The organism is Streptomyces sp. NPDC055287, assembly GCF_053646035.1.
Window position 1 is genome coordinate 1 of sequence record NZ_JBSHNE010000016.1, and the last position, 55499, is coordinate 55499.

Annotated in this window: 50 protein-coding genes and 6 pseudogenes (1 of these 56 running past the window's edge); 23 read left to right on the top strand and 33 right to left on the bottom strand. The window is 69.3% G+C overall.

From position 1 onward, the window contains the following. Positions 1–91 precede the first annotated feature (91 nt). On the bottom strand, positions 92–904 hold the full coding sequence (locus tag ACWIHY_RS23820) for an SAM-dependent methyltransferase (protein ID WP_454377688.1): 813 nt from the start codon (positions 902–904) through the stop codon (positions 92–94). A 302-nt stretch (positions 905–1206) separates the two neighbouring features. Here ACWIHY_RS23820 and ACWIHY_RS23825 point away from each other — a divergent pair, with 302 nt between their 5' ends. After that, positions 1207–1818, top strand: coding sequence for an LOG family protein (locus ACWIHY_RS23825; RefSeq protein WP_454377689.1), 612 nt, complete (start codon positions 1207–1209; stop codon positions 1816–1818). A gap of 16 nt (positions 1819–1834) precedes the next feature. Here ACWIHY_RS23825 and ACWIHY_RS23830 read toward each other — a convergent pair whose 3' ends face one another. The 3 genes from ACWIHY_RS23830 to ACWIHY_RS23840 all read right to left on the bottom strand — a co-directional run bounded on the left by ACWIHY_RS23830 (position 1835) and on the right by ACWIHY_RS23840 (position 6280). Then, positions 1835–2152 carry a cytochrome P450 gene (locus ACWIHY_RS23830; RefSeq protein WP_454377690.1) on the bottom strand — a complete coding sequence of 106 codons (318 nt, stop codon included), beginning with the start codon at positions 2150–2152 and terminating at the stop codon, positions 1835–1837. 423 nt (positions 2153–2575) lie between these two features. Continuing rightward, on the bottom strand, positions 2576–5716 hold the full coding sequence (locus ACWIHY_RS23835; RefSeq protein ID WP_454377691.1) for an amino acid adenylation domain-containing protein: 3141 nt from the start codon (positions 5714–5716) through the stop codon (positions 2576–2578). A 120-nt stretch (positions 5717–5836) separates the two neighbouring features. After that, a complete protein-coding gene (locus ACWIHY_RS23840) occupies positions 5837–6280 on the bottom strand; it encodes a pyridoxamine 5'-phosphate oxidase family protein (protein WP_454377692.1) in 444 nt (147 codons plus the stop codon). Positions 6281–6652: 372 nt separating this feature from the next. Here ACWIHY_RS23840 and ACWIHY_RS23845 point away from each other — a divergent pair, with 372 nt between their 5' ends. Beyond that, positions 6653–7309 (top strand): hypothetical protein, encoded by a 657-nt coding sequence (locus ACWIHY_RS23845; protein ID WP_454377693.1) that lies wholly within the window; start codon positions 6653–6655, stop codon positions 7307–7309. A 387-nt stretch (positions 7310–7696) separates the two neighbouring features. On the opposite strand, the gene ACWIHY_RS23850 is transcribed toward ACWIHY_RS23845, so the two are convergent. Continuing rightward, positions 7697–8749, bottom strand: a complete 1053-nt coding sequence (locus ACWIHY_RS23850) for a winged helix DNA-binding domain-containing protein (protein WP_454377694.1) — start codon at positions 8747–8749, stop codon at positions 7697–7699. Positions 8750–8800: 51 nt separating this feature from the next. Between ACWIHY_RS23850 and ACWIHY_RS23855 the strand changes: the two are divergent. The 4 genes and pseudogenes from ACWIHY_RS23855 to ACWIHY_RS23870 form a co-directional block, all read left to right on the top strand. Beyond that, positions 8801–9055, top strand: a pseudogene (locus ACWIHY_RS23855) (GNAT family N-acetyltransferase); the annotation flags it as partial. A gap of 74 nt (positions 9056–9129) precedes the next feature. Further along, a complete protein-coding gene (locus ACWIHY_RS23860; RefSeq protein ID WP_454377695.1) occupies positions 9130–9417 on the top strand; it encodes a hypothetical protein in 288 nt (95 codons plus the stop codon). A gap of 17 nt (positions 9418–9434) precedes the next feature. Then, positions 9435–9941 carry a hypothetical protein gene (locus ACWIHY_RS23865; protein WP_454377696.1) on the top strand — a complete coding sequence of 169 codons (507 nt, stop codon included), beginning with the start codon at positions 9435–9437 and terminating at the stop codon, positions 9939–9941. 11 nt (positions 9942–9952) lie between these two features. Beyond that, on the top strand, positions 9953–10384 hold the full coding sequence (locus ACWIHY_RS23870; RefSeq protein ID WP_454377697.1) for a VOC family protein: 432 nt from the start codon (positions 9953–9955) through the stop codon (positions 10382–10384). A 234-nt stretch (positions 10385–10618) separates the two neighbouring features. Here the strand turns inward: ACWIHY_RS23870 and ACWIHY_RS23875 are convergent, their stop codons facing one another. From ACWIHY_RS23875 to ACWIHY_RS23885, 3 genes are read right to left on the bottom strand one after another with little or no spacing between them, the layout of a single operon-like run. Beyond that, positions 10619–11461: a lysophospholipid acyltransferase family protein gene (locus ACWIHY_RS23875; protein WP_454377698.1), complete on the bottom strand. Its 843-nt coding sequence runs from the start codon at positions 11459–11461 to the stop codon at positions 10619–10621. Further along, positions 11406–11852 (bottom strand): hypothetical protein, encoded by a 447-nt coding sequence (locus ACWIHY_RS23880; protein WP_454377699.1) that lies wholly within the window; start codon positions 11850–11852, stop codon positions 11406–11408. Before ACWIHY_RS23880 ends, ACWIHY_RS23875 begins: the two co-directional genes overlap by 56 nt. A 2-nt stretch (positions 11853–11854) precedes the next feature. Further along, the gene (locus ACWIHY_RS23885; RefSeq protein WP_454377700.1) at positions 11855–12523 is read right to left on the bottom strand and encodes an iron-containing redox enzyme family protein; all 669 of its coding nucleotides are present in this window, start codon (positions 12521–12523) and stop codon (positions 11855–11857) included. Positions 12524–12624: 101 nt separating this feature from the next. Here ACWIHY_RS23885 and ACWIHY_RS23890 point away from each other — a divergent pair, with 101 nt between their 5' ends. Next, positions 12625–13230 (top strand): DedA family protein, encoded by a 606-nt coding sequence (locus ACWIHY_RS23890; protein WP_454377701.1) that lies wholly within the window; start codon positions 12625–12627, stop codon positions 13228–13230. Here the strand turns inward: ACWIHY_RS23890 and ACWIHY_RS23895 are convergent. Continuing rightward, complete coding sequence (locus ACWIHY_RS23895) at positions 13227–14090, bottom strand: alpha/beta fold hydrolase (protein WP_454377702.1); 864 nt, start codon at positions 14088–14090, stop codon at positions 13227–13229. The genes ACWIHY_RS23890 and ACWIHY_RS23895 overlap by 4 nt on opposite strands. Positions 14091–14569: 479 nt before the next feature. Next, positions 14570–15523, bottom strand: coding sequence for an RICIN domain-containing protein (locus ACWIHY_RS23900; RefSeq protein ID WP_454377703.1), 954 nt, complete (start codon positions 15521–15523; stop codon positions 14570–14572). A gap of 266 nt (positions 15524–15789) precedes the next feature. Here ACWIHY_RS23900 and ACWIHY_RS23905 point away from each other — a divergent pair, with 266 nt between their 5' ends. Beyond that, complete coding sequence (locus ACWIHY_RS23905; protein ID WP_454377704.1) at positions 15790–16170, top strand: hypothetical protein; 381 nt, start codon at positions 15790–15792, stop codon at positions 16168–16170. Positions 16171–16387: 217 nt separating this feature from the next. Then, the gene (locus ACWIHY_RS23910) at positions 16388–16666 is read left to right on the top strand and encodes a hypothetical protein (protein WP_454377705.1); all 279 of its coding nucleotides are present in this window, start codon (positions 16388–16390) and stop codon (positions 16664–16666) included. A 113-nt stretch (positions 16667–16779) separates the two neighbouring features. Here ACWIHY_RS23910 and ACWIHY_RS23915 read toward each other — a convergent pair whose 3' ends face one another. The 3 genes from ACWIHY_RS23915 to ACWIHY_RS23925 form a co-directional block, all read right to left on the bottom strand. Further along, the gene (locus ACWIHY_RS23915) at positions 16780–17148 is read right to left on the bottom strand and encodes an antibiotic biosynthesis monooxygenase family protein (RefSeq protein WP_454377706.1); all 369 of its coding nucleotides are present in this window, start codon (positions 17146–17148) and stop codon (positions 16780–16782) included. 260 nt (positions 17149–17408) lie between these two features. Then, positions 17409–17825 carry a VOC family protein gene (locus ACWIHY_RS23920; protein ID WP_454377707.1) on the bottom strand — a complete coding sequence of 139 codons (417 nt, stop codon included), beginning with the start codon at positions 17823–17825 and terminating at the stop codon, positions 17409–17411. A gap of 652 nt (positions 17826–18477) precedes the next feature. Beyond that, entirely contained in the window at positions 18478–19923 is a 1446-nt protein-coding gene (locus ACWIHY_RS23925; protein WP_454377708.1) for a glyceraldehyde-3-phosphate dehydrogenase, read from the bottom strand. A 356-nt stretch (positions 19924–20279) separates the two neighbouring features. On the opposite strand from ACWIHY_RS23925, the gene ACWIHY_RS23930 reads away from it, so the two are divergent. Both ACWIHY_RS23930 and ACWIHY_RS23935 read left to right on the top strand, forming a co-directional pair. Further along, complete coding sequence (locus ACWIHY_RS23930; RefSeq protein WP_454377709.1) at positions 20280–21809, top strand: APC family permease; 1530 nt, start codon at positions 20280–20282, stop codon at positions 21807–21809. Positions 21810–21949: 140 nt separating this feature from the next. After that, a pseudogene (locus ACWIHY_RS23935) lies at positions 21950–22060 on the top strand (MerR family DNA-binding transcriptional regulator); the annotation flags it as partial. Between the two features lie 132 nt (positions 22061–22192). Here the strand turns inward: ACWIHY_RS23935 and helR are convergent. From helR to ACWIHY_RS23950, 3 genes and pseudogenes are all read right to left on the bottom strand, one after another. After that, complete coding sequence (gene helR / locus ACWIHY_RS23940) at positions 22193–24355, bottom strand: RNA polymerase recycling motor ATPase HelR (RefSeq protein ID WP_454377710.1); 2163 nt, start codon at positions 24353–24355, stop codon at positions 22193–22195. 559 nt (positions 24356–24914) lie between these two features. Next, positions 24915–25336: pseudogene (locus tag ACWIHY_RS23945) on the bottom strand (serine hydrolase); the annotation flags it as partial. After that, positions 25333–26234 (bottom strand): annotated as a pseudogene (locus ACWIHY_RS23950) (LysR family transcriptional regulator). The pseudogenes ACWIHY_RS23950 and ACWIHY_RS23945, both read right to left, overlap by 4 nt. A 167-nt stretch (positions 26235–26401) precedes the next feature. On the opposite strand from ACWIHY_RS23950, the gene bla reads away from it, so the two are divergent. The 3 genes from bla to ACWIHY_RS23965 all read left to right on the top strand — a co-directional run bounded on the left by bla (position 26402) and on the right by ACWIHY_RS23965 (position 29268). Beyond that, complete coding sequence (gene bla / locus ACWIHY_RS23955; RefSeq protein WP_454377711.1) at positions 26402–27361, top strand: class A beta-lactamase; 960 nt, start codon at positions 26402–26404, stop codon at positions 27359–27361. Positions 27362–27430: 69 nt separating this feature from the next. Continuing rightward, positions 27431–28798, top strand: coding sequence for an FAD-dependent oxidoreductase (locus ACWIHY_RS23960; protein ID WP_454377712.1), 1368 nt, complete (start codon positions 27431–27433; stop codon positions 28796–28798). A gap of 122 nt (positions 28799–28920) precedes the next feature. Further along, positions 28921–29268 (top strand): VOC family protein, encoded by a 348-nt coding sequence (locus tag ACWIHY_RS23965; RefSeq protein ID WP_454377713.1) that lies wholly within the window; start codon positions 28921–28923, stop codon positions 29266–29268. Between the two features lie 122 nt (positions 29269–29390). Here ACWIHY_RS23965 and ACWIHY_RS23970 read toward each other — a convergent pair whose 3' ends face one another. The 4 genes from ACWIHY_RS23970 to ACWIHY_RS23985 form a co-directional block, all read right to left on the bottom strand. Continuing rightward, a complete protein-coding gene (locus tag ACWIHY_RS23970) occupies positions 29391–29792 on the bottom strand; it encodes an ATP-binding protein (RefSeq protein ID WP_454377714.1) in 402 nt (133 codons plus the stop codon). Between the two features lie 543 nt (positions 29793–30335). Next, a complete protein-coding gene (locus ACWIHY_RS23975) occupies positions 30336–30509 on the bottom strand; it encodes a hypothetical protein (protein WP_454377715.1) in 174 nt (57 codons plus the stop codon). 583 nt (positions 30510–31092) lie between these two features. After that, positions 31093–31368: a hypothetical protein gene (locus ACWIHY_RS23980; RefSeq protein WP_454377716.1), complete on the bottom strand. Its 276-nt coding sequence runs from the start codon at positions 31366–31368 to the stop codon at positions 31093–31095. 175 nt (positions 31369–31543) lie between these two features. Continuing rightward, the gene (locus tag ACWIHY_RS23985; RefSeq protein WP_454377717.1) at positions 31544–32767 is read right to left on the bottom strand and encodes a GDSL-type esterase/lipase family protein; all 1224 of its coding nucleotides are present in this window, start codon (positions 32765–32767) and stop codon (positions 31544–31546) included. Positions 32768–32991: 224 nt separating this feature from the next. Between ACWIHY_RS23985 and ACWIHY_RS23990 the strand changes: the two genes are divergently transcribed. The 4 genes from ACWIHY_RS23990 to ACWIHY_RS24005 all read left to right on the top strand — a co-directional run bounded on the left by ACWIHY_RS23990 (position 32992) and on the right by ACWIHY_RS24005 (position 35810). Beyond that, positions 32992–33405: a hypothetical protein gene (locus ACWIHY_RS23990; RefSeq protein WP_454377718.1), complete on the top strand. Its 414-nt coding sequence runs from the start codon at positions 32992–32994 to the stop codon at positions 33403–33405. Positions 33406–34092: 687 nt separating this feature from the next. Next, positions 34093–34554, top strand: a complete 462-nt coding sequence (locus ACWIHY_RS23995; protein ID WP_454377719.1) for a hypothetical protein — start codon at positions 34093–34095, stop codon at positions 34552–34554. 12 nt (positions 34555–34566) lie between these two features. Further along, positions 34567–35193: a TetR/AcrR family transcriptional regulator gene (locus ACWIHY_RS24000; protein WP_454377720.1), complete on the top strand. Its 627-nt coding sequence runs from the start codon at positions 34567–34569 to the stop codon at positions 35191–35193. Between the two features lie 17 nt (positions 35194–35210). Then, positions 35211–35810, top strand: a complete 600-nt coding sequence (locus ACWIHY_RS24005) for a DUF2867 domain-containing protein (protein WP_454377721.1) — start codon at positions 35211–35213, stop codon at positions 35808–35810. 181 nt (positions 35811–35991) lie between these two features. Here ACWIHY_RS24005 and ACWIHY_RS24010 read toward each other — a convergent pair whose 3' ends face one another. The 10 genes from ACWIHY_RS24010 to ACWIHY_RS24055 all read right to left on the bottom strand — a co-directional run bounded on the left by ACWIHY_RS24010 (position 35992) and on the right by ACWIHY_RS24055 (position 46796). Further along, on the bottom strand, positions 35992–36264 hold the full coding sequence (locus ACWIHY_RS24010) for a hypothetical protein (RefSeq protein ID WP_454377722.1): 273 nt from the start codon (positions 36262–36264) through the stop codon (positions 35992–35994). A gap of 346 nt (positions 36265–36610) precedes the next feature. Beyond that, positions 36611–38518 carry a carbamoyltransferase family protein gene (locus tag ACWIHY_RS24015; protein ID WP_454377723.1) on the bottom strand — a complete coding sequence of 636 codons (1908 nt, stop codon included), beginning with the start codon at positions 38516–38518 and terminating at the stop codon, positions 36611–36613. A 61-nt stretch (positions 38519–38579) separates the two neighbouring features. After that, positions 38580–38738 (bottom strand): hypothetical protein, encoded by a 159-nt coding sequence (locus ACWIHY_RS24020; RefSeq protein ID WP_454377724.1) that lies wholly within the window; start codon positions 38736–38738, stop codon positions 38580–38582. Positions 38739–38748: 10 nt separating this feature from the next. Continuing rightward, positions 38749–39666 (bottom strand): SGNH/GDSL hydrolase family protein, encoded by a 918-nt coding sequence (locus ACWIHY_RS24025; RefSeq protein ID WP_454377725.1) that lies wholly within the window; start codon positions 39664–39666, stop codon positions 38749–38751. Positions 39667–39723: 57 nt separating this feature from the next. Next, entirely contained in the window at positions 39724–40656 is a 933-nt protein-coding gene (locus ACWIHY_RS24030) for an NAD(P)/FAD-dependent oxidoreductase (RefSeq protein ID WP_454377726.1), read from the bottom strand. A 4-nt stretch (positions 40657–40660) separates the two neighbouring features. Then, positions 40661–41956 carry an MFS transporter gene (locus tag ACWIHY_RS24035; protein WP_454377727.1) on the bottom strand — a complete coding sequence of 432 codons (1296 nt, stop codon included), beginning with the start codon at positions 41954–41956 and terminating at the stop codon, positions 40661–40663. A 53-nt stretch (positions 41957–42009) separates the two neighbouring features. Then, complete coding sequence (locus tag ACWIHY_RS24040) at positions 42010–42897, bottom strand: phytanoyl-CoA dioxygenase family protein (RefSeq protein ID WP_454377728.1); 888 nt, start codon at positions 42895–42897, stop codon at positions 42010–42012. A gap of 154 nt (positions 42898–43051) precedes the next feature. Continuing rightward, entirely contained in the window at positions 43052–44902 is a 1851-nt protein-coding gene (locus tag ACWIHY_RS24045; RefSeq protein ID WP_454377729.1) for a carbamoyltransferase C-terminal domain-containing protein, read from the bottom strand. A gap of 28 nt (positions 44903–44930) precedes the next feature. Then, on the bottom strand, positions 44931–46490 hold the full coding sequence (locus ACWIHY_RS24050) for a radical SAM protein (RefSeq protein ID WP_454377730.1): 1560 nt from the start codon (positions 46488–46490) through the stop codon (positions 44931–44933). Positions 46491–46628: 138 nt separating this feature from the next. Then, the gene (locus ACWIHY_RS24055) at positions 46629–46796 is read right to left on the bottom strand and encodes a hypothetical protein (RefSeq protein WP_454377731.1); all 168 of its coding nucleotides are present in this window, start codon (positions 46794–46796) and stop codon (positions 46629–46631) included. A 705-nt stretch (positions 46797–47501) separates the two neighbouring features. Between ACWIHY_RS24055 and ACWIHY_RS24060 the strand changes: the two are divergent. Then, positions 47502–47546: pseudogene (locus tag ACWIHY_RS24060) on the top strand (hypothetical protein); the annotation flags it as partial. A gap of 36 nt (positions 47547–47582) precedes the next feature. On the opposite strand, the gene ACWIHY_RS24065 reads toward ACWIHY_RS24060, so the two are convergent. Both ACWIHY_RS24065 and ACWIHY_RS24070 read right to left on the bottom strand, forming a co-directional pair. Further along, a complete protein-coding gene (locus tag ACWIHY_RS24065) occupies positions 47583–47801 on the bottom strand; it encodes a hypothetical protein (RefSeq protein ID WP_454377828.1) in 219 nt (72 codons plus the stop codon). Between the two features lie 146 nt (positions 47802–47947). Continuing rightward, positions 47948–48202, bottom strand: a complete 255-nt coding sequence (locus tag ACWIHY_RS24070; RefSeq protein ID WP_454377732.1) for a hypothetical protein — start codon at positions 48200–48202, stop codon at positions 47948–47950. Positions 48203–48677: 475 nt separating this feature from the next. On the opposite strand from ACWIHY_RS24070, the gene ACWIHY_RS24075 reads away from it, so the two are divergent. Beyond that, on the top strand, positions 48678–49157 hold the full coding sequence (locus ACWIHY_RS24075; RefSeq protein WP_454377825.1) for a hemerythrin domain-containing protein: 480 nt from the start codon (positions 48678–48680) through the stop codon (positions 49155–49157). Positions 49158–49433: 276 nt separating this feature from the next. On the opposite strand, the gene ACWIHY_RS24080 is transcribed toward ACWIHY_RS24075, so the two are convergent. Further along, entirely contained in the window at positions 49434–51533 is a 2100-nt protein-coding gene (locus tag ACWIHY_RS24080) for a SpoIIE family protein phosphatase (protein WP_454377733.1), read from the bottom strand. Between the two features lie 266 nt (positions 51534–51799). Between ACWIHY_RS24080 and ACWIHY_RS24085 the strand changes: the two genes are divergently transcribed. The 3 genes and pseudogenes from ACWIHY_RS24085 to ACWIHY_RS24095 all read left to right on the top strand — a co-directional run. Beyond that, positions 51800–54493 (top strand): LuxR C-terminal-related transcriptional regulator, encoded by a 2694-nt coding sequence (locus ACWIHY_RS24085; protein WP_454377734.1) that lies wholly within the window; start codon positions 51800–51802, stop codon positions 54491–54493. Positions 54494–54718: 225 nt separating this feature from the next. Continuing rightward, positions 54719–54985 (top strand): annotated as a pseudogene (locus ACWIHY_RS24090) (MFS transporter); the annotation flags it as partial. 179 nt (positions 54986–55164) lie between these two features. Beyond that, positions 55165–55499 carry the 5' portion of a hypothetical protein gene (locus ACWIHY_RS24095; RefSeq protein ID WP_454377735.1) on the top strand. It continues 187 nt past the right edge of the window, so the window shows 335 of its 522 coding nt (coding positions 1–335); its start codon is at positions 55165–55167; its stop codon lies beyond the right edge, outside the window.

Below are 55499 nucleotides of genomic sequence, written 5' to 3' on the forward strand. Positions count from 1 at the left end.
GACCAGGTATGAGAAGACCGCCACTTCCTACGAAGCAGCGGTCAGCCTGGCGTCGTTCCTGCTCTGGGCAAGATCACTTTGAAGACGGACCCTAGAGGAGCCGACCGACGCCGCCCCACTCGAGCCACTCGTCGGACGGCTGCACGGGCGCCAGATCGTTGTCCGGGCGCCAGGTGGAGACTTCCACCAGGCCGGGTTCGAGGATCTCCAGGCCGTGGAAGTACTCCGCGACCTCGCCTTCCTCACGTACCCGGCCCCAGTTGCCGCCGGTCGCCTCCGCCATGAAGTCGGTGACGAAAGTACGGATCTGCGGCCGGTCGCTCACCAGCTGGCAGACGACGAGGAAGCTCCCCGGTGCCAGCCGTGCAGCCACCCGCCGCACCAGGCCGGCCGGGTCGTCCGAGTCGGGGATGCAGTGCAGGACCGAAACGAAGAGCGCCGCGACCGGACGGCTGAAATCGATCAGTCGGGTCGTCTCCGGATGGCTGAAGATGCCTTCCGTGTCGCGCATGTCGGCCTGAATGACGGCCGTACGGTCGTTCTCCTCCAGCAGCGCTCGGCCGTGCGCCAGGACGATCGGATCGTTGTCGACGTACACCACCTTCGACGCGGGGTCGACGGCCTGGGCGACCTGGTGGACGTTGTCCTGGGTGGGCAGGCCGGATCCGTGGTCGATGAACTGCCGGATGCCGTGGTCGGCCGCCAACAGGCGCACCACACGCCGCAGGAAGCGCCGGTTGTTGACCGCCAGGACCTTGGTGCTGGGCACTTGCTCGAGCAGCTGCTCGCACGCCTCACGGTCCGACTGGTAGTTGTCCTCACCCCCCAGGAAATAGTCGTACATGCGTGCCACGCTCGGCACCTTCGTGTCGATGGCGTCAGGCCGCCACGACTCCTGTCGCATCCAGTCCTCACCTGTACCAAGAGGGAGCAGCTCGTAGGACGGACATGCTAGGACCGGGAAGGCATCGGGGGAGCCGATGTCCGTACTGACCGAAATGCATGGGTCGACTTTCGGCCGACTTGGCGGAGTCCAGGGGCTGCGGCGCCGATTCATTCGATCGAGAACGCGGGGAATTGTTTGCCGACGATCGCTGAATTCTCCAGGATCCAGCCCAATTGAGGAATTCACCTGCACAGGAAGTGCACATCTCGGATATCTTGAATTACGCTTCAGCGGCCGTAGAAACGAGACGGAGTCAGCACATGCCCTCTTCCTCGAAGAACGTGGACCGTGTCTGTGTGTTCTGCGGTACCCATGCCGGGACCGCGCCCCAATATGTCGAGCTGGCCCGGGAATTCGGCACCGCGCTCGCGGTGCGTGGCGTCGGTGTGGTCTACGGAGCCGGAGGCACGGGCATCATGGGTGCCCTCGCCGAGGCCGCCCTGGAGGCGGGGGCGCCCGTAACCGGAGTAATTCCCCGCCAGTTGTTCGAGCGAGAGCGCCCGGACCGGTCCCGGGCGGAAGTAATCGTCGTTCAGAGTATGCATGAACGGAAAGCGCTCATGTACCGCCTTTCCTCAGGATTCGCCGTGCTGCCGGGCGGGCTCGGCACGCTGGAGGAGCTATTGGAGGTAGCCACCTGGAATCAACTGGGCCTTCACAGAAAACCCCTTGTTCTGGTGAATCGCGGCGGCTTCTTCGACCCGCTCCTGATCATGCTGGACAACATGGTCAGCAGCGGGTTCCTCAAGCCGGCCGAACGCGCGATCATTCAGGCCGCGTCGGACGTGGACGACGCGCTGGTACGACTCGGTCGGACCGGGGACGGCCGGCCCCGTGCGCACGGTGGACGCCCGACGACCGCGGCCGGCTGACACGCGCCTCGCGGCGCTACCAGCGCACCGGAATGCGGGTGGGCATCAGTACGGCGTGGCGCTCCCTCCACTCGACGGGCTCTTGTGCCGCGCGTCGCAGGTGCGGCGCCGCATCGCGGTCGATGTCGAGACGCTCGGGCTCGGGGAAGACCGTCGGGTCGTGGTTGGCGGCATCGGTGGAGATCATCACCAACTGACCGGCTTCCACCTGAGCATGGCCGATATCGAGGTCTTCGGTGGCGACACGGGGGAGGGAATCACCGAGCAGCGGAGCCCATCGGTACACCTCCTCCACCAAGCGCGGAATCAGGCCGGGCCGCAGCCGCTGCGCCAATGCGGGATCGCGGGCGAGCGCCTAGGGACAGGCGGCGAGGAACCCGCCGGATTTCCCCGACCCGAGAAGGCCGGCATGTGGCCGATTTCCGCCATCTGGGCCTGCGAGGAGGACGGGGAGAAGCATGGTGCAGACGCCTCAGAACAGGGAAGGGCGAAGTCCTCGCCCCGCCGCGGTCGCCCCGCCGCGCCAAGGCGTCGATCAGCTCCTCGGCGATGTCGTGCACGCCGGCGAGTGAGACGTACCGCTGACGCGGACTCATTCCCTTGACCGCTTCGTCCCGCAGCCCGGTACCCCGGAGCATCGCCATGGTGCCCACGACAGCCAGGGGCGGGGCTCCGTTGTCCTGAACGGGTAGTGCGGAAGCGTCGAGGTCGGTTCGGTGGCCCTCATGGCGGACTCCTGACGAGAGGGGTACTGCCGTCACACGGCTCTGGCGGCGGATGCGGGGAGCACGGGGCCGTGGCTGGGCCGGGGGATGTAGCCGGAGGTGAAGAAGTACTCCAGGTAGCGGTCCAGGAGGTGGTCGTCGACCGGCGGGCAGTCCAGACCGCTGCCGGCCAGGGCGCGTTCGGTGTTGTCGCGGCCGAGCCTCGGGAAGGTGCCCTGCAGGTACATCTCCTTGACGGAGATGTCGGCCTTGTTGCTGCGGTCGACACACAGGGAGACGAACGGAGCGGTGGCGCTGGTGGGGTGGGTCCCGACGTGCCGCACGAGTTCACGCACCCAGGGTCCGTAGGGCAGCGCCCGCAGCTGGAAGCCGGCGGCCCGCATGCGGTCCAGTACGTCGTTGAGCAGCGCGGGGGCGGGGTTGGTCAGGTGATAGGTGCGGCCGGCCGCCTGATGCCGGGTGGCGATGTGGACGACGGCCTCGGCCAGGTGGTCGACGGGTACGAAGTCCATGGGGAGGGGGATGTCGGGGGCCAGGCCGGTCTCGGCGATGGTCTTGAAGAGTGAGCAGATCGCCGTCTCGGTGTTGCACGCGCCGCTGCGGCGGTCGCCGGTGACTTCGTAGGGGCGGTAGATCGAAACGGGGAGCCCCTCACGGCCCGCGTTGCGCAGGAGTTGCTCGGCGACCCACTTGGACTCCGCGTAGCCCATGGTCAGCCCCTCGGCGTGGTCCAGCGGTTCGTCCTCGCCGATCGCACGGACACCGGCCGTTCCGAAACCGGCCAGCACCGCCACGGTCGACAGGAAGTGCACCGGAACACGGCGCGGGGCGGCGAGGCTGATGATTGCGCGGGTGCCCTCCACGTTCGCGGCGCGCAGCGCCTCGTACGGGTAGAGGAAGTTCACGTGTGCGGCGCTGTGCAGCACCAGGTCGAGCCGGTCGCCGAGTTCCGCGGCGTGGGCGGATCCGAGACCGAGCCCGGGGGCGGTCAGGTCGTACGGGAAGCAGTGCACGCGGGCGGCGTCGGTGTCCGGGATGCTCAGACCGTAACGGTCGCACGCCGCGTGCACGCGGCGCCTGGCGTGCTCCGGCGACCGCGCCCGGACCGGGCAGTGGACCACCGCTTCGGTCACGCGCAGCAGCTCGGTCAGTAAGAACGCTCCGATGAAGCCACTGGCTCCCGTCAGCAGTACGTGACGCGGCCGGCCGGGGCAGGGAGCCGGCCCCGTGGCGGGAGGCAGGGCGAAGCCGAGCTCCGCCTCCCGGACGAAGTGACTCTCGGAGGTAGCCGTTGCCCCCGACGCGCCGTGCCGGACGCTCCGTACCGCGTGGGCGAAGGCGTCCAGCGTGGGAGCGGTGAGCAGAGCGCGGATGAGAGTACTGCTGTGTTCCGCGTCCAGGCCGAGCACGCCGACGGTACGGGTGACCGCTTCCGCCGCCAGCAAGGAATCGCCGCCGAGCTGGAAGAAACCGTCCCGCCCGGTGGGACATACCCGCAACACCGTGTGCCAGATTTCGGCGAGCACGCCCTCCAGCCCGCCGGTGGCCGGTGCGTCCGCTGCGGCCCTGTCGTCGGCCTGGCTCGGGGAGACGCCGTAGCTGCCCGGTGCGGTGCGGAGCAAGGCCTGCCGGTCGACCTTGCCTGCCGGGGTGACCGGCAGCCGGTCCCGAACGACCAGGCGGGGCACGGCCTGCGCGGGCAGCCACTGGGCGCAGTACTGCCGCAGCTCGTCCACCGAGGGGACGGTACCGGAACGCAGCGGTGTCACCCAGGCGACGAGGGACTCGGCCGCGGGGTCGAGTTCCACGACGGCTTCACCCACCCGGGGATGAGTGCGCAGGCGGGCTTCGACCTCGTCGGGTTCCACCCGGTGGCCGCGCAATTTCACCTGCCGGTCCAGCCGGCCCAGGTACTCCAGTGTGCCGTCGGGGTTCTGGCGTACGCGGTCACCGGTGCGGTAGACGCGCTCGCCGGAGGCGCACGGTGGTGCGACGAATCGCTGTGCTGTCAGCTCCGGGTCGCCGAGGTATCCGAGGGCGAGCCCGTCCCCTCCCACAGCCAGCTCCCCCTCCTGCCTCTCGCGTGCCGCGCTGCCGTCCGGGCGCAGCACGTAACAGGCCGACGCGCCGAAGGGGCGGCCGATGGGCACGCGCCCGCTGCCGCAGTCGGCCGTGCTCACCTGGTGGAAGGTGGACACCACGGAGTTCTCGGTGGGCCCGTAGAAGTTCACCACGGTGGTGCCGGGGCAACCGCGCAGGACCAGGCGCGCCAGGTCGGCGTCCATGGCCTCCCCTCCGGCGGAGACGAACCGCAGGCCGGCCAGGGCGTCCGGTCTCGAACGTGCCATGTGGTGAAAGACGCTGGTCGTCAGGAAGGCGACGGTCACTCCGCCCTCACGGATGCGCCGCTCCAGCCCTGTTGCGGACAACAGGTCCTCGCGGTCCAGCAGTTCGAGCCGGGCCCCGTTGAGGAGGGCGGCCCAGATCTCGATGGTGGAAGCGTCCGAGGACAGCGCGTACGCGTGCAGCACCACATCGTCCGGCCGGGGTGTGGTGAGCGGTGGCCCGGACAGGGCCAGCCGGACGACCCCGCGGTGCGGGATCATGACCGGCTTCGGCCGTCCGGTCGATCCGGACGTGAACATCACGTACGCGCAGCCGCCCGGGCCGACGCGTGTACGTGCCCGAGGGCGGGTATGTGTGCGCGCGTCCGGCGGCAGCGGTTGCGTACCGCCCGGTCCGAGGTCCACTCGCGCCTTGATGCCTCGTACCCGGCAGGTGCTGCCGGGCAGTACGACGACGGTACGTACCTCGGCGTCCTCGGCCATCGCACGCAGCCGCGCGGGTGGCAGTTCGTCGTCCAGCGGAACGTAGGCACCGCCCGCTTTGAGAACGCCGAGGAAAGCCACGATTGCCTCGAGCGAGCGGCTCCCGCAGACGCCCACGTTCGTACCCGCGCCCACACCGCCCTCCGCGAGCCTCGACGCCAACGCATCCGAACGGTCGAGCAGTTCGCGGTACGTCAGCTCCCGGCCGTGGTGCCGCGCGGCGACCGCTCGGGGGCTGTGGAGGGCCTGGTGGTCGAACAGCTCGTGCAGCAGGAAGTCGCGGGCCCGGGCGTAGGGGAGGGCGGTCACCGGCTCAGGCTCGGGGGGAGGTTCTGTCGTGGTCACCTGTCAGACACCTTTCTGGGGCGCGCGACGCGGGCAGACTGGATCACTTGATCAGAGGTGAGCAGGGGAGCGGACGATGACCGGCGCCCCGTCGGCGCGAGGCGGCGCCCGGACGGTGCGTCAGGCGAACTCTGCGGCGAAGGAGGAGAAGTCCGCCGCGCGCCAGAGCTGCGGACACATGCGGAATGTGACGTCGTCGGTCAACTGGGCCTCCGTGGAACGCAGATAGGCCGACGCGTCGCGCGGGGGCAGGTAGCGGTGGGCCATCGCCTCGCGCTCCACGGGATCGGCGGGGTCGGACACACCTACGACGGGCCCGGCCACACTGACAAAGCGGTAGGGAGGCCGCTCGTCCTGCACGCAGATACTGAAGCGGCCGGCCTCGCGGATCAGCCGGGCCTTGAGGGTGTCCCGCCCGGTCTGCACCACGACCTCGCCGCCCGGCTCGTACCGGTACCAGACAGGTACCAGCAAGGGTGGCGACGAGCCGGTACGCGTGTCCGTCACGCCCAGCACCCCGACATGGACTCCGGCCAAGAACGACTCACGCTGGTCAGCGGGCATAGCGGGCTGCACTCAAGTCCTCCGTAATATGCGGTGAGTTGGGGATCCGCGTCAGACGGAAGGCCCGACGCGGCCAGGCGTGCGCGGCTCCTTCCTACCCTTGCCGCGGAGGGCCACGACTGCGAGTTGACGCCGTCACTCCGGCGGGTGAAGGCCGTAACGGTTCTTCCACCTGAATGCCGGAGCGTACGGTTCCGCAGGGCGAGGGTGTGAAACCGGCGCATACGGGTTCGCCCGGTGGCAGCACCGTTCGTACGCCGTCACCTCGGCGAAGGATGAGTGAGCGCTTCCAGTAATCTGATGCACTCATCACCTGGGGGATGTGTGCGAACAAGATCGGTCGCTGTGACGGCGGCAGGAGCGTGCCTCGTGATGGGGGCCGCCGTGACCGGCTGCACGGAGGGCACCGGCGCGGAGGAGCTGTCCGCCGAGCGGATGCTCGCCAACGCGAACGACACGATGAACGCGCTCGACTCGGTGACCATCGACGGGGACACCACCGCGACGACGGGCGGTGGCCACACCAGCCGTCTGACGACCGACCTCAAGAGCAGGTGCGTGTCCAGGACGAGCTGGGCCGCAGGTGGCAGCCTCGAACAGATCCGGATCGGCGACACGGACTACGTCCGCCCGGATCGCGCGTACCTCAAGAAGTGGTCAGGCCGGGACCTGGCCGGCGACGCGAAGGGCCGGTCGCGCTGGATCAAGACCCCTTCCAGTGAGGCGAAGCCGGGGGAGGGGCTCGCCGAATGCACCCGGCCGTTCGCCCCCTTCGGTGTAGCGACGAAGGGCGACTCGGCCGAGGTCGACGGCCGCGCGGCGATGTCGCTGGTGGTGACCGACGAGACGGACAAGGGGAGCACGTACACCTTCTACGTCGCCACCGACGGCAAGCCGTACGTCCTCAAGGTCGTGTACGAGGGTGCCGAGTACCGCAGCACCACCTCGTTCAGCGCCTTCGACAAGCCATTGCACGTACGGCCCCCGGCCAAGGCCGACATCGTGGACGCGAGCACCACCGGCCGCTGAGCGTGCACACCAGTCATTCGACCGCGCTCGTTCGCCGGTCACTGAAGGCCCGGACACCGGCCGCTCGACGTACCGCGCCTGACCGCCCTCGCGCCACGGCGGTACGACGCACAACGGGCCACCCTGTTTATGCGTACGCGACCGATCGGCCCGGCGCCTCGCCGTCCACCTCGCTGTACGAGCGGCTGGCCAACGATCCCGCCTGGCGGGTGCACGCCGTGAGATCCGGGCACAACGTGATGCGAGACGCCCCGGACGAGCTGCTGAAGGTCGTCCTGGCCGCAGCCGACGGGGCGTGACGCGGTGCCGCGCCCGGGCCGGTCCCCCTTCGTCGAACCTGCAGAGGTCACGGGCACCCCGGCACCAGCCCGCCGGCGCCCGCCGCCGCTACCGCTCGCCGAGAAAGCGCAGGACGTCCGCCTCCTCGGCCGCGAGGTCCGCGCGTACCTGCGTCGGCAGCTCGTCGAAGGGTGTGACCGACACCGGTTGCCCGGCGCGCCGGCCCCAGGTCGCACAGGCCAGACCGTCCACGGTGACGGTGGCGCGCAGCTGTCCGCCGCCGGGGTGGACCAGCCGCTCGTAGTCGGGTGGTACGGACAGGGCGCGGGTCCGGTAGCCCAGCAGGTAGTTGTCGTACGCCGGCAACAGCCGCACGTCGCCCATCGCCTCGGCGGGTTCCTCTTCCGCAGCGGCCTCGTACGACACCGAGCCTGCCTCCGCCTCCCGCCAGGCCCGCCGCGCGACCGTCACCGACAGGCCGGACCAGGCGGCGAAATCCTCCGGGGTCGCCGGCCCGTGCGCGGCGCGGTAGCGGCGTACCAGCTCGACCGCCGCGTCCTCAGCGGCGACATCGAGCGTGCCCGCGCTCCCCAGCCACTCGTCGAGCAGCACGAAGGAAGGCTCCCCGCCGGCTGTCGGACCGTGGCAGATCAGGCCCAGCAGGGCGCACCGGCGCAGCAGATGAACCGGCACCTGCCCATCGGTGGCGAACCCGGCCCCCGTCAGTCGTCCGCTCAGCTCCGCCCGCGACAGGGGCCCGTCGCCCAGCGCGGACGTGATCACTTGCTCGCCCCGGCGCAGGTCCCGCTCCCCGAGCCCGAGCTCGCGGTACCGCCGCGCGCTCAGCCGCAGGAACACCGGCCCGAGAAGCGACGTCAGCCACCGCACATCGGCCGCCGGCACCAGATGAAGCGTGCCGCGCATGAACCAGTTCCGTACGACACTGCGCTCCACGTCCGTGGCCCGGACCACGTCCGCGACGGTCAGTCCGGACGAGCGCGCCCGGATCCCGAGCGCCGCGGCCGCCGCGTCCTGCGCCTGCAGGGCGAAGGCCCGCCCCAGCACTTCGGCCACGGACGGCCCGCGCCAGCCGCTCCCGACGCCCTGCGCGCGGGCACGGAGCAGCCGGGTCGCGGGCGATGCCGGTGGGGCAGTGGTCACCGGGCCAGCCTAGGCTGCACGCCACAGGAATCCGTACGTCGAGGGAGCAGGATGTCCGCGATACCGCTGGGAGACGACGGCGCCGAGCTGCGACCCCTGGAGCCGTGGAACGCCGAGGAGTTCCTGGCCCACATGGACCGCGGCCGCGAGCACATCGGCCGCTTCGTCGAGCTCCCCGATCACGTCACCGACCTGCCGTCCGCCACCGCGTTCCTGCAGAGGTACGCCGACAAGGCCGCCGCCGACTCCGGGCGGCTCTACGGCATCTGGGCCGACGGCAGCCTCGTCGGCGGCGTCATGTTCCGGGTTCCAAGGGAGCGGGTGGCGGACCGGACGGCGGCGACGCACAGGACTTCGCCGACCTGAAGTCCTTCCTCGTCATGTTCTGCGACGCTCTGGTCACCTGGCTGGTGAACCTGGCCGCCGCCCAGGCCGCCAATCTGATTCCGGTCGGCGGCCAGGTGGCATCGGCCGCCATGTTCGCCCTGGCGGCGGCCCAGGCCCTCCGCATCATGCAGATGTGGGCCGAGGCGTCGAAGGCCTTCGACACCATGGCGACGGCCTTGAGCGCCATCGCACTGACCATGTCCGCGGCGGTGAACGGCTTCTACGCGGCGAACGGATTCCCCGAGGTGAGCTCCACGGGCTACGACCACCGCGCTGTCTGAGGACGGAGAATTCACGCATGTCATTTCTGTACGGCGACAGCCTCGACGGCCTTGACCTGTTCCTCACCCGCGTGCGCAACCTGGTCGTCGGGTGGGCACCGGCCTGCCTGGCTCTCGTGTGGTTCCTGACCAAGGAGGAGGGCTGGCACCTGAGCTTCCTCGCCCTCTGCGTGGTGCCGCCCGTCGCGGCGTACCTGGGCATCCAGGCCAAGCGCGAGATCCGCACGGGCCCTGGCGTGGACGGCGAGCGCCCTGGCCGTCGCACCCGTCACGCTGGTCGGAGCGATCGAGCTCCTCTAGCCCGCAGTGCCCGTCACTTCCACGCTGCGGCGTCCGGAACCGGGCAGTGCGCCGGCTGCCCCCGGACCGTACGGGAAAAGTGCGGGCCGGAATGGCGTTTCGGCGTGCGCGGCCGCTCCTTCGTGGGCGACGGTGGACCCGTCCTGGTTTTCGCGTACGAGCCCAGTACGGTCTGCGGCTCCGCCAGGGGCGATCCGTCCGGCCGGACCGGCCGGCGTATCTGAGGAGGCTCTTCATGAACTGGACACTCGAAGTCGTCCCGGTGCCTGTGACCGACATGGACCGGGCGAAGAAGTTCTACGCCGAAAAGGTCGGCTTCAAGATCGACCTGGACGACGAGGTCGCCCCGGGGATGCGCATCATCCAGATGACCCCGCCCGGCTCGCGGTGTTCGATCGCGATGCTCCAGGGGATGCCTGCGGCGCCGGGCATGAAGGCGATGGCCCCGGGTGAACTGCAGGGCCTGCAGGTCTGTGTCACGGACATCGAGGCGGCCCGCGCGGAGCTGATGGACCGGGGCGTGGACGTCTCCCCGATCCGCCACGTCGGCGCGTCGGGCTGGGAGGACGGCAAGGGTGACACCTGGAACTCGTTCATGTCCTTCGAGGACCCGGACGGCAACGGCTGGGTGATCCAGGAGGCCCCGGCGGAGCTGTCGGAACGCTGACGGGGAAGGGGCCGGGAGCCCCGTCGCCCGGCCCCGGCGCCGCTCGCCGGTCCGCCGCCGCTCGCGCATCGCGGTCGTGCCGACCGGCAAGACACCCCGCGGCGGCCTGCAGCCTGCGCCGGCTCGACGCCGCCTCGCCCGGACGACTCCTGACACCTGGGAGCACCAGGACGCCTCCGTACGGCTTGTGTTGCCCGGCAGCCGCCGGCCACCACAGGCCGCCCTGGGCAGTCCTCAGAGAGTGAGCTCGAGCATCGCCGCCCTTGTTGCTGCGGCCAGCGACGACCTGTCGTGCCCATCCGGTGAGATCGGCGTACCGCACAGCAGCCGGACGTCGATCGTCTGCGCGTGAGCCAGACGGAACACATGACGGCCGAGACGCTGTCGGCGACCGGAGCAGCGGTCCCGATACCAGTAGAAGTCGCGCACATCCAGAGCACGACCTCCGATCGCATCCATGGACTGAACGGCGATCATCACCGGTAGGACGTCCGCGCCTGTTCGGACTGCGGCTTCAAAGACGCCGCGCTTGAACGGGCTCATGGGGTTTCCGTCAGAAGTGACTCCCTCCGGAAATGCGATGACAGATTTTCCTGCCGAAAGCCTGGCCGATATGTCGGCCACGGTGGCCATCGCAGCTCTCGGGCTCCCCTGTTCCGCCGGTACGATGTCGAATTTACGCCTCCACCTGCGAGCTGTCCTCGATCGATATATTTTTGCCGATGCGACGGGGGAGCCGGCGAAGTTCGCGAGCAGAATGGGAACATCCACGTAACTGATGTGATTACTGCAGATCAAGAGGCCTTCGCGCCGGAGCGAAGACTGATCACCACGAACACGCACGCGCAGTGACAGTGCTTCGCAGAGCGCTTGTGCCACTTCCTGGGCCATGTGCCCCCGGCAAACACACCGAGGGCAGTGGTCGCAACATGCGGGGACCGGACGTCCGCTCGCCCACACCAGACGGGCGAGCCTGATGGTCTTCAGTACGGCGTCGAACAAGGAGTTCCTCCGTCCAACGTCATTGTGTCGGCAACAGGAATGCGCCGACGCCTGTGAATGCCCTGTGCTGGACATCGATCCGGCCCCGGTAGTAGGTGCCGTTGTCGACCTCGCGCTTGGCGTCCACGTACAACTCGATGGCTATATCCGTTTCGTGGACCGGCTTGCGGCAACGTAACGATATCTCCCTCAGGAAGATCTCTGACTTCTTTTCCGGATATCCCTTGTCCGTGTGGGCGTAGACAATCGCCAGCTGGGCGAACGCCACGAAAGCCAGGGGTACGGTGAGGTGGAATTGTCCGTCGCCCGGCATGAACCCCTGCTGCACGTGGTAACGGCCCAGGGCCCAGCCACCTCCCACTTCGATGGATACCAGTTCTATGGAATCCTGCCGATAGCCGCCCGCGAGATAGTCCGAGCGGTATCGATCCAGCCCGGAGACTTCGCCGGCCACGCTTGTGCTCATGATCAGGCCCTCTTCTCTGTCCAGGGATTGGAAACGATGACGTCGTCATGCACGGCCTGACGGGCCACTCGCATGGTTGGGGCATCTGTCACGTACGCCTGCAGAATGCTCAGCGCCAGAGCGGAATGGCCCTCGTCTACTTCCAGATGGCCACTGAAGTAACTCAGTTGCGTGTCGTCGTATCCCAGTTGTTTCAGCGTGGCCAGGACTTCTTCGCCGACAATACCGATCACAGCTTCCCATGCGTACGAGACAGCGAGCTCCCGCACGACGGCGTCGCGGGACGGTTTTTCTGTGAGCAGGTACGAATACCTCGGCCAGTATGCCTCGTACTCCGCCTCCAGTTCCGCATCCGTAAGGCCGATGGAAGTGCAGAAGGTCTTGAACCATTGTGCGTGATTCCGGCCCGGCTTGAAACCTCCCTGCTCCTCCTCATAGATTTGCCAGAAGTACTTCTTCGCCGCGTAGGCGTCATGGGGACACAAGCGCATTCGAGCCGGGAGCTTCAGATCCAGGAAGGTGCGAATTTCCGCGTAGAACCGCCTGGCCAGCCCTTTGAGGTCTTCCGCATCGACCTCCCCTTTGCTGACCGCCTTCAAGGCCGGCACGGTGCGGATGCACTCCTGCGTGTACTTTTCGAAGACTTTCCAGTCCTCCTGCGAAAGCGTCATTTGCTCTTTCCTTTCCATGTCGGAGGTGCCATGTCGGAGGTGGCGGGCGAAAGTGGACGACTGCCTTGCGGGTTCGTGGGCCCGTGTGCCAAGATGCGGAAATGGCAGCACCCGAAGGAATCGAACTGTTATCAGGTGTCAGTTATGGCAGCATTTTCCTCCTGTTGCTTCTGGAAAGTACGGTGATCCTCGGTCTTTTTGCACCCGGGGTCTTCGCTGTCATCGGCGGAGCGTATCTGGCCGGAGTCGGTGCCCTCAGTCCGGTCGGCGTATTCCTTACCGCGTATACGGCCGTCGTAGTGGGGGACAATATGGGATTTCTCCTGGGGAGGTCCGCCCGGCGCAGCCGGCGGGTCGCTCGCCTCATCCAACGCCTCGAAGACCGTATGGGCGAGCGTAAATTCGATCGGCCTGTTGCTCTTCTCTTCTTTCAGTTCCCCGTCGTGACCAGAGCCCCCGTCCCCATCCTCCTCGGCGCCGCCCGTATGCATCTGGGCAAGTGGCTGTCCATCGACGCGGTAGCCACGCTGCTGTTCATCTCCACCCTTTTCGCCATCGGCTTCACCATCGGTCGAACCACAGGCAATCCCGATTCGGCCTCGCGCGCCGCCGAGATCCTGCAACTGACGTTTCTCGGCTTGCTTCTGGCGTGGGGGATCTATGGGTGGGTCAGGTTTGCCCGGGCCAGGCGACGCAAGGTTCCCTAGGGGCTCGACTCGAGCCACGAGACGACGGCCATGGCACATCGCTTGCTGTGAGCTCCGGTGAAGGTCTTCTGATCCATCAGGACGGCGGCCGGCAGCCGGGACGCGATCTGCTGTATGGCCCCGTACGGGTGGAATCTGTCGTCGGCGGCCCCGACCACCAACGTGGGGACATCGATTGCTTCCAGCTTCTCCGGGTTGAGGTGGTACGCGCGCCATGCGACAGCAGAGTCGCGCATCTTTGCCATGTCGACCATGCGCAGGGCCTCGAACAGGCCCTCCTGCTGGGCCTTCTCGACATTGCTGAGGCGGAAATTGCGCATAAAGCTGGTCGCGACCGGTGCGACGAGCTTTAAGCAGGGCCGGGGGAGGAAGCGCAGCAAAGTCATGGACCGAGGAATCGGTATGTCGGCGTGAGGCAGAATCAGCACAAGCCATTGGGGCTTCTTCTGCAGGCCGTCCCAAGCCTCAAGTACGGCATTGGCTCCGGTCGATGCGGCTACCAAGCCGTAGTGGCCTCCGCTGAACGTGTGATTGGCGTAGTCGGCGATGTCCCGACTGACGGCGCTCACAGCCATGGAGGCCCGTCGGGACAGTTGTGAGGACGATTTCTCGCGCGTTTCGAGGTAGTGGACCTGCGCGGAGGCGCTCAGAAACGGCACGAACCGACGCCATGTATGCGGCGTTGAGCCCCACCCCGACACGAAGAGAACCGGCGCGTTCGAAGGCCGGCTGTCGAGTAGGGAGATCCTCGTGGCTCTGAGGCGTCCGTCGGGCAGCTCATGCGTACGTTCGTCGACCGTGAGCCCCGCCGGGTACGCCTCGAAGCCGCGCGCGCTGTAGCGTCCGTCTGTCGGTTCCATCGCTGTGCTCCCCCTCCTGCGGCTGTTCCTGCCCGCCGCGGCCGGCACGCTGGTATCGGTGCGGCTGCTTCGCTCGACCTGGCGGCATCGGGTACCGCGAGTTGCCCCGCGAGGCGCCCCGCCCTCCAGTAGCGAGCCACCTGTGCCGCGTGCACGGAACGAGCGGTCCTGCTGCCCCACCGATGTGGCCGGCCCCTCCCGCGCACCGCGCCACATGCCCAGCGTTGCAGCGGCTCCCCAGCCGCTGCTGTGAGGCGCCACGGTACGGGGGGAATCCGCTGATGCAGCCTCCCTTTCACGGAGAAAATGGGGGTCGCCCGAGGCACATGAAGGCGCAGCGGCGCTTACTCGGCCCTGGTAGCCGGAACGTGCGCCCTCCCGAAAGCGCACCCATCACCATAATCCAGACGCCAGGTCACCTTTTGGGAGGCGCGATTGGCGGGCGCGCTCGAACGGCGGAGGCAGGAGCGGGGCGGTGCTCAGGCTGCGGACTCGATCACGAACTCCTGGTCGGAGCGTCCGGTGCAGGGTTCCTCCACTGCTTCCGCTCCCGCCTCCGCGTCGTCGTCGCGGATTCCGATGCACTGGGCACTGTGACCGGGCCGGAGCCGGTAGCGGCCCTTGGCCGGATCGCCGACCCGTTCGAACCTGAACCGCTGGAAGTCCCTGCTCTCACTGCAGTCCGTCCATGGTTCGAGCAACCCCTTGGCAGGTCCGCTGCGCCGGACAGTGAGACACCCCAAGCCGTGCTGGGGATGATGCCACTGGATCGAATAGGCGGTTTCAGCTCCTGTGACCTGCTTCAGGTAGGTGTGCGGGGGCCGTGCTTCGCCACACGGACGCTGAGCGGCCACGGCGTGTACGTAGCTCCCGGTCCGGTCGCGGCCCTCCGTGAGGCACAGGTGCGGAGTCCGTGCCGGACGTATCTCCACCCAGCCGCCCAGCTGGGCGGCTGGCCTGCCGCGGGGTGCCGCCGAGACGCCACTGCCCTGGGGTTCGCGGGGTGTTGGCCTGTCGTCTCCCGCGTTGACGAGCCACAGCCCAATGGACGTGACCGTCACCAACACAACCACGGTGGCGCCCATGACGACTATCCGTGCCCGTCGGGAAGCCACCGGTTTGGATATCGGCACGTCCCTCAGGGCGGACTGCGCCGCCTCTTCAATCTGATTCCTTGCTGACAACCACTTCGTGACCTCATTCTCCGCGCCACAGGCGCGCACGAAAGCCGTCAGTAATTCAGGGCTCGGCAGTTTTCTTCCGGCGAGTGTGTCCGCGAGGGTGCTGCGGGCCAGGACCGCCCCGTCGTCCGAGGCACGCTGTTCGAGCTGGCGGTAGGTCAACCCGGCCGACGTCTTGAGCTCCTGCATCATCGCGACGAACGCCACAGCGTCCTCGGCCCGCCCGGGATCCAAGCGCCCACTGCTTCCCATGCCGCACATACTCTGCACCGCCCCGCGCGTTCGGCAACGGTGGATCACGCCAAACACCCGCTTGTACGACAGAGCCTGTCCGGCCACGGCTCTGACCAGCCCGGACAACCGCCCACTGTCCCGGACAGGTCAGGCCCCTTGCCGGACGGAAATGAGATCAAGAGCCTGTGGGAGCGGTTGACCGAGCCAGCCGACTGCCGGCACAAGGCCGTCGGCGCGGCCGGACGGCGCCATTGGCTCCACTCCCATCGACAACGAGGTTTCGCATGATGAAGTTTCCTGGCACCAAGCCGCTTCTGGGCGGCGCTCTGACCGCTCTCGCCCTGGTCGGCGTAACGGCCGGCCCCGCGATGGCATATCCAAACCAGAACTGGGCCCAGACCCCTCGAAATGAGGCGGGCGTTCAGTTCGCTGCCCACGGAGATATCTTCAAGCTCTGGGACAACGTCACCACAGACCGCAAGTACGTGTACGTTCGGTACAACTACAAGAGCATCAATGACTCCTGGGTCGCTCGCAGCGCGCCCGCGGATTATGGCGGCGGATACACGGTCAACGATGAACTCGTCGAAGGCCGCGTGATCTACATGCAGGTGTGCGTCCAGGGCGGATCTCCTTGTTCGGAGATCGTGGAGACCGCTACCTGAGACCCGTACGAACCTCCGGTGACCGCTGGACTGCCACTCGGCGGCCGCGCGCCGGTGAGACTCCTGCGTAGTGCGCCGCAGAGCGTCGCTGCGCGGGCGGGCCGTGAGGGCCCAGGGGGGAGGGCCCTCACAGCGCGGGCGCGTACGGCTGTCCCTTTCGGGCACACGAAACGGCAAGCCGGGCCGCCGCGTGCGGTCCCGACCGTCCGGAGGTGGCATGAAGCAGCACGACAACTCCCCGTCCGCGCTGGAGCCGGGGACCGTACAGCGGGAGCAACTGCGCTCACGACTCGTCGACATCGCTGGTACCGCACTGGCCGTGGTGCTGGCCTTGTGGACTGCCTGGTCCGTGCTCGGAGTCATCCGCGGCGGTGCGAATGCCTGGATCCACTGCGGGGTCGCGACGGCGCTGCTGGCGGCCGTTCTTTTTCTGCGCCGGTCGGCGGCCCGGCGAAGTAGCGGGCAGCCGGAGGGGCCCGGCCTCGGCATTTTCTGAGTGAGCCGACACCCTCGTGATCCGGAGGCCGGGTCGCCGGACATCAGCCGGTGCTCGCCGAGCCTGTGCCGGCCATGCCACGGGGCGGTCGGCGCGGCCGGTAATGCGCGCGACTACTTTGCTTCCGCCGTTACGGCGGAAAACTCGACGGCGACGTCGTACAGACCAGGGCTCGAGATGACCGGCGTCTGAGGGTTGTCACGCGCGGCTTCGGTGCGCTGCCGGAACTCGGTGTCGGCGGTGGCGGCTTCCCATGCCTCCTGGCTCTCCCAGTGGGCCACGTTGACGAGCTGGAAGCGGCTCTCCGACGAGCGAGCCCTGTGCAGCCGGGTGTCCAGAAACCCGGGCTTGGTACTCATGAGTGCGGCGCGTTGCTGCCACTGGGCGACGAACTCGTCGAGCTGTTCGGCGGCTACCTCGAAGATGTTGATGAACGTGACGGACGAGCCCGGCTCTTGCACCGGCTGGCTGTCTATGGTCATGAGGGAACTCTATAGGCGGCCTCGAACTGTCCTTTGGGGGAAGGCACTTGGCCAGTCTGGGTGCGTGAAACCACGGCGACGACCTTGCCCCGGTAGTCGGACGGCCGGGTCGGTTCGCCGTCCAGTATCCCAACCCCGTTGCTGCAGGCCGCAGTCGGTCCGCCGACGGCGCAGGGTGCTACTCCCGTGTGGGGCGCGGCCGGCCGAGTCGGCCGCGACACACGGAGGGCCTGGGCGCCTTGGATCGGGGCGCTGCTCGTTCAGGCCTTGTGTTGGTTGATGTTGACGAGCCACGTGATACCGAAGCGGTCCGTGCACATCCCGAAGATGTCGCCCCACATCTGCTTCTCCAACGGGACCGAGACCGTGCCGTCGCCGGAGAGCCTCTCCCAGTAGCCGCGCAGTTCGTCGGCGTCTTCCCCGCTCACGCTCACCGCGATGTTGTTCCCGGGCTTGTGCTCCATCCCTGGCGGGACGTCGGCACACATGAGCGTGAAACCGTTGTCGGTCTCGAGCATGCTGTGCATGATCTTGTCGGCGGCGTCACCGGCCTCCTTCTGGCCGAATTCACCGTATGTGTTCACCGAAAGGCTGCCGCCGAAGATGCCCTTGTAGAACTCCATGGCCTGCCGGGCGTCGCCGTCGAAGCTGATGTACGGGTTGAGTCGTGAAGGCATGAATTCTTCCTTTCCTGATGAGATGTCAGTTCTGGAAGATTAGGCGATGAGCTGCCGACGGTCGGGGCGACGCCCCGAATCGTCCGACGCCGACCTTGTGCCATGGCGGGGCGAGGGGGTCGGCCCGGGCCGGGGGCGGCGTGCTCAACCTGCGCGATGCTGCGCAGGGGCTTGTGGCATCACATTCGGCTGTGCGGCGGGTTGATGCACCCAGTCAGCCGAGTGGCTCAGAGACGTTCCATCCCAGAGGCAGAGCTTCGTCGCGGCAGACGCAGACGAAGTCGTCCTCCCGCACAAGGTTGAGCTGTCGGCAGGACCCGCGTGTTTATGGTGGTCGACATAGACACACCTCGAACGCCAACTGAATGGCCTGCCCTCGCAGGGATCAGTTGTGTCGGTGATCGGCAGCCTGCGCGGGTGGTGGTGGGGCATGAGCAGCCATGCCGTGAACGACCGATCAGCGGTCGCACTGGTTGCGACTGAGGGGGAGAGCTGACCGCAGTGGCGAGTGTGGGGGCGGTGGGCGGCAGTGGGAAGGCAACCGATACGGGATCGGTTGCCGCCCCCACTGCCGCCTCGCGGGACAATCCGGAGGATCAGACTGCAGAGATCAGACTGCAGAGATCAGACTGTCGACATCAGACGGCCGAGATCAGGCCACCGGGGCCGGGTAGGTCGGGTACTCCACCCCGGAGACGTGCTGGACGACGCGGATGACCTGGCAGGAGTAGCCGAACTCGTTGTCGTACCACAGGTAGAGGATCGCGTTGTCGCCGTCGACCTTGGTGGCGCCGGCGTCGACGATCGAGGCGTGGCGCGAGCCGATGAAGTCGCTGGAGACCGCGTCGGGGGCCGTGGTGAAGTCGATCTGGCGCTTGAGCGGCGAGGTCAGCGACACGTTGCGGAGGTAGTCGAGGACCTCCTCGCGGTTGGTCTCGCGGCCGAGCCGCAGGCTGAGGATCGCGATCGAGACGTCCGGAACCGGGACGCGGATCGAGCTGCCGCTGATCGGCGCCTTGAGTTCGGGCAGCGCCTTCGCGACGGCGGAGGCGGCACCGGTCTCGGTCATGACCATGTTGAGCGGCGCGGAGCGGCCGCGACGGTCGGCACTGTGGAAGTTGTCCAGCAGGTTCTGGTCGTTGGTGAACGAGTGGACGGTCTCCACGTGGCCGCGCAGGACGCCGTACTCGTCCGCCATCGCCTTCAGCGGCGGGACGATCGCGTTGGTGGTGCAGGACGCGCAGGACAGGATCTGCTCGTCCTGCTTGATCGTGTCGTGGTTGACGCCGTGCACGATGTTGGGGACGTCGCCCTTGCCCGGCGCGGTCAGGACGACCTTGTCGACCCCCGGGCGGAGGTGCTTCGACAGGCCCTCACGGTCGCGCCACTTGCCGGTGTTGTCGATCAGGATGGCGTTCTTGATGCCGTACGCCGTGTAGTCGACCTCGGACGGGTCGTTGGCGTAGATCACCTTGATCTCGTTGCCGTTGGCGATGATCGTGCTGCTCGCCTCGTCGACCGTGATCGTGCCCTGGAACTGGCCGTGGATGGAGTCGCGGCGCAGCAGCGAGGCGCGCTTGACGATGTCCTGGTCGCCGCCCTGGCGGACGACGATGGCGCGCAGCCGCAGGCCGTTGCCGGAGCCGGCCTTCTCGATGAGCAGGCGGGCGACGAGGCGGCCGATGCGGCCGAAGCCGTAGAGGACGACGTCGCGGCCCTCACGGCACTCGATCTTGTTGGCGCCCGTGGCGCCGGCGACGGCCTCGGCGGTGAACTCGGCGACGGAGAGACCGCGGTCGTCGGTCTTGTACGTCGCGGCGAGCATGCCGATGTCGATCTGGGAAGGGCCGAGATCGAGTGTGGTGAGAGCCTGCAGGAACGGCAGCGTCTCGTTGACCGTGAGTTCCTCACCGGCGATCTGCCGGGCGAACCGGTGAGTCTTGAGGATGCTGACCACCGACTTGTTCACCAAGGAGCGGCTGTGCAGCAGGACGGTGACGTCCCGCTCGCGGTGCAGCTTCCCGATGACGGGGATCATCGACTCCGCGATCTCCTCGCGGTTCTTCCAATTGGTGAACGAGTCGTCATTGACAGTCACAGGTTTTATCTTTCGAGCTAGGCGGCGCTCATATGCTAACCCGCCGCTACTTTGATCATGCAAAAGGGTGCCGCTGTGCGGTTTGCCAGGTGTCCCGCCCACATCCGGCGGCCCTTGCGGGCGTCTCCCGGAATGCCCTGTCGAGCACTTCTCGTCGGCCGAGGCGTGTGGGTCCCGCGCTGATGTGTCGCTTCGTCCGTCGGTACGGGTGTCTACGCAGAGTGACGGTGCAGGTGTGCCCGCTGAGGTCTCAGGGTCCGGCATGCGCGTGGCATGCGGGTGGGCCGAACGCCACTGAGCGACCGAAATTACGGGGCGTTCAGGACTCTTCATTCGAAATCAACCAAACTGAGCGGATGGAGCAAGGAGCCGCGCACGCCGAGGATGCCAACGACCTCAGGGCCAAGGGCCTCAGCCGGAACACCGTCGGCCTGCTCGGCAGCACGGTGATCGGGATCTCCACCGTCGCCCCCGCCTACAGCCTCACCGCCACCCTCGGACCGACCGTCAGCGAGGCCGGGCTGCGGATGCCCGGTATCTTCCTGGCCGGATTCGTACCGATGCTGCTGGTGGCCTTCGCCTACCGCGAACTCAACAAGGTGCTGCCCGACTGCGGCACCTCGTTCGCCTGGTCGGTCAAGGCCTTCGGCCCGAGCACCGGCTGGATGTGCGGCTGGGGCCTGCTGATGGCGTCCGTCGTGGTGCTCTCCAACCTGGCCGGGGTGGCAACGGAGTTCTTCTACCTCTTCCTGGGGGAGGTGACCGACAGCCCCGACGTCACCGCACTCAACGACGACAAGAGCGTCCACATCCTGACCACCCTGGTCTTCATCGCCGTCGCCACCTGGGTCAGTTACCGCGGCATCACCCTCACCGAGTGGCTGCAGTCCGTGCTGGTCGGGCTGCAGCTGGTCGTACTCGCCCTCTTCATCGTCATGGCGATCTCCACATCCGGCGAGGCCGAGGGATCGCTCGGCTTCTCCTGGGCCTGGCTGGACCCGTTCGGCGTCGAGTCCTTCCGTGCCTTCTCCGCCGGCGTCACCCTCTCGATCTTCGTCTACTGGGGCTGGGACGCCTGTCTGACGGTCAATGAGGAGAGCCTCGGCGAGAAGCGGACACCGGGCCGTGCCGCGCTGCTCTCCATCGTCGTGATTGTCTGTACGTACCTCCTCGTCGCCGTCGCCGCCCAGATGTACGCGGGCATCGGTAGTACGGGCACCGGCCTCGGCAACCCGGACACCGCGGACAACGTCTTCGCCGCACTCGCCTATCCGGTCATGGGCTCCGGCCTCGGGGTGCTGCTCTTCGTCGCGGTCCTGACCAGCGCCGCCGCCAGCCTGCAGACCACCTTCATCCCGGCGGCCCGCACGGTCCTTGCGATGAGCACCTACAAAGCCCTGCCCACGATGTTCGCCGCCGTACACCCGCGCTTCAGGACCCCGTCCCTCGCCACCGTCGCGGCAGCCCTCGTCGCAAGCTCGTTCTACACGCTGATGACACTGGTCAGCGAGGACGTCCTGCTGGACACCGTGTTCGCGCTCGGTCTCCTGATCAGCTTCTATTACGGGATCACCGCCTTCGCGTGCGTCTGGTTCTTCCGCCGCGAGCTGCCGCGTTCGCTCGGCAACCTGCTGATCAAGGGGCTCCTGCCGGGTCTCGGCGGCCTGATGCTCGCCGGAGTGTTCGTCCGGACGCTGAGGGACGCCTGGGAACCGTCCTACGGCAGCGGCAGCTCGGTCGCCGGAATCGGCAGCGTCTTCGTCATCGGCGTGGGCCTGCTGCTCCTGGGCGCCCTGATCATGCTGTTGATGCGGCGCCACAGCCCGGAGTTCTTCCGCGGCGAGGTACTGCACCACGCTACGCCGCCCCTTGCCTTGGACGACTGACCCGGCGGAGTCGTGGCCCACGGTCAGTACACCCGGCACGTCGACTCCGTCGGTCCACAACGGGACTGACGACCCGTCCACGCTCACCGGTACGGTGGGAACTCCCCCTGAGGGAGGATCAAGTCTTGTTCCCGGACGGCATGTGGAGCATCGGAGAGCTTGCCGAGCAGGCGGGTGCCACCGTCAAAACGGTTCGCTTCTACTCCGACCGCGGTCTGCCCGAGGCCACCCGCAGCAGCGGGGCTCCCAGACATGTCCCGACCCTCAGCCCTACCCCGTTTCCCCTTTTCTTTCCCCCTCCCGCGGACCGCGACGTCCAGGGCAGATTCCCTGGGCGGCGGCCCCGTGATCGGCGGGCGGCGATCACGGGGCCTCGGCGGACGTCAGGGGCTCGTGAGGATGACGAGTTGCTGGGTCGCTCGGGTCATCGCGACATAGCGGTCGACCGCTCCCTCGACACCCGTGCCGAACGTCTCCGGATCGATGAGGACGACCAGGTCGAACTCGAGTCCCTTCGAAAGCTCCGGGGTCAGCGACCGTACGCGGGACGTCGCCCGGAACGTGCCACCGTCGGTGTCACCGGTGCCGATGACGCAGGCGATCCCGGCGGCATGCTCGGCGAGCCAGGTGTCGAGGACCGAGTCCAGATCCGAGACGGATCCGTGGACGACGGGGACACCGCTGCTGCGGATGGAGGTCGGTACATTGGCGTCGGGGAGCACGGCCCGGATGACCGGCTCGGCTTCCGTCATGACCTCTTCCGGCGTGCGGTAGTTGACGCTCAGGGAGGCCAGGCCGATCCGGCCGAGCCCGACCCGCTCGAGCCGTTCCTGCCACGACTCGGTGAACCCGTGCCTGGCCTGGGCACGGTCCCCGACGATGGTGAAGCTCCGGGACGGGCACCGCAGCAGCAGCATCTGCCACTCCGCGTCCGTCAGCTCCTGAGCCTCGTCCACGACGATGTGCGCGAACGGGCCGGCGAGCAGGTCCCGGTCGGTGGTGGGCAGTGCGGAATCGTCGATCAGGCTGTCCTGAAGGTCCTTCCCGCGCAGCATCGTGACCGCGCCCTCACCGTCGTCGTCGGCGGCGAGCACGTTGTCGATGACACCGGCCATGCGCTCGCGTTCGGCGGCGACAGCAGCGTCGTGCCGGCGCTTGCGCAGCGACGCCTCCGGGTCGCCGAGCCGCTGCCGCGCCGCGTCCAGGAGCGGAAGGTCGGACACCGTCCAGGCCTGGGTGTCCGCGCGCTGCAGCTTGCGCACGTCGTCGCGGTCGAGCCAGGGCGCGCACATCCGCAGGTAGGCGGGTACCGACCACAGGTCCCCGACGAGGTCGGCCGCTTCGAGCAGCGGCCACGCGCCATCGAGGGTCCTGACCAGCTCTCTGTCCTGCATGAGCGACTTGCGGAACTGCTCGGGCGAGACGTCGCCGTCGAACTTGTCCATCAGGATCGTGAGCAGCTCCTCCCAGATCTGCTCGCGCGCCTCGTTGTGCGGAGTGCCTCGTCCTGCCGCCTCGAACGCCTCGGCCCAGTCGTCGGCGCTCAGCCAGATGTCGGCCCAGTCGGTTGTGACCGTCATGCCCTCGGCAGGCGGCTCCTCGTAGAACCTGACGGCCATCTCGATCGTCCGCACCATGTTCGCGGACGACTTGAGGCGGGCCACGTCCGGGTCGGTCTCGATCGCCGCGCCGGCTCCCTCGTCGACGAGGTCCCGCAGGGTGCAGGTCTGCACGCCCTCCTCCCCGAGGCTGGGGAGGACGTCTTCGACGTAGGCCAGGTAGGGCCGGTGAGGGCCGACGAACAGCACGCCGCCCCTACGGTGACCGAGGTTCGGGTGGGAGTAGAGGAGGTGGGCGGTGCGGTGCAGGGCGACGACGGTCTTGCCCGTACCCGGACCGCCGTCCACGACGAGGGCGCCACGGGCCCCCGCCCGGATGATGGCGTCCTGGTCGGCCTGGATGGTGGAGAGCACGTCCCGCATACGGGCCGACCGGTTGCTGCCCAGGCTGGCGATGAAGGCGGACTGGTCGTCGAGCGCGGCGTGCCGTTCGAGCCCGTCCGCGGTGAACACCTCGTCCCAGTAGTCGCTGATCCGGCCACCGGTCCAGCGATACCTGCGGCGGCTTGCCAGACCCATGGGGTTGGCGTGGGTCGCCGCGAAGAACGGCTCGGCCGCGGGGGAGCGCCAGTCGACCAGCAGCCGACGCCCCGCGCTGTCGGTGAGTCCCAGCCGTCCGATGTACACGGGCTCGGGGCTGTCCGCTTCGACCATGTGTCCCAGGCACAGGTCCAGGCCGAAGCGACGCAGGGCGCGCAGCCGACCGGTCAGCCGGTGGATCTCCGTGTCCCGCTCCAGCGCCTCCCGGCCGGCGCCGCCGGGCGCCTTGCGCAGGGCGTCGAGACGCTCGGACAGTTCGGCGATCGCCTGCTCGAGGCTCTCCGCGATGGCCGCGAAGTGCTGCTCGTCGCCGCCGATCAGCTCCGGGTCGGCCTTGGGGGCGAGGCGGTCGGGAAGGTCGAACGCGCTGGTGGTCAGAGAGTTCACGTCATCAGCTCCGCTCGTCCCGTTCACCGGCTCGACGCCCTCGCATGACCCATCACTCGACAAAAGCACACGCACTTAGTGAATCTCCCGTTTCCTCAGGTTCTGGGATCGCCGAGTGATTGTGCGGTACGACAGGGGTCTTGCCGCAAGCCCCCGGGTGCGCTATATGTTGAGAGTGGCAAGGGATGGGTACTCTCCTTTGCCTTTTCGCCCGCTGTGGACGGGCAAGCCCTTCGTGAGGCAACGACGCGCCGCGTACGGCGGTTTCGTTGGCCCAGACGGAGTTGCATGGGCCTGCGTGCAGCGCAGGAACGAGAAGTCCCCACCCTCTTCAGCAAGGCCGGTGGAGACCATCGCAAACGGTGCTGCGGCAGTTCCAGGCCGATCGGCCTGGACCTGCCTTGGGGCGTCCGGGACCAGCCCTTTGACGCGACCTAGGGACGCCAGAGCTGGCGAAGGTGGTCGCGCAGTGTGCGGGCGACCTGCGCCATGAGGGCGTCGGAGCAGGGCTGGGTACTGGCCGGAACGAGTGACTCGGCGAGTACGGCGACGGCGAAGGCCTGACCGTCGGAATGCTCGACGACCCGAGCTTCCGGAGGATGGCGGCGACCTGGGCGGGCGGAGTGAGGTCGAACAGCGCGTCGGCGGCAGTTCCGTCGCTCACACAGGTGCTCAGGTACAGCAGGTCGTCGATTGCGATCCGGACGGGGGGCGGAACCGGCACAGCCCGGTGGGGCCGGGCGTGGTGATCCGCCCCGGCTCCACGTCGAGCATCGTCGCTCCGTCGAGTTCGCCCCGTCGGATGCGATCTGCCGTGGCCAGCGCGAGTGGGTTCTTGACCAGGGAGGCGGCGGGCAGTTGGGTGTCCGGCTCGATGCCCAGCTCCTCACCTGTGTGCAGATCCCGTACGAGCAGGCAGCCGTGCAGGCCACCGTCGTGCAACTGCCGGCGCATGTCGCGTATCAGTGCCTCGGCGCTCAAGCCGCCGTCCCTTCCGCCGTGCCCGCCTGGAGGCCCGCCCCGAGGCAGTGGGCGATGGCGTCGCCCAGGCGCACTTCGAGGTGCTGGGCGTTTCCGTCCGTGGCGGTGGCGAGGGCGAACCCACGGCTGAGCGCGATCTCACCGATGGGCCGCCAGTTCAGGGCGAGTTCTGCGGCCTGCGCGGGGGAGCACAGCAGCAGGTCGCCGGTGCAGAGTACTTCTGCCGCCGCGTTCGTCAGGTCGGCCGCGGCCACGAGCTGCGCGGGTCGCAGGCCGACGGCGTCACGCAGCCGCGTCAGTGGGTCGCGGATGTGCGGCACGTCATCTTCCGGTTGGATCCAGACACGGCGGGCCGGACCGGAGGAAGCCCGCCCCACCCGCAGCGTTTCGAGGAAGACGCGCTGCACACCGGGATCCCGCGCACCGCAAGCCCGAGCGGCACGGACCACGTCGCCTCGTCCGCTGGGACCGCCAACAAGGCCGCACGTACCTGCTGCGCGTGGATGAGCTCCATGCGCTGCGTCGGCTCCGCGACGCGCAGGTCGAGCGTGACGCCGTGCCTCCGGGCCTCGGCGACGAGGCGGGCGAGACCGACCGCGGAACAGACAGCGGGCACCGCGAGCCGCCACGGTATGCGCTTGGCGGCTTCCGCCTCGTGCAGCAGCACCTCGGCCGACTGCACGAGCTGTCCTGCGGCCGGCAGCATGTCCCGGCCGAAGGGGGTAAGGACGGCCCGCCGCGACGTGCGCTCGAACAACTGCTCACCGAAGTGTTGCTCCAAGGCGGGGACGCGACGGTCGGTTACCGACTGGGACATCCGGGCAGCGGCCGCTCCGACGGTGAAACTGCCGTGTTCGCCGACACTGACAAACGCGCGACACGCTCCCACCAGATCCACAGCCGAACCCTATGCCAGTGCGGCATGGAACAGCGCACAAGCGCATTGGACCGCATGACACTCGAAGGCAAGGGTGGTCCCGGCACTCATCACCACGCATCGGGGCGGGCCGCGGCTCCCTCCCATGCCCTACGCGCCCCGCGTTCGGGACGCCCGGAGGTTGGACCATGCAGCACACCCGTGCCCGACACGCCCTCGTCGGTGCGCTTGCCACGCTCGCCCTCGTTCCGCTCGCGGCCTGCGGCGAAGGCGGTTCCCCGGCTTCCTCGTCGCCCCCGACGTCCCGGGCCTCCTCCTCACCGTCTCCCTCCAGCGCGTCGGCGACCCCGGGTACGGCCGCGCAGCCTTACGCCCGCGAGTTCAAGGAGCTTGAGCGCAGGTTCGACGCGCGGCTGGGCGTCTACGCCGTCGACACCGGCACCGGGCGCGAGGTGTCCTACAACGATGGAGAGCGGTTCGCCTACGCCTCCACGTTCAAGGCGCTGGCCGCCGGTGCCGTGCTGCGAAAGTACTCACTGGGCGGGATGGACCGGGTCATCGAATACTCCAAGGACGATCTGATCGTCAACTCTCCCGTGACCGAGAAGCATGTCGAGAACGGGATGAGCCTGCGCGCACTCTGTGACGCCGCCGTCCGCTACAGCGACAACACCGCGGCCAACCTGCTCCTCGATCAACTGGGCGGCCCCGAGGGCCTGGACTCCGTACTCGAGGACCTGGGCGACGACGTAACCCGGATGGAGCGCCGCGAGCCCGAGCTGAGCCGATGGGCCCCGGGTACGACGCGGGACACCACCACGCCGCGGGCACTCGCCTATGACTTGCGCGCGTTCGTTCTCGGAGACGTGCTGGGCAAGGGCGAGCGCGCGGAGCTCACGAAGTGGCTGCGGACCAACACCACCGGGGCCGAACTCATCAGGGCCGGGGTGCCCAAGGGCTGGACGGTCGGCGACAAGACCGGAACAGGAAGCGGGTACGGCGCCCGGAACGACATCGCCGTGATCTGGCGGCCGGACACCGCCCCCATCGTCGTGGCGATCATGTCGAACCGTGGCAAGGAAAACGCTGACCACGACAACAAACTGATCGCGGAAGCGGCGTCCGTCGTGGCCGGCACGCTGTCGTAGCGCGAAGCAAGCACCTGTCGAGCAGCGGTGGGAAAATGGGGGGGTGACGCCTGCCTCGCAGGAGGCCGTATGAACACGCGACAGCCACGCCGAGTGGCGGAATCGGCGGTCGTGGTCGGCGCGAGCATGGCAGGACTGTGTGCTGCCCGCGTGCTCTCGGAGCGATTTCGGCACGTTGTCGTGATCGACCGCGACGTGATGCCCGACGATGCCCGGTGGCGTGCACACGTTCCGCAGGGCAGGCAGCCCCACCTGTTGCTCTACGCCGGGGCCCGGCTACTGGAAGGCTGGTTTCCAGGGATCATCGACGAGCTGTACGCCGGTGGTGCGACCGAAGTGGACGTGGTCCGCGATTTCTACTGGCACCAGGGTGGCGGTCCGCTGGTGGGACCGACGACCGAGCTGCGGGGTCCGGTGATGTCGCGGCCGTTCCTGGAGGCGGCTGTCCGCCGGCGCGTGGCGGAGCTGCCCGGAGTCACGCTGAAGGACGGCACCGCAGCCCAGGGCGTGGTCGCCGATGACGAGGGCGGTCGGGTCACCGGTGTACGGCTGTCCGACGGTTCCATGCTCGCCTGCGATCTGCTGGTCGACGCCACGGGGCGCCAGGCCAGGAGCCTCGGGTGGCTGAAAGAGCTGGGATACGGGGAACCGCCGACGTCCGTGGTGACCGTGGACACTCACTACGCCAGCCGCTCCTACCGGCGCGGCGAGCTGCCGGTACGGGACTGGAAGGCGGCCATGGTGATCGGCGACCCGGAGACGAGGCGCCTGGCGGTGGCGCTTCCTTGGGAGGGCGAGCGGTGGATCGTGGCTCTGGTCGGCATCAACGGTGAGGTACCGCCGACCGACGAGGCGGACCGAGTGGCGTTCGCGCGATCCCTGGACTCGCCGGTCATCGCCGACCTCATGACGGCGTCGCGGCCGCTGGACGCCCCGGTGGGCTACCGGTTCCCCTCGAACCAGCGCCGCCACCTGGAACGGCTCCGCCGATACCCCCTGGGATGGGCGATGATCGGTGATGCGGTGTGCAGCTTCGACCCGATTTACGGGCAGGGCATGAGCACAGCGGCTCAACAGGCAGCGGCTCTGGGTAGCTGCCTGGACCGGGCCGGGGCGGTCGACCGGGCATTCACCCGCCACTACTTCCGGGCTGCCGCCCGGACCGTAGCCATCGCCTGGTCCATCGCGGTCGGCGGCGACTTCGCGTACAAGGGCACGACCGGGAAGAAGCCGCCGGGCACCGATCTCATGGACCGCTACATGGCACGGGTCAATCTCGCGGCCCAGCACGACTCCGCGGTGTGCATCCGCTTCAGTGAGGTCGCCGGCCTGATCCGCCGCCCCGAATGGCTCCTCACCCCCGCGTTCGTACTGCGCGTGCTGTGCTTCGCCCGACGAGGCCCCGCACGCGAGTTGCACTCGCACGTGCCCGCCTGACACCGGGAACAACGGCCGTTCTAGCGCCTGTTGCGACGGTCGGCGCGGCGGAGGGTGTGCCCTGTTGCCCAGGGGCAGGATCGGGCACACACATCACTGTCGTCTGTCATCAGGAGTCGCCGATGTCCGTCTGCCGGATCGTCCCCAACATCCCGACGGAAGCCATGGAGGAGAGCGCGGCGTTCTACAGCCTGCTGGGCCTGGAGGAGGTCATGAACCACGGCTGGATCATGACGCTCGCCTCTCCCTCTCATCCGGCCGCGCAAGCCAGCTTCATGACCAGCGACAGGACCGCACCTGTCATTCCGGACATGAGCGTCGAGGTGGACGACGTGGACGCTGCCTGTACGGCCATGCGGGAGAGCGGCGCGGAGATCGTGCATCCCTTGCAGGACGAGGAGTGGGGCGTCAGACGGTTCTTCGTCCGCGACCCGAATGGACGCGTCGTCAACGTGCTGAGCCATCGATGACCGGGCCGTCCCCCTCGCGACGCCCCAGCCACCCGTGCATCGCATACCGCTCCCGGGTGAACCGCGCGTTCCTTCCCGGGCAGGACCGGCTCGTACGCCGACCCCCCGCCGCGATCGGGCTCTCACCAGGGGAGGAAGGCATGCACGGTCTTGCCGAGAGTCTCCGGGACGGTGATGGTCTCGTCCGCGAGTGCGTTGATGAGGTGCCATCCCAGGCCGCCTCGGCCGTTGAGGTCGGTGGGGCGCGGACTCGGTGGTGTGGGGTTCGTGTCGCTCAGGGCGACGTGCAAGGTTCCGCTCATCATGGCCTGCAAGGTCAGGGTGAAAGGGCCGGGGGCGAAGGTGAACGCGTTCGAGGCCAGTTCGGTGACGACCAGGAGTACGTCGTCGTGGGCTTCCGGTGTCGTGGGGGGATGGATGCGAGTCAGGCCGTAAAGAAATTCCGAGGCCGAGTCGCGGGCGTCGGTCACGTCGCTCAGAGCACCTCGGAAGTGCCAGTGCTGTTCGACGCTGATGGCGGTCACCAGGCCGTTTCCGCTTGATCGCGGTCAGCAGCCACATCTTGCTCCTTCGTTCCGTCCAACCTGGAGCCTTACCGGCTTCCCGATCGTTAGTCGCTCATGCCCAGCTCTCGCATCTGCACGTATGCCTCGGCGGTCGCACCGGAAGTAATCGTGCTCGGGCGTGCCGGTTCTCGACGGGGCCGGTGAAGGCGGCGTGCAGGTGAGGTTCCAGGGTGGCTTGCGGCTGGAGACGGCCGAGGCCCGGGCCGCGCGTTGGGTGCTGACGCCCCCCCGCGTGCCGTTCGGGCACGGGCCACAGGTTCGGTGTGCGCGGAGGGTGGGGATCTGGTTGCTTTCAGTCGCCGATCGACCACAGGTGGCCGGCCACCGGAGATCATCCGGGCAGTCATCGCCGCCGACATGCGGCCGACGGTGTGCAGCCGGGCAGTGCCCGGCGTGCGCACCGTCGTCCGCGGGGTCCGCTCCTGCCTTTGCGCCGTGGCTTCGCTCGCGGCTCGCGCCCTGGCGGGGTACGGTCCGCGGGGTGTGGTCAGCGGGGCATGGTCAGCGCCTGAAGGTGCCCTTCGACTTCTCCTTGGTGGCCCGGGCCTTGCCCCGGGTCTCCAGTGCGGCACCCTTGGCGGCGGTGGTCTCGTTGCCCATCGCGTGGGCTGCCTTCCTCACGGCCTTCCCGACAACCTGTTCCGCCTTGGCCTTGGCCTTCTCTCCGGCACTCATGTCGGTCCTTTCCTAGGTACTCACTCATCCGCCTGCCCGCCACCTCGGGGTGGAAACCGTTGCCGCCATGCAGCTCAGGGCTGCGAGGGGGGCACCGCCGGCGCTGCCGTGCGGCAGGCCGAGCGGGAGACGGCCCCGAGCCGTAGGTCCGACCGCTCGGCGCGGGTTCCGGACGATCATGCGGTCTGACATATTTCGCCGCGGCTGGGCGTGGCCGGCCCACTCAAGCCGAACGACAGATACGACGGCATCAAGATCGCTTTGACCGTGGTCGCCGGCGCCGGCGGCGTTGTGGCCCTGGTGGTGGCCTACCGCCGCCAGCACCTCAGCGAAGCAGCCGAGACCCGAGAACAGAGCAAGGTCCTGGCGGAGCGGTTCGGCGCTGCGGCTGACCAACTCGGCTCGGATCAGGCCGCGGTACGCATGGCCGGTGCGTACGCCATGGCAAGGCTCGCCGACGACTGGGCGCAGGAGCGGCAGACCTGCATCGACGTACTGTGCGGCTACCTGAGGATGCCGCGCTCGGCTGACCACCGGAAGACGAGCAGGCACTGGCGGCTTGGCGGCGCGAGCGCGGGGTCCGTCAGACCGTCCTCCGGCTCATCGGCACCCACCTGCGGGACGACTCCGTGGAATCGTGGCGGGGTACGACCTGGTCCTCACCGGCGCTGTGCTGGACGAGACCGGCTTCCGCGGCGCGCGCTTCACCGGTGGCAGCATCCTCTTCGTCAAGACAGTGTTCGTAGGCCACGGCCGGGATCAAGTCGTCTTCGACAAGGTGGACTTCGCCGACGACCAGGCTGGCGCCCCAGCCCTGGAATCTCTCGTGCTGATAGGAGGGGTCGGGCCGGACCGTCACGGAAGCGGGACGGCGCTGCGTCGAGGGCGTACTGCGGCAGATGCGTCACGACGCGACGGAGCACGGCACCACGCTCGTCCCCACGCAACTCGTGGTGCGCGAGAGCACGGCGCTGCCGCCTGCACGCTAAGGCGTGTCCCTTCGGTCGGACGGCTCTTGTCACCGCCGCCGCGCTTCAGGCCCGCGCGGCGGCGAAGGGGCCGCCGCATCCGAAGGCCAGGGCGGCGAAGCGTTCACCGATGCGTCGGTGGGTGGCGGCGTCCGGGTGGAGCTGGTCGGGCAGCGGCAGTTCGGCGAAGTCCGCCTCGCCGTAGAGGTCGCGGCCGTCCAGGTAGTGCAGGTTCGGGTCGTCGGCTGCGCGCCGTTGCACGAGGCGGGCGAGCTCGTCCCGGATGACGTTGAGGGTCAGCTTCCCGCCGGCGCGTTCCGCGGGGTCACCCGCGGCCCGGAACTGGAGCCTTCCCGCGCCGAGGTTGCTGAAGTCCGGGGCGGTGGGGCCGGGAGTGTCCTCGTGGATGGGGCACAGGACGGGGGAGACGACCAGGAGCGGCGCGATGGGGTGTCCCTCGCGGATGGTGTCGAGGAAGCCGTGCACCGCGGGACCGAAGGCGCGCAGGCGCATCAGGTCGGTGTTGACGAGGTTGATGCCGATCTTGACGCTGATCAGGTCCGCGGGGGTGTCGCGCAGGGCGCGGGCGGTGAACGGGTCGAGCAGGGCGCTGCCGCCCAGGCCCAGATTGGTCAGTTCTACGCCGCCGAGGGAGCCGGCCAGCGCGGGCCAGGTGGTGCTGGGGCTTGCGGCGTCGGTGCCGTGACTGATCGAACTGCCGTGATGCAGCCACTTCTTGCGGCCCTCGTCCGGCAGGGGATCGGCGGGGGCGTCGGTGCGCAGGGCGACCAGCTGGGTGATCTCGTTGTACGGCAGCCAGATCTCGACGTCCTTGACGCCGTCCGGGAGGCCGGAGAACCGGACGGTGCCGACCGGTCCGGGCCGGGTTTCGGCGGACCCGGTGGCCATGTCCACCATGAGGACGTTGCCGCCGGTCACACTGGCCTGCCCGGCCAGCCGGCCGTCGACGAGCAGGTCGTACACGCCGTCGGGGCGGGGTGGGGCGCCCTGGTAGGCGTTCTTGGTTCGGAGCGCGTCCAGCTCGATGGCGGTGGCCCGCGTGCGGAACACCAGCCGCACGCCGGAGGGCTGGGCCTGCGCCATGAGCAGCTGCCCGTCGGCGCACTGCGCACGAGCCCGGGCGGGCAGTCGGTGCGGCAGCACTCCGTGCTCGGTGCGCTCCAGATGCAGGGCGCCGCGCAGGAGGTTCGCGGTGATGGGCGTGGTGGTCCAGTTTGCCGCCGGGGCCGGCGTGGGGGCGTCGGGGTCGTCGTCGAGCGGGTCGTTCATGGTCGCATTGTGCCGGTTGGATAGATGGCACGCCCACTGATTTTCGCCCATGCTCGACGGCTGACGGCTGACGGCTGACGACGAGCGATGGCCGGTGCGAGCACTGGGGCGGCGTCCGGTGGACACTCCGGCGTGTTCGCCGCAGGTCGGCCGGTGCCGCGGCGCACAGTGAAGTCGGGGCCCGCCTCTCGCGGGCCCCGACACCGCGACGAAAGGAGACGCCGGTGACTGTGGTCAGTGGCGGTACGACGGGTGAGGAGCTTGCCGAAAGCTTGTTGCAAGGGGTGGTGAACGAGCCGATGCGGGCGGCGACGAAGCTGCTGGGTGCTCACAGCGACGGCTACTGGCTGCGGCGTCTGGCCGACGACGAGGAGCTCGCGGCCGCGGTCGATCACCCGCTGGTCGATTTCTCCGGCCGGTATCCCACGGTCGACTGGGACGGAGTGGGGCAGCTCCTGAAGACTCCGGGGTGGTCGCGCGGTGCGTCCAGGAGCCGGACGGCCGTCCTGGAGTTCGCCGCGTCCCTGGTGAGCCGGTGCCCGGTGCAGCTCGGGCGAGTGACCCACGCGGTGGACGACGCGGAGTTCCAGCTGCTGCTCGGGGCGATGGAAGAGGCCTCGTACGGCGACCCGCGCTGAGCCGCGCCTGGTTGCGGCACCCCCCTTCGCCTCACTGCCGGCCTTTGTCGATGTCGACAGTCACTGTGCGGCCGCTCGGCGACGGGCATGTGGGCGTTCTTCGCCCTGGCCAGAAGCCGTGCAGACCGCCCCTGACGGACAGGGCCGCCCGGCGCAGGACGACGAACTTTCCCAGGCGCCATGCGCGTGCAGCGGGCCGGTGCGTTCTGCTGTGTCGCGCCCTGGTGCCGGTCCAGCCGAAGGCCGCACGCCTGGCCGTGGACCTGACGAATGTTGCTGTCCGTCGAGTCGGCGAGAGCAACTGTCACAGCAGTCACGGATGTGTGCATGATGTCGCCTCCATGGGGCACCAGCACCAACGATCCCCCCGGCGCAGACGGAACCCCCACCGTCTGAGCGCGAAGTGGCCCCGCGAACCCACCCCCCCAGGGTTCGCGGGGCCACCTGCATGTGAAAGGCGTGACGGGACCTCAAGGAAGGTGCTCGGGCCGCACAGGGGCGAGACCGCTGAGGCCCACACCGGCGTGTGGAGCCGGTCCGGTCGCCAGATCGTATCCATCGCCTCGGCGGCAAAGCCGAACGCGCTCCGGCTGTTCACCCCTGACGCCGCTACCACTCCCACAGTTACATACATGCGTGCATGTATGTATGATGCGAAGAAGTCAACTCCTGGGGGAGGAAAGCGAGATGGGGAACCAGCTGGCGCAACAGGTACGTCAGGTCGAAGTGACCGACCCGATCGCCGCGGATCAGCACTACGACTACGCCGATGCCTTCGAACTTCGTCTCTCCGAACCGGACCCGCACTCGCCCGAAACCTGGGTCCTGGCCGGGTTGGACGCCACACCGAAGTGGGTGGACCGGGTCGCGGGGCTGCTGGGGGTCAGCAGTGCGCCTGCGGAGTCGGCGGACCAGGCAGGTGGATTTCGCATCGTCGAGTCCAGCGCCGAGGTCGTCCGTCTCGAGACGTCCCTGCCGCTGATGCGCGTCGTCCTTGTGGGGCGCCGGATCGAGCCGGCCCGGAGAATGTTCACCAGTGTCCTCCACTACCGGCGGCCGGTGCTTGCCCGACTTGTCTGGGCGGTCGTCGGCATCGGTCATCGGCGCGCGGCACGGCAGTTGATCACGAGCAAGATTTCGGCCGACTGAGCGGAGCGAGGCATGCGCGACAAGACACAAGAGCGGTTGACCCAGGCCGATCGCAGCCTGCGCACCCGCACCGTGCTGCTCGAGTCGGCCGCACGCAATCTGTCCCGCTACGGCTACGGCAACCTCGTCCTCGAGCAGGTGGCCAAGGACGCCGGGTACACACGCGGCGCGCTCTATCACCAGTTCAAGGACAAGCAGGCCCTCACCCTGGCCGTGATCGAGTGGGTCATGGAGACGTGGGACCAGGAAGTGGGCCGACTCGTCGAGCAGGAGTCGGACCCGGTCGCGGCGCTGCTCACTCTCGCCCGCGGTCACGTCGTCTTCTGCCGACGTGACATCGCTCGGGTGGCGATCGCGCTCCGGCTGGAATTCTCCGGTCAAGATCATCCGGTCGGGCGCGAGATCGAGCAGGGTTATCGCGAGCTCGTCGAGCACTGCTTCGGCCTCATCGAAACCGCACGCGAGGCCGGATCGATCCCCGAGGGCCCGCCGGCCTCGGCCGTCGCACTCGCCTTCGTCGGCGCGATCGAGGGTACGTCGATCGCCCTGGCCGGCCAGATCCCACACGACGAGTCACTCGTGGCCGGCGCTGCCGCCGGCGTACTCGGACTCGATCCCCTTGCCGTCAGACGCCATTGACCACGGAGGGCCATGACATGAAGCTCCCGGACATGAAGCTCCCGTCCACCGCACACACCTCCCGGCCCTGGCGCATCCACGAAATCACGTCCGACTTCCGACTCGAGGACGTGTGGGCGCTGTCGACGCCCGGCGGGCCGGACGACTTTCCGCGGCTGGTGCGACAGTTCGTCTCGGGCGACACGTCCGACAACCCTTCCGTCGTCGCCCGTACGCTCTTCGCGATCCGTTGGAAGCTAGGGAAACTCCTCGGCTGGGACGACCCCGACTCCGGCCTCGGCTCCCGGGTGCCGACACTGCGCGACCGGTTGCCGACAGACCTCCGTGACGCGCCACCCGGACCCGAGTTCCGGGGAGTCCCGTTCACCTCTCTTTACCTGACGGACGACGAGTGGGCGGCGGAGGCGGCCAACCGAACCGTGCACGCGGTGATGCACATGGGCTGGGTCCAGGACGAGACCGGCGGCTACCGCGGTCAGCTGGCCGTGCTGGTGAAGCCCAATGGTCTGATCGGGAAGACGTACATGACCGCGATCGGGCCTCTGCGGCACCGGGTGGTGTTCCCCTCGATGCTGCGCGGGATCGCGCGGGAGTGGCAGGCCGGCCCGGCTCAGTAGACGAGACGTGCTCAGCGAGTTGAGCGCCGTACGAGCGGCAGGCACTAGTCATCGGAGCGCTGAGCCCTCGCGCCACGAGGACCGCACCGGTCAAGGCAACGGTCCTCCCAGGAGCACGACGAGGACCAACCGCCGGCCAACCGTCGGCCGGTACGACGACCCACCTGGGAGAGGTCGAGTCTCAGTGGGTCGTAGGTGTGCTCCACCCGATCCGGCGCCCGGGGCCCCGGTGCTCACGTGAGGAACCGTGGGCATCGGTGAACAGGTGGACGTACTGCAGGGTGTTCGGCAGGAGTCCTGCCACCAGCACGTACACGCTGCTCACCAGTGCATACGCAGTGCCCAGGAGACGGCGGCGGTTGATGCGCACCCGCAGCTTCGGCCGATCGAGCGGCTTCGTGGACACCAACTGTGCACCGTCCGTACGGGGCAGCGCGGCGTCGCGCGTCGGCACGGCCTTACGGAGAGCCGCCGCGAACGCGTGAACGGCGGGCGCGCTGCGACATGTCACGAGCTGCGCAACGGCGCCGACGACTTCTAAAGCTGTCGCACTCGGGCACTGCCCCGACCGCGCACCACGTCAGGCCCCGGCCCCCGTCGGGGCCTGACCCTTTCCCCGCCCCGGATCGCCTCCCCGGAGCCTCTGTTGGTTGTCGGGGGGTGGTTCACGGTGGTCCCAGTACGTGGGGGAGGAGGTGTGCCAGGAGCGTCGCAGAGGGTCGCGGATCAACCGTACACACAGGCCGATGGGAGTGAGTACGAGGAAGTAGAGGGCGGCGAGCGCCGGTCGGCGCAGGGGGTCAGTCCATCGGGATCGCCTCACGCCAGTCGTCCCCCTCCTCCCGCCACGCGGGCTGGGCCTCCTTCTCCAGGAGGAAGTCGCCGAGCACCAGCAGGTCGATCCCGGTGCGCATGAAGCACGTGTACGCCTCCTCCGGCGTGTTGACGATCGGTTCGCCCCGTACGTTGAACGACGTGTTGACCAGCACCGGGCAGCCGGTCAGGTCCCGGAACGCGGTGAGGAGCCGGCGGAACGGCGGGTTGTCGTGCGGGCCCACCGTCTGCACGCGGGACGACCGGTCGACGTGCGTGACCGCCGGGATCGTGGACCGCCGGACCCGCAGGAGGTCGAGCCCCGTCAGGCCGTGGCCGGAACCAGAACCGGAAGTGGTATCAGTACCGGAAACGGCATCAGAACCTGAACCGGCGCCCGCGCCGTCGTCGTCACAGCACTGCTCCGCCGCCACCTGGGCGGTCAGCAGCATGTACGGGCTCTCCTGGTGGAGGTCGAACCACCGCCCGGCGTCCTCACTGAGCACCGCCGGAGCGAACGGGCGGAAGGACTCACGGAACTTGATCTTCAGGTTCAGCGTGGACTGCGTGTGCGGATCACGCGGGTCGGCGAGGATCGAGCGCGCCCCCAGCGCCCGCGGTCCGAACTCCATGCGGCCCTGGAACCAGCCGACGATCCGCCCGCCGGCGAGGTCCGCCGCCACCCGCCGGGCCAGCCGGTCCCCGGACAGGCGGGCATACGGGATGCCCCGACGTTCCAGGAACGCCGCGATCTCCTCGGCGGCGTAGGCAGGCCCGAGCAGCGCCCCCGACATGGCGTCGGTGCGCCGGCCGACATGGGCGCGAGGAGCACCACGCCGGTGGGACTCGGCGAGGGCCGCCCCCAGGGCGCCTCCCGCGTCACCGGCCGCAGGCTGGACCCACACCTCGTCGCAGAGGCCTTCCGCCACGATCCTGCCGTTGGCCACGCAGTTGAGGGCCACCCCGCCGGCCAGGCACAGGCGCCGTTCCCCGGTGCGCTCGCGCACGGTCCCGGCGAGCCGCAACATCACCTCCTCGGTGACCTGCTGGACGGAAGCCGCGAGGTCGAACTCGCGCTCCGTGAGCGGGCCCTCCGGCTCCCGGCGCGGCCCGCCGAACAGCTCCTCGAAGCCGCGCCCGACCATCACCCGGCCGTACAGATAACTGAAGTGGCGCAGATCCAGGCGGAAGGATCCGTCCGGCTTGACGTCGATGAGCCGTTCGCGGATGAGCCGGGCGTAGCGAGGGGTCCCGTACGGTGCGAGGCCCATGAGTTTGTACTCGCCGGAGTCGACCTTGAAGCCGCAGAAGTACGTGAACGCCGAGTACAGCAGGCCGAGAGAGTGCGGGAAGCGCAGCTCGCCCAGGGCAGTCAGCCGCGTACCCCGGCCGTGCCACATGCTGGTCGTCGCCCACTCGCCGACGCCGTCGACGCACAGTACGGCCGCCGACTCGTACGGACTGGGGTAGAAGGCGGAAGCCGCGTGCGAGGAGTGGTGCCGCCCGGTGACGACGGGTGGCAGGGTGCCGCAGTCGCCCGCCTGCGCCCTCAGGTTGCGCCGTACCTCCTCCGTGGCGTTCCGCTTCCAGCCCAGCCACTGCGGGAAGGCGTCGCGGAACGCCGGGAAGCCGCGGGGCGCGGCCGCCAGCCAGGTGGCGAGGACCCGCCGGAACTTGAGGGGGGAGTCCTCGTAGAAGGCGACGGCGGCGACGTCGCCCAGCTTCGCCCCGGCGGCCTTGAGGCAGTAGTCGACGGCCTGGACCGGGAAGCGGGGATCGTGACGGCGGCGGCTGAAGCGTTCCTCCTGGGCCGCCGCCAGGGGGACGCCGTCCGCCACGACGGCTGCCGCGCTGTCGTGGTAGTACGCCGAGACGCCCAGGATCAGTTCCGGCATCGGTGCCCTCCGTTTCCGTTCCTCGTACACCTCGGTCCGGTGCCGCAGGCCGCGGTTCCGGTCAGAAGAGCGGGTAGATGGAGGCGTCGTCCTCGGACTGGGGCCGAAGCCCCCCGGACCGACGGTCCTGGCGGGGCGTACGGGACGGCGGCTCGGGCGGCCGGGCCGCGGTGGGCGGCCGGCGCCGCAGCCTGTCCAGGAGTCGCCGGATCACGGGCATGGGTGGCTCCTCAGGTGAGGTCGAGGTGCTCGGCGAGCAGCCGGGCGACGGCGTCGTAGCCCAGGTCGGTGCAGTGGACCCGGTCGATGAACAGCCACTCGTCTGGCGTGGTGGCCTCCGCCAGCGCGGCGTTCATGTCCAGGAAGGGCACGTCCAGCCCGGCGCATCCTTCGCCGATCACCTCGGCATACTTCCGGCCCACCTCCATGGTGGAGATGTCGTTGTGCAGCCGACGGAAGTTGGAGACGTCGTCCAGCTCGTCGAAGAGCAGCTTCTCCTCCGGAGTGGGCTCCTCCCGCACCCAGGGGGCGAGTGGCTGGACTACGAACGTCAGCCGTGCGCCCAGGGCAGTGGAGAGCAGTTTCCACGTACTCAGGTGCCGCACGGTGAGACCGGCCGCCCGGTCGATCCGCTCCCGCGGCGTGGGTACGGTGTCGGGGGCGGCGCCGCACTCGAAGAACGCGCCGTGGCGGCCCTGCCGCTCCGCCGGGAGCCTGCTCAGCACGAGATTGTTGACGCCGGAGAACAGCACGATGTCCGCCACTTCGGGCAGGTGCTGCTGGAACAGGGTGAGGAGCATCAGCTCCTGCGCGGAGTTGTGGCTCTGGCCCGAGAAGTTGAGCCAGGGCAGCCGGGGCGCGTGACGCGTCCACAGCCGCGAGGGCACGGTGGCGGCGTCACCGGAGGCCCCGACGCCGAACGTCGCCGAGCTGCCGGCGAGCAGCCGTACCGGGCCGGGCGGCCGTTCGCCCGAGACAGTGGCCACGGCGTCCCCCGGGCCCCGGGTGACGCGGAAGCCGTTTTCGTCGGTGCTGTAGACCGGCGTGTTCTCGTTGCCGTACTGGAAGTAGCCCACGTACGGCTGGTCCTCCAGGACGAAGGTGTAGTGCTCCATCTGCGGCGCGAGTTGTGCTCGGGGTGATTGCACGGCGGCGGGTCTCCCGTCCCTGGGTGCCGGTCGGTGGACGCGGGGAGTGCGGGGGAATTACGGCGACGGAGCGGGCGGCGGGGCCGGCAGGGAGCCGGGGCGGTCCTCCCGTACGAGATCCGCGTTGATGGCCATGGCGGCAAGACCCCCGCTGGCCGCGGCCATCGCGGCCTGCTGCATGTTCTTGCCGAGGTCCCCCGCCACGTACAGCCGGGGCAGTTGGGTGCGCCCGCGCTCGTCGGTCTGCACGGACTCCAGGTCGTCGCTCCGCAGCCAGGGACGAAGGGGCGCCACGCGCGGTTCGGTGTCCATGTGGAGGAACAGCGCGCCGAAGGTCAGCGACCGGCCGTCCTCCAGTTCCACGGCCACCCCCTCCGGGTGCGGCGAGACCCCCGCGATCTTGTCGGCGACCGTAGGGATGCCCGCCGCTGTCAGCCGTTCACGCTCGTCCTCGGGGAGTTCCCGCCGGTCGGAAAGGTAGGTGAGGGAGTCGGACCAGACGGTCAGGGTGGCCGCCAGGCACTCGCTGGGGACGACGCCGCCGTACACGCCGAACGTCTTGCCGCGTACCTCCCAGGCGTGGCAGTAGGGGCACTCGAACACCGACTTGCCCCACAGGGCCTCCAGTCCCGGTACGGGAGGCAGCTCGGAGCGTACGCCGGCCGCGTAGAGCAGGGTGCGGCTGCGGAACGTGCCGGACTCCTTGGTCGTGGTCACCACGTGATCACCGTCGGGCTCCACCGACACCACTTCGTCGTCCCGGAACGTCACGTCGTAAGCGCCGAGTTCGGCCCGGGCCCGGGCGCGGAAGTCGGCGACGTCCACCCCGTCGTTGGTGAGGACATTGTGCATGACGCCCGCCGCCATGTTGCGCGCGTCACCGGAGTCGACGAGCAGCACGCGGCGGCGTGAACGGCCCAGGTACAGAGCCGCGTTCAGGCCGGCGGGCCCGCCTCCGACGATCACGGTGTCGTAGGGCTCAGCGGTCAAGGGTTCACTCCTTCATCGAGGGATCGGAGTTGTGCGGTGCCCGTGGCGCGCCCTTCACGGGCGGGCCGTCGTGACCGTCCCTGCCCAGCGGCGCGAGCAGCAGCAGCGCACCGGCGGCCAGGGCGCAACCGCAGATGACGAAGACGGTCGGTACGGACAGGGCCTCGGCCAGCAGTCCGCCGAGAGTCGCGCCGACGGGCATGGCGCCCCAGGCGCACAGCCGGGACACGCTCATCACGCGGCCCTGGAACTCCTCGGGCGTCAGCCGCTGCCGCAGGGACATGACCGGGATGTTCCAGCCCATCATGAACACGCCGTTGCACAGCAGCGCGACTGCGGCCTGCGCCGGGGTGCGGGCCAGGCCCAGAGCGGCGTACGCGAGCCCCGAGGCGACCAGGCACCAGCGGGCCAGCCGGACCGGGGGCAGTCGCTCGGCCAGTTTCGGGGCGAGCCAGCTGCCGCCCACCGCGCCCAGGGAACCGGCCGCCAGCAGCAGCCCGTAACCGGTGGCGTCCAGCGCGAGTGTCCGGTGGCTGAGCAGGACGAGCATGGAGAAGGTGGCGGAGAAGACGAGCCCGTACAGTGCGCTGGCCGCCAGCGTCAGCCGGAGCGTCCGGTGGCCGAGGACGAAGCGCAACCCGGCCCGGATCCCGGTGAGGACGGGTTCCGCGCGTGCGCCGGGCGCTGGCTCGGACCGTTCCCGTTTCGCCGTCACCAGGCCCAGCAGCAGGACGGCGGCCATGGCGTACAGCACCCCGCCGGTGGCCAGCGCCGCCGTCGCGGCGACGCCGACCAGCAGGCCGGCGACCGGCGGCCCCGCCATCTCGTTGAACACGATCTGCGCGGCGGACAGCCGGCCATTGGCCCGCTCCAGTTCCCGCGAGCCGACGATGCGCGGAAGCATCGCGGGCGCAGCCGTGTCGACCAGGGTCTCGGCGATGCCCAGGACGAACGCGAGCGCGTACAGGACGGCGAGTGGGCGGTCCCCGGCGAGCACCGCCATCGCGCCCAGCAGCACGGCGCCGCGCAGCAGGTTGCTCCACAGCACGATGCGCCGGCGGTCCAGACGGTCCACCAGCACCCCCGCGGGGAGGGCGAACAACAGCCAGGGCAGCATGTTGACCGCCGTCAGCCCGGCGACCGCCGCCGGCTCCGGATGGCTGCCCACCACCAGGAGGGGCAGCAGTGTGCGGGTGACGCCGTCGCCCGCGTTGGACGCGGCCGTGGACGCCCACAGCCACCGGAACGGCCGCCCGAGACCCGGCCGGGCGGCGGACGTCTCAGGGGTGGCGCTAACCAAGTCCTCTCCCCGCATGCCGACGGGCCCCGGGCGGCACGACCCGGTGGCGCGGCTCACTCATGCCAGCCCCGCAGACCCAGCAGCCGTTCACCGAGCGGGGTCAGCTCGGCCGGTCCGTACATGGTGTGCTCCTCCTTGCGCAGTCCGCCCTCCGGGGGGTGCGGCGGCACACGGTCGCGCCAGAACCGGACCCGCGCCTCCCGCAGCGTCTCGTTCTCCTCCCAGGCCGGGGCCATGGAGATGTACTGGGCCATCCGCACCGCGTCGCGGGAGACGTTCGGGTGCACTCCGTGCGGCAGGAGACTGTTGAAGATGATCAGGTCGCCCGGGTGCACCCGGGGGGTGGTGATGCTGTAGCCGGTGATGTCCGGGGTGTAGGGGTCACGGTCCTCCGGCTGCCCCTTCACCCAGGCGTCCCACTCGGTGAAGATCTCCGGCACGCACTGGAAGCCGCCGATGTCCTCGTTGCCCTCGGTCAGGGTGAGCACGGCCTGGCAGCTCACCGGGAGGGGATCGACCGAGGTGTCCACGTCCCAGTGGACGAAACCGCCGAAGGCGCGGGAGCCGTGGTTGGGCGGGTTGACGTTGGCGAAGTCGATGGTCACCCACAGGTCCGTACGGTCCCAGATGTCGACGAAGGCGTCGTAGACCCGCTGGGTCTGCCGGTTGTCCCACTGCGCCTGGTGGTTGTACATCTCGACGAGGCCGCTGTGCCCGGGCAGCCGCTCGTTGCCGGTGTGGGCCGACGACCATGTGGACGGGTCGTCCGGCCGCATGTCCTGGAAAGCCCACAGCGCCTCGGTGAGCCGGGTGACGTTGTCCTCCGGCACCGCTTCCCGGACCACCACGTAGCCCTCGGTGGTCCATTGGTCCCAGTCCTGCGGGGACAGCACCCGCAGGTTCAGCGATTTGCGTATGTCCCTCAGCTGGACTGTGTTCACGGACGCACCTCCGACGGGTGAAGCGCCCCCACATGGTCGAATACGGCGGAGGGGTTCACCAGCACGCTTTCGGACAACTCCCCGCAGGGCCATGACGGATGACGGTTCGGGCAACGACTGGGGCAACGGGTCGGGCGACTGCTCGGGCGACTGTTCACTCGATGACCAGTCGCTGTTCGGGCAGGACAACGGCGTCCAGTTCGGTGCCGGCCAGCAGCTCCAGGGCGTCGTCCAGGTGGTTGAGGATGGGACGGCCACCGCCGTTGGCGCTGGTGTTGATCAGGACGGGCAGGCCGGTACGGCCGCCGACGGCCCGGCAGAGCCGGTGCAGTGCGGGGTGAGTGCCGGGCCGTACCGTCTGGAGCCGCGCCGTGCCGTCGATGTGCCGGACTTCGCCGAGCGGTTCGGCTCGCTCCGGCCTGACGCGTACGGCGAACAACATGGTGTCCGTGTGGTCCAGGGGCCCGGCGAAGTACCGCTCGGCGTCCTCCGCGGGACACAGCGGCGCGACCGGGCGGAACCACTCCCGTCCCTTGATCGTCTGGGAGACGTACTGCCGGGCTCCCGGCCAGTGCGCGGAGACGAGCAGGGAACGGTGGCCCAAGGCGCGCGGCCCCGTCTCCATGCCACCCTCCAGCCAGGCCACGCACCTGCGCGCGGCCAGCAGTTCCGCCACCGCCTCGATGAACGCGGCCTCGGTGTCCCAGGCCCGTACGGCGCGTCCGGCGCGCAGCGCCGAGTTCCGCGCCCCGCCGTCGCCGACCACCAACGGGGAGCCCGCGTAGGCAAGTTGGGCCCCCGGCGGACCGGCCGCCAGGGCCGGGCGCTCCGCGGGATCGGCGGCTGCCAGGGCCGCTCCGAGCGCGATCCCGGAATCGTCGCAGCAGGTGGGGACGTGGACGCGGGTGAACTGTCCCGACTCCACCAGGGCACTGTTCGCTGTGATGTTGAGCGCGCAGCCGCCCGCGTAGCAGAGCGTGGAGTAACCGGGGAAGCGCAGGCTGATGCCGGTGACCAGGTGCACCAGGTCGCGTTCGACGGCCGCCTGGAGCGTGGCGGCCAGGTCCCGGCAGGTGCGGTCGTCGGGGCTGTGCCCGACCTCGGTCCGCCTGCCGTCAGCGGTACGGATCTCGTCGGGGAACACCGAGCCGTAGGAGTGCACCACGTCGTCGTCCGAGGAGTCCGCCAGCCCCGCGTCGAGGTATCCGCCGCTGTCCGGGTCGTACTCCCACCAGCTGTCGGCGTAGCGCAGGGCCGTCCCGGCCAGCATGTCCGCGTCGAGGGGTTCGTACAGGTCCGGAGAGCGGGTTCTCGCCCCCTGGGGTACGAGCATGGCGCGCAGCACGGGAAGCAGCGCGGGGTCCGGTTCGCCCGTCGCCGACAGTCCCAGCAGCTTGCCGGTGTCGAACTGGCTGCCGTGGACGCGCCGGGCCAACGCCTCGTAGACGAGGCCGAAGCGCGGGCCCGACCGGTTGGTGAAGGACAGTACGGGGGTCAGCCGGTCGCCCTCACCGAGGCAGACCATGCCGTTCTCGGCGTAGTTGCCGGTGCCGTCCAGGGCGATCACCAGGGCTTTGCGGGCCCCCGACGTGTAGTACGCGAGGGCCGCGTGCGCGTAGTGGTGGCGCACCACGGTCAGGCCGACGTCCCCCAGGCCCTCGGCCAGTGGCCAGCCGGCGAGGTCGACCGGGCGGACGACGGCGTTCAGGAGGTTGCCGCCGGGCCGCGCCCACCAGGCGTTCTTGCCGACCAGCTCGACCAGCGCCGACGGCAGCACGCGGCACACCGGCGTGTACCAGTCGGCCACGGCGATACGGGTCACCGGTGAGTCGGCCCTGGCCCGGAGCTCGGCCAGCCAGTCGGCGGCGGTCCGCGCGAACTGCTCGTTGCCGCCGCACACATGGCGCAGGCCCAGGCGCCGTTCCGCTTCGATGACGTGGTAGCCCGACGCGTGGGTCAGGGCGGCGCCCGCGTCATGGCCGAAGTGCATTCCGATCGTTGCCACGAAACCGTACCGCTCTCTCTCGGGGGCGTCAGGCGAAGGCGGCGGTCTGGGCGTGGTGCCGCTCCAGCAGCCCCTGGACCACTTCGCGCATGTAGGCGCAGTAGCCGGGTGACATGAGCTGGATCGACCCGTTCTCCTCCTCCAGCGCTCCGGCGGAACCGCCCGAGCAGGTGCCCTGGAGCTCGCAGCCCTGGCAGCCGGGGCCGTTGGTGTACGCGCGCATGCCGTAGTCCTGGTAGGCGTCGGAGGCGAAGATGCCACGCCAGTCGTCGATGGTGCCGAGCTTGCGGGCCGTGGCCTTGCAGGCGAAGACGCTGCCGTTGGGCTCGATGGACAGCTGACGGCCCACGGCGGGGCAGGTCTTGTAGTCGGCCTGGGCGGCCCACTTGCGCTCGTCGATGATCATCTGGAACGTCTGGTACCAGTACCCGCTGAGCTGTACGCCGCGCTCGCGCCCGTAGTCGACCGCGTGCAGCAGTCGCTGGGCCACGTCGTGCGGGCTGTGCCGCTCGAAGAACTCCTTGGCCTGGAAGGACACGATCACGTCGAGCGAGTCGAGACCGGCCTCGGCGACGAAGTCGATGAGCGGAGTACCCCACTTGTCCCAGGTGAACTGGGACAGCACGGTGGTGATGCTGACCGGCACCCCGGCGGCCTTCATGTCCAGGATCGCCTTGCGCACCACGGGCCAGGGGGTCCGCTGCTGCTGCCCGCCGCGGAACTCGCCCGTCTCCGGCACCAGGTAGTCGATGGAGACGGTGGTGTCCACCTTGTGCCGGGCCAGCGCGGCCAGCAGCTCGTCGTCGATGCGCGAGCCGTTGCTCGTCAGGTCGTACGAGAGGGAGACGCCCTCGTGACTGTCCCCGAAGGTGCGCAGCACGTGCAGGATGGTGCCCCGCGCCAGTGTCGGCTCGCCGCCGAAGAAGGAGACGGTCAGGTGCCCGCCCCCGTTGGCCTTGCGCAGGGCGATGGCCTCCTTGACGGTCTTCTCCGCCACTTCCAGCGACATGTGCATGGACGGGTTGCGGCCGGAGTCGGAACCATGGTTCCAGTCGCCTTTGGCGAGCGTCGGCCCGGAGTCCGGACGCGACCGGCGCAGTTCGACCAGAACGGGACCGGGCTTCACGCTCTCTCCCGAGGTGTTGCGCTCCTCCACACCGCCGTCGAAGTTGTAGGCGAAGCAGCCCTGACAGGAGAAGTTGCAGGCGTTCGTCAGCACGAGCTGGATGGAGGAGTGGAAGACACCGCTGCTGAGTACGGACTGCCGGCTCTCCAGCAGTGCGTTGATCTCCTCGGCCTCGTCGCGGCCTGCCTCCACCAGGTAGCGCGCGTCGATGAGATCGCGCAGCGACGCCTCGTCGATCCTTTCCCGCAACTGCTCCAATGTCATGCCGTCCGCCGCGTCCTTGAGCAGCTCCACAACGTCCCGGTCGACCAGCCGCGCATTTCCGTACAGGGAATGAAAGGCCATGGTGCGTTCGCTGCCGCCATACGTACCGAGACGGCCGCCGAAAGAGGTGAAATCGCGATCTTCGGCGGAACGCAGCGTACGGGCGTAACGCGAGGACTGATAGATCGAATTCGGCATGGACAGGCCTCTCCCTGCGTATCGGAGCATCCGGCAAGGCATGGGAACAATCGGCCGCCGCAGGCGGGCACAAGCGTGCCGGCCTGCGGCGTATGAAGACCCAGCCGTCGCCGGCGGGCCCAGGAGGTGCGTCGGGGCTCAGGCGGGTGAGTCCTGTTTCCGCTGCTCAGCGGTGACAGGGGCAGCCTGTACGTCCTTCCGCACCGGGGTGATCGTCGGAGCGTTGCCCTTGTCGGGCGACACGAACGCGCAAGGCCGGGACGACGCGGTGACCGCGGGCCTGACCACTTTTCTTACTTCAGCCATGGAGCCTCCTCCAATTGTCGGGCGCGCAACAGACCTCACTGAAGCAGATGCCGGCGACACCGATAAGAGGCCCTTTCGGCCACGGCGCGACGGCTGGAACGGGCGTGCTTTCAGCCGCACTCGATGCCTGGCACGCATTCGGCGAAGGCCGGAAACGCATAGGTCTCGGCAGCGCTATTCACGATCAATTCGACTGCGTCCGGTGATCGAAATGCGCGGCCGGTCCATCCTGCGGCCGCCGCCGTTCGGGGCGTTTCCCCGGCGCGACCGGTCCTGTTTCCCGCTACGCGCCGGCCGGTGCGGAGTCCGGCCGCCCGGACGCGGACCGGATGGGTGGCGGAGGGCCGTGTCGCTTGCCGGCTGGCGGGATGTGCTACCCCCGGAACGCCCGGGCGATCGGCCGCCGGTCACCGCACCGGCCGGCGGCCCTGGCGCAATTCACGCTCCGTCGCCCCTCTGATCGGACCACGTGAGCCGCGTGGCTGCATGGCTGTACGACCGAAGTGTGTTGTCAGAGGTGGTAGTTAGGTTCCTGATCACGACGAGTGCGATGAGCGAGTTCGATGAGGAGATGCCGCCACGGCCGGGAAGGGGACCGAGGAGGTAGTGCCGAAATGGGGCAGCAATGCCGTACTGACCCTGCTTTTCCCGCCGTTCCCCGAACCGGACACGTAAGTCGGCCCGGCCTTGGCTCCGCACGACCCGGTGCGCGCCCGCCAAGTCGTCGAGGAGCTCGGCACCGTCGGGGAAGTCCTGGAGCAACTGCCGGACCGGCGTCTCCTCGGCTCAGCCGTCCAGGTCCGCGATGACTCGTACTCGGGCAAAGCGCAGGGCGGCCAGATCCTCCCACGGGATCACACAGCCATGTCGCTCCGCGACGGTTGTTCCGGCGGGTACGTACATCACCTCGCCATCGTCTTCCATGTCTGCGGGGTCGTGGAAGAACAGCAGGTGGCCGTCGGACGGCAGAGGGAGGTCCAGGAGGTCCGTCGCCTCTCGCAGCACAGCAGCACAGCAGCACAGCCGGTGGCGACAAGAGGGAAGCGGTGCCCCGGGGCGTCGAGCGGAAATCACACCCCCGAACCCTAGTAGCCGCATCCCGTCCGGCCCGTCCGGCGCCAGCCGTGCGCCGGACGGGCCGGGGCCAGGAGTCAGTGAGTGCGGTGGCCGGCGATCCACTCCGCCAGGGCGAGCAGAGTGGACTCCGCGCTGTCGGCCATGTGGTCGCGCAGCGCCTGGATGTCCTCGCGCGTGTCGCCCAGGACCGGATCGGTGCGCAGCAGCTGCCAGGACTGCTGGACGACGCTGCCCCTGCCTTGCTCGCGGAAGCGCCAGCCCCAGCGCACGATGCCGTCGTCGGCTCCGCCGACGACGAAGGCGAACGCGGTGCCCGGATCAGCCTGCACCACCTCGGACCGGGAGACCTATTAGTCCATGCCTCGAACGGCACCGTGTACGTCCTGTACGCGACCGGCACGGCCGACCTGACGGGGCTGTGGCGTCTGATCCCCGGGAAGGCCCCCCGGTACTCCACCAGTTCAGCGGGGTAGCGGCGTGCTGTGTAGGCGCCGCCCGGTCTCGGAAGGTTTGAGCGGGCCGGTGTGCCCCACCTGCGGCAGAAGGGCACGCCCAGCTCCACGCATGCGGCGTACAGCGGGAAGTACAGCCGGGGTCGGTGGGCGGCAGCAGGCCTGGGACATGTCGTTCACGGCAGTGCTGCCGTCGCCGCTCTCCGGCTCCGACGCGCTGCGCGCAGCGCTGGCGCGAGTGGTGGACATCGGGTCCTCTCCGGTCGCTGGGTGAGCCCGCGGATGACGTGCGGATTGCGGGGAAGGCGATCGGTCGACGTACTCGCACAAGGCAGGAGGCGACGTGACCGACGTGGTGGAGCTGATTACGCGGGATCACCGGCGGATGGAGGACCTCTTCCGCGCGATGCGGAGTGTGGAGGAGGACCGGGCCGGCGCGCTGAGGGAGTTCGCGGATCTGCTGATCGCACACGGCGAGGCCGAGGAGGCGGAGGTCTACCCGGCGCTGCGCCGCTACCGGAAGGTCGACAACGACGAGGTCGACCACGGGGAAGAGGAACACACCGAGGGCAACAAGGCGCTGGCGGCCCTCCTGGAGGTGTCCGAGGTGGGCTCGCAGGACTGGGACGAGAAGCTGGAGGAGCTGTCCGAGGCCATCACCCATCATCTGGACGAGGAGGAACGTACGCTCCTCAACCACGCCAGGGAACTCGTCGCGGACGAGCGGCGCGCGGAGCTGGGTGAGGCGTTCGCCCGCGAGCGTGAGCGGTTGCTCAAGGAGGGGTGCGGGAGCCTGGAGAACGTACGCAAGGTCATCGCGGCATCCGGATGACGCCGCTGCCGGTGGTCCGTCCCGCATGGCGTCGACCGACGACGCGCCGCCTTGTCGAGCCGGCCTGCGCTGCGGTCTTTGCGGTAACCGGCTGTCATCGAGTGGGTAGATGGTCCTGACCGTTGCGGCCCCGGCCGCGACGAGTCCCCACGGCTGGATCAGGGACCCCATGCCGCCGGTCGACCGTGCCGATACGTCGTGCAGCAGGTCATGGCCGGCAGCGGTTCGAGTGTGATCGCCAAGCCGGTCGCCAAGCCGGTGATGAAACTGCTCGGATCACAGCGAGCCGTCCGGACGCGTGACGCCGGGCAGAGTCTGCACGCTCCAGAGTGTCTTGCCCGGTGCCGTGTACCGGACGCCCCAGGCCTGCGCCAGCTGCGCGATGATGAACAGACCCCGCCCGCCTTCGTCGACCGTGCTGGCGTGACGCAGGCGCGGTGCGCCCAAGCTGGCGTCCCGCACTTCACAGGTCAGCGTGCGGTCATGGATGAGGCGGAGTTCGAGCGGCGGGCTGCCGTACTTGACCGCGTTGGTGACGAGTTCGCTGACGATGAGGCGGGTGTTGAAGGCGGTCTCGCTGTCCACGTCCCAGGCGGCGAGCTGCTCGCGGATGTGCTCGCGGGCGACGGCCACCGCTTGGGGGTCGTGGTCGAGTGGCCATGCGGCGAACCGGTCGCGGGGGAAGGAGCGGGTGCGCGCGACGATCACGGCGGCATCGTCGGCGCCGTGACGGGACGGGAGTGCGTAGACGAGGGAGTCGCAGAGGTCCTGGAGCGGGCGGTCGCGGTAGTTCGGAGTCGACGGCAAGGGCCCTGCCGCTTCCGCGAGGGACGAAGTGAGGCCCGGGTCGCTGGTGAAGACCAGCACACTGCCGGCCGGCACGTCGGTGACGGTGGCCGCGAAGGGTGCGTCCTCCACCGTGCCCAGGCGAGGTCCGGCCGGTGTGGCGGGGGCGATGACGGTGCCGTCCGGGCGGACGACGAGGGGCGCCAGATCACCTGCTGCGGACGTTGTGCAGGTGCCGGTCAGGGGGTCGTGGACGGCGTACACGCAGTCGGCGGTGAGCGTTTCGCGATGCAGCGGATCGGCGTGCGGCAGATGGGCCCGTTCGGCGGCGAGCTGCCGCACCGTGTCCTGCAGGCGGGCAAGCAGCTCGTCGGGGGTGAGGTCGAACGCCGACAGGGAGCGGATGGCGGTGCGTAGCTGCCCCATGGTGGCGGCCGCATTGAGTCCTTTTCCCAGCACCTTGCCGACGACGAGTGCGGTGCGGGCGCTGGACAGGGCAATCGTGTCGTACCAGGCGCCGGGGTCCCCACCGGTGACGGAGAGGTAGGCGGTCTCCAGCGACGCGTGGGTCTCCGGCCGCCGGGGCAGCAGCTGACGCTGGACTGTGGCGGCGACGGTGTGTTCCCGGGTGTAGCGCCGGGCGTTGTCGACGCACAGCGCCGTGTGCGCGGCCAGTTCCGCCGCGAGCTCCTGGTCGCCGTCGTCGAAGGGGGGCGAGTCCCCGGTGCGATACAGACTCACGATGCCCAGGGGTGCGTCGCGCAGTGCCAGGGGGACGACGAGGAGAGAATGGGCCCCCGACGAGCGGATCGCCTCCGCGACCGGCAGATCGACGGACAGCCATGGCGCGGACGGAAGCAACTGAACCACACGCGGCCGCAGATCGGTCAGGGCCTGGGTGAAGGGCGTGGGAGCCGGCAGGCGCCGGACATCGCCCACCGGACGGGCCTGCGGCGGGTTCGTACGGCTGCTGCGGAACGCGGTGCGCATCATGGGCGTGCCCGGGGGCAGCGGGGCCACCGGCGGGTCGTCGCCGCGTATCACCGCGTCCACCGCCTCCACGATCGCGATGTCGGCGAACGCGGGGACCACGGCCGCGACGAGTTCCTCTCCGGTCACTGCCGGATCCAGCGTGCGCCCCACGTGGCGGCGCACGGAGTCGAGCACGCCGGTGCGGGCACGGGCCCGCTCCCGCTCGGTGACGTCGACGGCGGTGAGTGCCACGCCGATGACCGAGCCGGCCGCTCCCTCCAGGCGCAGCGCGCTGACCTCGAAGTGCCGTTCTCGCGGCGGGTCCCCCTTGATACGTGCACGGACGATGTGCCGCAGGAGGGGGGCTCCGGTGTGCAGCACCTCGCGCAGGAGCGCCTCCATGTCGTCGTCCTCCAGCATGTTGTACGCATCGCGGAACGGGCGGCCTCGCAGGGCATCCAGGGGCACACGCCGCATGACAGGGGTGGCGGTGTTGACCCGCACGACGCGCAGGTCGGTGTCCAGCAGATGGAGGCCGATCGGTGACTGCGTGAACAGCGCCTCCAGCATCGAGGCCGCGGTCTCGTCCGGCAGCCGGTCGGGATCGCTCTGCGCCACGGGGAACACCTCTCGTTCCGTCCTGCGCTCCTTCGGCGCACGGCTACCACGTGTCCGGGTGTGTCTCCAGCGTGCTCTGCCGTCGGCGCAGCCGCATCCTCGCAGCGCGCCGACCGCGGAGCACGGGCACGAGGCTTCCGTACCCCTCACGTGCCCGGCCGGAGGGACAGGCCCCTGGGCCGCCCGCGGCGCGCGCGTGGGCGGGAACACTGGGATGCTGAGGGAGAGCGTTACCCATAACCTGGCGAACGGTGGTGGTGAACGCCATGGCCGAGTTCGGGGAGCCCGATGCGGGCCTGGATGCGGGCTTTGATGCGGGCTTGACCTCACCGTATGCAGATCCCCCGGGAGAGCCGTTTCTGCTCACTCGGTTCGCCGTACCCACGCGCCCCGCGACGTTCCTGCCGCGGAAACGATTGGCCGACCATCTCGACCAGGCACTTCTGACGCCGTTGACCTTGGTCAACGGCTCCGCTGGTGCGGGCAAGACCCTGCTGGTCGCCGACTGGGCCGCGAGGAGAGACGAGTCCGTCGCCTGGCTCACGACCGACGCGGCGGACCAGGGCGGCCCCGGAGCGCTGTGGGCGTACCTGCTCCAGGCCCTGTGCGTCTGCGGTGTGCCGCTGCCCGCAGACATCGGCTGCCCCGCGGACGCCGGCCGCGTGGACCATGCGCTGCTGGCGCGCCTCGCCGCACACCTGAGTGCCAGGGACCGGCCCGTGATCGTGGTGCTGGACGAGTACGACCGCGTGACCGATCCGGCGATCGCCGAACAGCTGGAGTTCGTCCTGCACCACGCCGGACGGGGTATGCGCCTGGTCCTCGTCACCCGTACCGAACCGCTGCTGCCCCTGCACCGTTACCGGGCGGCCGGCGACATGACCGAGATCAGGGGCGCGGAGCTGGCCTTCACTCCCGAGGAAGCGACCGCGCTGCTGGAACTGCACGGGCTGAGCCTTCCGGTGGATGCCGCCCGGGCACTCGTGGAGCGTACCCGGGGGTGGGCCGCCGGCCTGCGGCTGTGCGCCCTGGCCGCACGGGAGAGCCCGGATCCGCAGACCTACTTGAAGGAGTTCGAGGCCGACCGGACCACCGTCGCCGATTTCCTGCTCGCGGAGGTGCTCAAGCGGCAGCCCTCCGAGACGCAGGACCTCCTGCTGCGGGTCAGCGTCCTCGACCGCTTCTGCCCCGACCTGGTGAACGCGCTGACGGAGCGCACGGACGGGGAGGCCATCCTGGTCGGGTTGCATCGCGAGAACGCGTTCGTCGAGCACCTCGGGCATGCCTGGTACCGCCTGCACCCGTTGTTCGGGGAAATCCTCCGTGCCCACCTGCGTGTACGTTCGCCCAGCCTGCAGCCCGAGCTCCACCGGAGGGCCGCGCAGTGGCTGAGCCGTTATGGATCGCTCGAGGAGACGCTCGGCCACGGCGCCGCCGCGGGCGACTGGGAGTTCACGGCCGGCGCTCTCGTCGACGATCTCGCCATCGGTCAGCTCTTCAGCGGCCGTCGCTCCGACGACCTGGCCGAACTGTTCTCCCGGATGGGACCCGAGGCCGCGAGCCCCGCCACCGACCTCGTCCGCGCGGCCCGTGCCCTGTCCCGGTGCGACCTCGACCGTGGCCTGACCCACCTTCACCACGCGGAGGAGCGCCTGGAGGGGGATGCGGACGGACAGCCGGCGGCCCGGCTGAGCTGCGCGCTGCTGGAAGCCCTGGTGGCACGGCTGACCGGTTCGCCCGGAAGGGCGGAGGTGGCCGCGGAGGTGGCCCGGAAGGTACGGAACGAGGTCCCCGCCGAGCTTCTGGGCAAGCATCCGGAACTCACTGCCCTGCTGCTCACCCATCTGGGCTCGGCGCGGCTGTGGGCCGGGCGCTTCGAGGACGCACGTGCCGCTCTGGCCCCGGTGGCCGGCTGCTCCGGCGGAGCTTCGACGGCGCTTCCGCGCGAGGACTCCCTGGGCCGCCTGGCCCTCATCGACTACCTGGACGGATGGCTCGGCAGGGCGGAGCGCAAGGCGCTGGCGGCCATCGCGGCGACGGAGCGGTTCAGCCTGTCGCAACCGTCCGGTTCCGGCATCGGACGGCTGGTGCTGGCCGCCGTGGCCGTCGACCGCAACGAACTGGCCCAGGCCCAGGCCCATCTGGACGCGGTGGCCCACTCGCACGGGCCGGTGCGGGACCCGGTGACCGAAGCGGGCCGGGCGATGGCCACGGCGCGTCTGCTGCTGGCCCGCGGCAAGACGCGAGCCGCGATGGAAGCAGCGGAACCGGCCGTCTCCGCCGACGTGGTCTCTCCCTGGTCGCAGGGGCACACGGCGCTCGTAGCCTCCGCCGCACACCTGGCCGAAGGCCGGCCGGAGACGGCCGTCAGGCTGCTGCAGGCGGTGCCGGACGACCAGTTGGCGTGTGCCGTGGAGGCCGCGCGGGCCCAGCTCGCCGCAGGCGCGTCCGGCGCGGCGATCGACCTGCTCGACCGTGTACGTCCCGAGGGCCGCGCCGGCCCCGCGCTGACTGTGAGGGCCCTGCTGGTGAGGGCGCAGGCCGCGGACGGCGTGGGGGACTCCTCCACCTCGCGCAGGCTCGTCGCCCGGGCACTGCACGAGGCGCGGCGCGAGCGGCTGCGACGACCCTTCATCGAGACCGGACCGTGGATCCGGCCTCTCCTGAGGACGGCGCCTCTGCGGGGGCTGGCCGAGGGGTGGCTCACCCCGGGTTCCGCACTGCCCGGCGGCCCGCCTCGCGCCGAGGACCAGCCGCCGCCGCTCCTGGAGGAGCTGAGCGGACGCGAGCGCGACGTACTGCGACGGCTGGCCCAGATGATGTCGACGGAGGAGATCGCCGCCGATCTCCACGTGTCGGTGAACACGGTCAAGACGCACCTCAAGAGCGTCTACCGGAAGCTGTCGGTGAGCCGGCGCAACGACGCGGTGCGCCGCGCGCGCAAGCTGCGGTTGTTGTGAACTGAGGGCCGGGACTCACGACGTACCGCCGTGGTCCCGCGGCCGGACAGGCTGCCCTCGCGGTTCGTCTGGTTCATCCGGTTCATCCGGCTCGCCCGTGGTGGGTGAGGCGCCGGTCGAGGTCTTCGGCTGGGATGAAGGCAACGGCCGGGCACGTGCCGACCGCCGTCCGGCGATGCCCGGCCGAGTCGGCCGCGGTCCCGGCCGACACGGAGAGAGGACACCGTGAAGCACTGGCGGGCTCTGATCGTCCTGGGCACCGCCCAGTTCCTGATGGTGCTGGACACGTCCGTCATGACCGTCTCCATCAGCCAACTGGTCGAGGACTTCGACACCGAGGTCACCGCCGCCTGGGCAGTCATCACGCTGTACGCGCTGGTCATGGCGGCTTTCATGATCATCGGAGGCAAGTCCGGGGACATCCTCGGACGACGGCGTCTCTTCCTCATCGGGCTCGTCGTCTACGGCACGGGGTCGGCACTGACCGCCGTCTTCCTGCACGGGGAGCGACGCCGGACGCCCAGGCTCCGACCCGCTGGTGCACCTGCCCCTGCTGCGCAAGCCCCCACTGCGATCCGGGCCTGCGGGGCAGGCGAGCCGTACGAAGCAACCCGACACCGGCGCCGACGCCGACACGCCCGGCACGGCGCACCGAGCCCAGGGAGGCCGCGATGTCCAGCACGGGGAACGAGATGCCCCATGCGACGCCCCCTGCCGAGCACAGGCCCCACACCGATTACACCGGTGGCGTCTACGGATCCATGCTCGCCGCCTCCGTGGTGGTCGGCGCCGGCACCCTGGGTTCCTTTCCGCGCCTGGAACTGGTGCTGCTGCTGTTGCTCACGGGAGTGGTCTTCTGGATCGCGCACGTGCACGCGCAGCTGTTCGGCGCGCGCCTGGCGCAGCACAGCCTGGACCGCCGGACGTTGCTGAACGTCTGCCGCCACGAGTGGCCGATCGTCAAGGCAGCCGTCCCCCCGGCCGTCGCAGTGGCCGTCAGCCCCTT

What these genes read in the sequence shown, in the direction of transcription:
- ACWIHY_RS23880 (WP_454377699.1), bottom strand. Translation starts at nt 11,852, where the DNA reads ATGAGCACAAGCGTGGCCGGCGAAGTCTCCGGGCTGGATCGATACCGC.
- ACWIHY_RS23870 (WP_454377697.1), top strand. Translation starts at nt 9,953, where the DNA reads ATGAACTGGACACTCGAAGTCGTCCCGGTGCCTGTGACCGACATGGAC.
- ACWIHY_RS23840 (WP_454377692.1), bottom strand. Translation starts at nt 6,280, where the DNA reads ATGCCCGCTGACCAGCGTGAGTCGTTCTTGGCCGGAGTCCATGTCGGG.
- ACWIHY_RS23825 (WP_454377689.1), top strand. Translation starts at nt 1,207, where the DNA reads ATGCCCTCTTCCTCGAAGAACGTGGACCGTGTCTGTGTGTTCTGCGGT.
- ACWIHY_RS24005 (WP_454377721.1), top strand. Translation starts at nt 35,211, where the DNA reads ATGAAGCTCCCGGACATGAAGCTCCCGTCCACCGCACACACCTCCCGG.
- ACWIHY_RS23900 (WP_454377703.1), bottom strand. Translation starts at nt 15,523, where the DNA reads ATGGGAAGCAGTGGGCGCTTGGATCCCGGGCGGGCCGAGGACGCTGTG.
- ACWIHY_RS23865 (WP_454377696.1), top strand. Translation starts at nt 9,435, where the DNA reads ATGTCATTTCTGTACGGCGACAGCCTCGACGGCCTTGACCTGTTCCTC.
- ACWIHY_RS23975 (WP_454377715.1), bottom strand. Translation starts at nt 30,509, where the DNA reads ATGAGTGCCGGAGAGAAGGCCAAGGCCAAGGCGGAACAGGTTGTCGGG.
- bla (WP_454377711.1), top strand. Translation starts at nt 26,402, where the DNA reads ATGCAGCACACCCGTGCCCGACACGCCCTCGTCGGTGCGCTTGCCACG.
- ACWIHY_RS24020 (WP_454377724.1), bottom strand. Translation starts at nt 38,738, where the DNA reads ATGCCCGTGATCCGGCGACTCCTGGACAGGCTGCGGCGCCGGCCGCCC.
- ACWIHY_RS23910 (WP_454377705.1), top strand. Translation starts at nt 16,388, where the DNA reads ATGAAGCAGCACGACAACTCCCCGTCCGCGCTGGAGCCGGGGACCGTA.
- ACWIHY_RS23915 (WP_454377706.1), bottom strand. Translation starts at nt 17,148, where the DNA reads ATGACCATAGACAGCCAGCCGGTGCAAGAGCCGGGCTCGTCCGTCACG.
- ACWIHY_RS24015 (WP_454377723.1), bottom strand. Translation starts at nt 38,518, where the DNA reads ATGCCGGAACTGATCCTGGGCGTCTCGGCGTACTACCACGACAGCGCG.
- ACWIHY_RS23845 (WP_454377693.1), top strand. Translation starts at nt 6,653, where the DNA reads ATGGGGGCCGCCGTGACCGGCTGCACGGAGGGCACCGGCGCGGAGGAG.
- ACWIHY_RS24085 (WP_454377734.1), top strand. Translation starts at nt 51,800, where the DNA reads ATGGCCGAGTTCGGGGAGCCCGATGCGGGCCTGGATGCGGGCTTTGAT.
- ACWIHY_RS23985 (WP_454377717.1), bottom strand. Translation starts at nt 32,767, where the DNA reads ATGAACGACCCGCTCGACGACGACCCCGACGCCCCCACGCCGGCCCCG.
- ACWIHY_RS23960 (WP_454377712.1), top strand. Translation starts at nt 27,431, where the DNA reads ATGAACACGCGACAGCCACGCCGAGTGGCGGAATCGGCGGTCGTGGTC.
- ACWIHY_RS24050 (WP_454377730.1), bottom strand. Translation starts at nt 46,490, where the DNA reads ATGCCGAATTCGATCTATCAGTCCTCGCGTTACGCCCGTACGCTGCGT.
- ACWIHY_RS23920 (WP_454377707.1), bottom strand. Translation starts at nt 17,825, where the DNA reads ATGCCTTCACGACTCAACCCGTACATCAGCTTCGACGGCGACGCCCGG.
- ACWIHY_RS23890 (WP_454377701.1), top strand. Translation starts at nt 12,625, where the DNA reads ATGGCAGCACCCGAAGGAATCGAACTGTTATCAGGTGTCAGTTATGGC.
- ACWIHY_RS23885 (WP_454377700.1), bottom strand. Translation starts at nt 12,523, where the DNA reads ATGACGCTTTCGCAGGAGGACTGGAAAGTCTTCGAAAAGTACACGCAG.
- ACWIHY_RS23895 (WP_454377702.1), bottom strand. Translation starts at nt 14,090, where the DNA reads ATGGAACCGACAGACGGACGCTACAGCGCGCGCGGCTTCGAGGCGTAC.
- ACWIHY_RS24000 (WP_454377720.1), top strand. Translation starts at nt 34,567, where the DNA reads ATGCGCGACAAGACACAAGAGCGGTTGACCCAGGCCGATCGCAGCCTG.
- ACWIHY_RS24055 (WP_454377731.1), bottom strand. Translation starts at nt 46,796, where the DNA reads ATGGCTGAAGTAAGAAAAGTGGTCAGGCCCGCGGTCACCGCGTCGTCC.
- ACWIHY_RS23995 (WP_454377719.1), top strand. Translation starts at nt 34,093, where the DNA reads ATGGGGAACCAGCTGGCGCAACAGGTACGTCAGGTCGAAGTGACCGAC.
- ACWIHY_RS23905 (WP_454377704.1), top strand. Translation starts at nt 15,790, where the DNA reads ATGATGAAGTTTCCTGGCACCAAGCCGCTTCTGGGCGGCGCTCTGACC.
- ACWIHY_RS23820 (WP_454377688.1), bottom strand. Translation starts at nt 904, where the DNA reads ATGCGACAGGAGTCGTGGCGGCCTGACGCCATCGACACGAAGGTGCCG.
- ACWIHY_RS23930 (WP_454377709.1), top strand. Translation starts at nt 20,280, where the DNA reads ATGGAGCAAGGAGCCGCGCACGCCGAGGATGCCAACGACCTCAGGGCC.
- ACWIHY_RS23860 (WP_454377695.1), top strand. Translation starts at nt 9,130, where the DNA reads ATGTTCTGCGACGCTCTGGTCACCTGGCTGGTGAACCTGGCCGCCGCC.
- ACWIHY_RS23965 (WP_454377713.1), top strand. Translation starts at nt 28,921, where the DNA reads ATGTCCGTCTGCCGGATCGTCCCCAACATCCCGACGGAAGCCATGGAG.
- ACWIHY_RS23875 (WP_454377698.1), bottom strand. Translation starts at nt 11,461, where the DNA reads ATGTCCAGCACAGGGCATTCACAGGCGTCGGCGCATTCCTGTTGCCGA.